Origin of the sequence: Paraliobacillus quinghaiensis (genome assembly GCF_003426025.1) — a bacterium.
GTDB lineage: Bacteria > Bacillota > Bacilli > Bacillales > Amphibacillaceae > Paraliobacillus_A > Paraliobacillus_A quinghaiensis.
Genome location: NZ_QJSH01000010.1, coordinates 1 through 57,671, shown reverse-complemented (window position 1 = coordinate 57,671; position 57,671 = coordinate 1). Strand labels below are relative to the sequence as shown.

The window sequence follows — 57,671 nt, the reverse complement described above, 5'->3', positions numbered from 1 at the left end:
ATAATCGCCGTACTTTATCTTATGATAATTCCCTGATTCTCCTACTCGCTCATATTCCTGACTTTTGACTAACTCACCTACTCGCTTATATGGATTAGATCGTATATCATATACTGTTGCCTCCTCCACTGTCACCTGAAAATAGTTAGAATACTCCTCACTCATATTTGTAGCATATGCACTATATTCTTTTGTTTCAGCTTCACCTGCATCAAATTTGTATTCAAGTTCGTCAATATTACCACCTTGTTCAATATCATTAGCATAGGATATACTTAGGAACGAAAAAAATGAACATAAAACACCTAAAGTAATTAAGATTTTGCGGAGTTGTTTTTTCAAAATGGCTTATCCTTTCATCACAATATGTTAAACTCAAAGTCTGCTATTCTCTATATACAAGTTAATAAACATAGTAAAATTAGTTATTTTGTGAATTCCAACTAACTATATTACATTTTAGGGGATAGCTTTTTTATTTTATGAACAGCTTTTTGAAAAGTTGAGTTATATTTACTATTTTTTTGTTTTTTTATATTGACATCAGAAATATAAACTTTTGATTTATTTCCCCAACTCCATTCCTCACAATCCTGAATTGCTATTACTTTCAACTCTAATGTAGCATTATTACTATTCGCTACAAAATTAAAGGAAAGTTCATTATCATCGCCTTTAATTGCAATGTCTTCCTTATAGACCTTCTTGTTATTTATAAATATTTCATAACGAATCCTACCTTTATTTTTCGGTCTTTCATAAGGAGCATTCAAGGTAGTTGATATTTGATAATATTCGAGCTTTTTAACAGGAATTTCAAATATAACACTAGAATAATCGCCTTTTTTGGGGGTTTTATTTGGTAAACGAATTCCCAATAGCCTGTGTTTATCCCTCACCTTTACAGGTAAGAGTACATTTTCCAACATACTGGAATTAGTTTGAACTTTTGCGTCACTTAGGTTTACACATGAAATATCATCATTTTTTTCTTTAACTATCATTGTTTCACGTCTATATTTTTTTTGTTCCTTTTTTATTTCAGCAATTTCTTTTCGTAACCGAATGGTTTCTTTTTTATATTTTAGACTCTCTCTCTTATAGTTCTTTAATTCTTGCGTTAATTCATTTGACTTCTTTTCCCTAAGTGAATAGCTTCGTGGATAACTTTTATAAATAGATCTATCACGCTTTAAACCTTTTTGAATTAGTTCATAAACAAATTCAAAACTCTCATTTGCTTTGCTAGAGTTCTTATTTACATTATTAAGAATCATATTCTTAACCTCTACATAATGTTCCTCTAGATAGAGCACTTTGCTTACAGCTTCGGAAATATTAAAGTCTAGGTTAAGTAGAAAGTTAACCATTCCTATAGTGTCAAAATGGCCTTTTACTTTGTCATCATAATTAAAACCAATTGTTGGAACACCATGAAGGTTTTGTAAAATCGATCCATGCAAACGCATGTTAATACCTAAATCAACCGCACTGATTATACTTAGAAACTCATCATAATTTCCTGTCATCTCATAAAAATACGCATTTTCTTTATACTTCATTAGATTATAGACTTCTAAATGAATGTTATTATCATTAGATCTGCCTATAGCGAATTGGAAAGGAATAAATAAAATAGTTGCATTTGTAGTAATTATCAATTCGTCTAAATATTTAGCTATATTTTCGGTAAAGTTCGCAGGATTACTTTTCCACTCTCTAAGTGACACCGAAATAATCAAATCACTATCACTGATATTCATATTTTGCTTGAAATACTTTTTTGCTAGTTCCCAGTTAGGACGTGGCAGTGTTAAAGTGGGGTCTGCAGTTTGAATTACTTCTTTATTCATACCATCAATTGATTCCAAAAGTTGTTTTGAATGACTATCTCTAACTGTTATTATATCTATTTGTTCTGTCATAAAACGAACAAACTTCCTAGCTTCAGGATTCTCTAGCGGGCCTACTCCTAAAGCAAAATACATTACTGGGACATTGTGAATATTCGCTATTGTTGGAATAATCCCCATACCAGTTAAGCCATGTGAATAACTATCAAAGTAATCCGCTATTCCTGCGGAGTTATTGAAAGTGTAGTCATTTAATAGGCCGCCACCACCATAAATAACCAAATCGGCATCCTTAATATATTTCTCCATTTCATATGCATTAGTACGTGGTAGGCTATAAAACCCCTGTAACAAGGTAATATTCTCTCGACTAAAACCAGCAACCATGATCATTGCTTCAGGATATTTTGCTATTATCTTGTTATAAATAGCTTCCAGTATTAAATCATCACCAACATTTTTCGCACCATAATACCCTTGAACAATAATCTTAACAGATTCACTAGTTAAAGGTTCTAAATTAATTCCATTATACCTTTCTAAAGGTAATAGTTGCTTTAATTCTCTGAGGTCAGTTCTAACTTTTGAAAATAACTGTTCCCAACGAGCTTCCCATAAATGTTCTTTTACTAAACGATCAAAAGCGCGCCTCCTAATAAGTTCAGCTTCTTCAGGATGATCAAGGTAATATTTAATTTTCTCCTTTAGATCTTTTACGTCTTTATATCCAATAATCTCTTTATCATATTCAAAGAAATGCTCCATTTCTTTGAAGTACTCTGTACAAATAATCCCACCATTTGCAATTGATTCAAAGACTCCTACTTTAACGTTTGTAAAGCCCGCACGTGTTCCTGGAAAATTCACATGGAAATTTCCTGCTCTTGCTGCAGAAAAGAAATCTTCACCTCCAACAGAAAAGGAACCTGGAATATCCCAACCCGTACCATATACTTTAACATTAAAATCGTGATTTAATTCTGACATAAACTCATTGCGATCTGGCCTATTTGCTGCATTCCCAATACAGATGACATCTGCATTCCAGTCACGTCTTTCCATTGCATCTGCTTCTACAAAGCTTCTATCTATAGCGAACGGAAAATGGAAAGTGTTATCTATCCCTAGAGTTTTGTACATATCAATGGCCTCATGTGCATTTGTTACATGATAATCAAACCTATGAACAAATTTTTGGGTCCCTTCAAATACATCAGGGTCGGATAAAGTGATTCCTATTAATATAAATCCATTTGCTTTTAGCCATTTAGTATCTGCCTCAGAAAATGTATATCCTCCAGCATTACAAATAATTATCTGTGGCTTAAACCTAGATAAGATAGGTTTTAAGTGACCCAATTTAATTTCTATTGGACCATGCCCACCCACCAAATTTTGTGGGTTATGCACAACTTTTTTAAACTCTTTAGTGTTAAGGTTAAAAACAACGTGCCCTAAATTCTCCAGTGCTTGCCGCATTCTATTTACAATATCTGTTTCACCAAATACGGCTCTTCCGATATAAAGTATTCTATAGCGTTCTTTGGCGACCATCTGTTTATTTCTTAATTCACTTCGCTGCTCCACTACTGAAGTCATCATATTTTTATCTTCAGTTTTCAAATCAAGTACAGTCATTAATATCCCCCTGGTGTTTTAAGTATTTATAAATGAACTATTCGGTTGAAACACCCAATTTTATAGTAGTATTAAAAATTATCTATTAATCACAAAAAATTATATCATAATAAAAAAACTGCGTCACTAGACTGATAGCTTGTTAACAATTACCGAGACAAAGTTTCCAATAACAGGAAGTATCAATTAACCCACCAACTAATTCATTGTACAACCCTATTTACATCCAGAAAAAGCACCCTCTAACCTAAAATTGGAGGGTGCCTTTTTATCTTATACTAAAATTTATACAACTGTTTCCACTAAAGCTATTTTACTATTTTAATAAAGTCTGCTATCCATGCAGAACCGTTCTCATAATTGATTTCATACCAATTATAACCATCTTTTTCCACAGTTATAAATTGATTCTCCTCATCTAACTTAGCAGATACAAGTTCTCCTGCAGGTAAACTGCTGATTTTCTCACCGCTTGGACCAGTACGTACATTTAAATTCTGGTCATCTGTATTAACTTCTAAGAGATTCAAAATTTCCAAATAAGCAGTATTTTGATTCCCTTTTGAAATCCAACCTACATTAGTATCTACTTTCACTTTTAACCAACCATTTTCCTCTCCTATAACCTCAAACAAGATGTCGGGTTTAAGAACAGATATACTATCGTATGAAGTTGATGGCCCTTCTCTAAAGTTTAGATCAACTAATGTTTGTCCTATCGTTTTTAAAGGATATTCTACAAAAGCACTTGTATTTTCAGGCGATGTTTCACCTGAGCTAAACTTAGTTTTTCCAGGTTGATTTAGAAATTTAGGAACATTAAACTCTAGTATCTTATTATCCAAAAGATCATAGATATCCTTAATTCTAGGAGTCTGTAATACTGCCCATGCAATGTGAGTAGCATATTGTGGATACCCTGGATTTTCTGGGTTCCATTTCATTTTATATAAGGTATCTTGTCCTCTTTTTATATATGAGTAAATACTCTGAGCACCACCGATTATTGAATCTGCTGGTGTAAACCACCCTTGGTCAAATGCATACTTTGCACCACATTCAACTGGACATGAATCATTAGCACCATAACCATACATATTATAAGTAGTTTGTGCAGTTTCTTTTGTTCGGGCTATTTCACCATCTGAGTTTCTAGTTATCTTACCATTTTCATCAACAGGAATACCACTTGCTAAAGTGGATTTACCGTTTCCTGTTTCATGTAATGCGTGAGCTAATAAGTACGCTTCATTTATATTAAACTTTTTCCCAGCTTCTATAAACGCTTGGGCTTGGCCCTTAAGATTGCCCTTATTATAAAGAATTTTATCATTTACTTCCTGGACATTTAACCCAACTGGTTTAGATAATGTTAGGAACTGATAATACCCTGTTGTACCTTTATCAAAGTTAGAAGGATTTGCATAGTATTCTACTTCTTTTCGCGTAGCATCTATTTTACCATTTCCATCAGCCTTAGCTCTACCAGGTACCATTTGCGCATCTATCATTTGAACAAATGAATAATCATAGTTTGCTATATTTATAATCTCTGCAGTAGCATAAGACTTATAAATAAAACCAACTCTACCTCCAATATTTATCCACCAAAAATTTTTTTGTTCTCTTACCACATTATATGTGGAATCCTTTGATAATACGCTTATTGGAATGTAACTGCCAGATGAATTATCAAACAGTGTTGCATCCTGGATAATTTTTACCTTCGTAACCGTGCTTGAGTTTAAAGCTGTATTTTTAATTAAATTGCCGTCAGATGGTTCAGTAGCACTTTTTATTACATAACCCAATTTTTCTCCAAAATCTATTAAGTGCCAATCTTCTTCCCCACCTAGTCTTCTAAACTCCTGACCTTTTGACAAGTCCCCAACCTTAACAAGGCCACTACTTGTTTTATGATATACATCAGTTTTATTATCAGTCACCTTAAAATATTGATCTGATTCTAAGAATTGCTCAACTGCGGCTTTTTTTGGTACAAACCCTAGTCTTCCAGATACATTTATCCCCCACCAATTCGATTGGCTAATTACTATTGGATATTCTAAACCTTTTTTAGCTTGTCCAAATGAAGTATAACCATTTTTCGTGTCTAGAACTTCTGTATCTTCGGAAAATACTAGCTTTCTACCATTGTATTGAGGTGATGTAATTAGGTTTTTAATAGATTGAGAAGATGCAGGTTCAGTGTTTCTCTTTTTTACATAACCAAGTTCATCACCAAATTCTATTAAATGCCAATTAGTTCTGTCTGCTGCTCTTTGATAGACTTGACCAACTTTTAGACTACCAACTTTCTCAAATCCATTAGCAGTGTTGTGATACACATCATTTTCCCCAGTTACTTTAAAATAATTATCAGAAGGTGCAAATTCAGGAATTGCTGATGACTTCGGGATAAACCCTAACCGACCAGATACGTTAATCCCCCACCAATTTAATTGATTTATTACAACAGGATAGCTCATTCCCTTTTTTAGATTGCCAAATTCAGTATAATTAGATTTGGAATCAAGAACTACTGCATCTTTCAATATTTTAATTTGTAATTTAGTTGTTTGACCACCAATATTATTATTAATAGTATCTCCAGTGCTAGGTATAGTAACACTTTTCTTTACGAAGCCAATTTTGTTACCGAAGTTTATTAAATGCCAATTAGTCTGGCTACCTATTCTTTCATAGACTTGATTATTAGTTAATTCACCAACTTCAGTAAAACCTGATTGAGAATTATAATATACTTTAACATCATCTTGTACGACTTTAAAATAATCATTAAACCCGTCAGCTGCTTCAACTTCATTTTGATAAGTAAAACCAAATAACGAGAAAAAAAACAATAATAATAAAACACGATATACAACTCTAAAAGATAACCTTATTATTGAAACACACATCCTCTCATTAATAATTTAATAGATTCTTACTAATGTAAGTATCTATTAATGTAAAAACCACTATTATCTTATCACAATTTAGCTTATTATGTAAGGTACTATTATGATCACAAAGCATCAATTATTGCTTAGCAGTAACAATAATTTTATGTAATATAAGTAATTATTAGGGGATCTGACGTAATATATTCCAAATTAAGAAAAGCGTACTATTATCAACTTAAGATATAACTAAAAAGTACTACCTAAATAAAAAATACGCTCCATTGCAGCTGAGCTACTTTGGAGCGCAAGACACATATAACTTAGTTAATAACATTTTACACAAGCAAACATTACATTGCCAAAAAATGACCTTATAATTATTTAAAAGTCCTTCTCAAACCTTTTTTTGAATATTTGCTAGTTCTAGCAATGCTTACATTAGAGAATTCTGTTCTAGATACGCTTCCCCAACTCCAGCTTTCACATTTCTTTATAGCCTCTAATCTAAACTCTAACGTTACATCTTTACTTTTAGGTTTAATATTAAAACTTAGTAATTTTTCATTACCGTCTTTCGCAATATCTTCCTTATATCGTGTTTTACCTTCTAACCTAATCTCGTATTTTATTCTTCCTTTATTCTTTGGTTTATAATAAGGAGAATGTACACTCACATTAATTGTATACTCGGTACCAGGATTTAAAGAAAGATTAAGTTTTGCGGATGAATAGTCTCCTTTTTTGGGTGAGTCTAAATCAGATAATCTTATTGCAATTTTATCATCAGAAAGTTTAGAAACTATTTTATTCGTTAATTGGTCATCTTGACAATCAAACGTAGCTCTAGATAGGTTAACTTTATCTAGATCATACACATCCATCGACTTGATAGCGTTACCCAACACATTAATATCCGACTTTAAATTTTGATTTTCAAGTCTTAAGTTTGCAATCTCTGTAACCATGGCTTTAGCATTGATGTTCCTTAACGACTCTTCCCTTGGATAGTGTCTATAGATCTTCTTTTCCCTTTGTACTCCTTTCTTTAAAAGATCAATTGCATATTCATATGTTTTAGCTGATTTATACTTTTCTCTTAAGACATATTCTTTTATATTATTTACCATTTTGACTTTGTTTTCTTCCAAATCCATAAAGATATCAGAAGCATGTTTAACATTAAAATCAAGGTTAAGTAAATACTTTTCCATATTTAAATTTTGATAATGGGCAAGCACTTTATCATCATAGTTAAAACCTATAGAAGGTACTCCGAATAAATTTGCTAAAATGGAACCATGAAGTCTCATAGATATCACAACATCTGAGCTTTTAACAATACTTAGAAATTCTTGATAATCTCCTTCATGATGATAGGTAAAGGTACGGTCTTTGTTTTCCATTAATTCGCTAACTTTTTGATGGATTTTATTATCATCAGATTTCCCTTTACCAAACTGATATGGCAGGAACAGAATAGAATAGTCCCCATGCTGTATTATGAAGTCTAAATATTTAGCCATTTTCTCTTCAAAGTCACTAGGATTACTCTTCCAATCACGTAATGTTACAGCAATTACCTTCTCATTTGAAGCGATGTTGCGTTCATTAAAGTATTCTTGAGCAAGCTTATCACCTGGATCATCCAACATATATGTTGCATCTGAAGTTTGAATAACTTCCTTGTTTATACCTTCAATTGAGTCAAGTAAATCTTTTGAATATTGGTCTCTGACAGTAACTATACTCATTTGGTTCACCATAAATTTGGCAAACTGTCGAGCTTCTGGGTTAACAAGAGGTCCTATCCCTAGGGCAAAATACATACGTGGAATATCATAAATATTAGCCATCGTAGGTATAATCCCCATTCCTGTTATGCCATGGGTAAAACTATCAAAAAAGTCTGGTACTCCAGCTGCATTATTAAACGTATAATCATTTAATAAACCACCGCCACCATATATTAGCAAGTCTGCCTCTTTTATATATTTGTCCATTTTAAATACATCTGTTCTTGGTAAACTGTAAAAACCCTGATTCAAGGTTATAGAAGCACGATTGAACCCCGCCACCATAATCAGTGTATTAGGATGTTCTTTCTTTATATTCGTGCTTATAGCTTCTAAGATCAAGTCATCACCAGTATTTAAAGCTCCGTAATAACCTTGAATTATCACTTTAGCGGATTTTTCCTTCGTACCAATTAAATCCTTTATCTTTTCATACCTATGCGCTGGAAGCATTGTTTTTTCCTTATTAATATCAAGCTTTATCTTAGTAAGTAAATCTTCCCATCTCGTCTCCCACATATGTTTATTAACCAATTTATAAAAAGATTTTCTTCGTAGCATTTCTGCTTCTATAGGATTATTTATATAATAGTCTAATTTTGCTTTTAAATCCTCTGCATTTTTGTAGCCAATGACTTCAGTTTCATAATCAAAGAATAATTTCATTTCATCAAAGATCTCAGTACACAATATTCCACCATTAGCGATCGATTCAAAAACACCAATTTTCAAATTAGTGTACCCAGCTCTTGTACCTGGAAAGTTAATATGAAATTTTCCAGCCCTAGCTGCTGAATAAAAATCTTCACCACCCACTGGGAATGAATCCGGAATTTCCCATCCTGTTCCATAAACCTTTACATTAAAATGCTTTGCAAGATAATTCATTGTTTCATTTCTATCCGGACGGTTTGTTGCATTCCCAAGACAGATTACATCTGCTTTCCAATCATTTCTTTCAATCGCCTCAGCTTCTATAAAACTTCTGTCAATTGCAAAAGGAAAATGTATAGTATTATTAATACCTTCATTTTTATACATTTCTAATGCTTCTATTGCATTGGTGGCATGATAGTCAAATCTATGCGCAAAGTTTTTGGTACTTGGAAATACATCGGGGTCCGATAATGTAACTCCAACCAGAATATACCCTTGGTCCTTTAACCATTGACTATCTTCCTCTGAAAAAGTGTATCCTCCAGCATTACAAATAATAATTTGTGGTTCAAACTGCCTTAATACTGGTTTTAACAACTCAAGCTTTATTTCTACAGGGCCAAATCCTCCAGTATGTCTATCTGGGTTATATATAACTTCTCTAAAATCATCTGTATTAAAGTCAAAAACTGTATGCCCTAGATTTTCTAGCGCTTGTTTCATTCTACTTACGATATCTGTTTTACCAAACGCATATCTACCTATGTGTAGTATCCTAAAATACTCACTAGCTAATATTTGTTTTTCTCTTAATATCCTTCGCTGTTCTTCAACTGAGGGTAAACTATTCACATCTAAATTCATTTTATCAGCCTTCCTATTTTAAATAATGAATCCTTTAAAAGCACATTAAACAGTTCAAATAATATTATTTATTAATCACCTAAATTTAGTTACAAAGGATACGATGGTTTCATCTAAGTCACTAAGGGTACTATTTTCGTATATCTTGTAAATTTGATATAAAATTTCTTCCGCATCTTTACGATCATCATCTTTTACTAATTCAAGCTTTTTCAAATACCAATTTTTAAAATAATAATTAAACCTCAGAGCCATATATGCTTTTAACAAATTGTTCTTATTTAAAAAGTGGAATTTTTCCTTTTCTAATTCCTGATATTTCATAAACGTATTAATTGTAATATTATTTACTGATGAACCTTCCACACCGGCATAATACACATGAATATTTTCTTTTATTATAATAAAGGATTCTGTGTTCAATAGCACATCATAAAAGAAAAGGGTATCCTCACCAACAACTCCTACTAGCATAGTTATATTATTATTGATTAATAAACTCCTTCTAATCATCATAGCTTGGATACTCTGAGCTTTAAAGGACGTTTCTATAAGTAATTCATAACTATCACTATTTTGGAAGACAGTTCTCTGAGGAAATTTTTCTTTAATTGCCTGATAATAATCAACCACCTTTTCATTCTGATCAACTTTTATTATGTTTCCAATCACAACTTCAACATTATTGCTAACAGCCGATCTATAAAGTTTTGTATAGCCATCATTTATAGCTTCATTATCAGGATCTAAAAAGGTTATATACTCAGTACTTGCTAATAAAACACCTTTATTTCTAGGTCTGGAAGCACTCCCACTTCCCCCATCTTTATAAAAGTGCGCCTTTACATTAGAATATAGTCTCTCTAGTCTGTTTACAATTTTAGGGGTATAGTCATCTGTCGAACCGTCATCTACTATTATTATCTCCATCTTTTCGAACATTGACGACCTTCTAAGACTCATGAAACATTTATTGTAAAGGTGATCACCGTTGTTATAAGTTGGGATAATAACGGTGAATTTAGGTTCTTCTGATGTGATATAATTATGTTCTTTTGTTACATTAAGTTCAAGTGAATCAATACTATAATCCTTTTCAAAATCACGTAAAGATTTTAATTCTTGTATAGTATAATTATTAAAGTCTTTCGTACAATAGATGGTTTTTCTATAATCATCTATTTTATCAATGAAATCATTTTCTATTCCAGCTATTTTCTTATTGCCGTCATAATACGAATTTTTAGTAATGTAAGTAGAATCCGTATATTTGAATCCATTAATCATATCTTCTAAATAAAATTCTCCATACTCATAATTTTCAGCAAAAAATGTAAAGTAACTGTATTCATCGTATTGCTCTTTAAATTCTTTAACAGATACTAAATTCTTATTTAGATAAGTTTGTCGATCAAAATTCTTTTTTATATTATCTGTTAATACTTCATATATAACTGCAACTTTTTTGTTTAGCAAATTTGATGTTACATAACCAATACTAGAGAGTAATTTTGTTAAGCGATGAAATGTCGTATGAAGTCTTAATACCTTTCTAACACCGTACATTTGTTGCTGGTATAATTCTTTCTCGAAATAGTTATTCAGAATATATTTCACTTCATTACTATTAAATATCATAAAAACATTAGGGAACAGGTTATTTATTCCAAGGCTATAATTAGAAAGTATCAAATTACCCATGCTTTGAAGTTCATATACTCTACTCGCAAACATAGTGTTGCTGTCTTGGATAGAATTTAAATTAATTGAGAAAGTGAATAATTTAGTTAATAATTGTAATGTTTCATGATCAATCTCAGGTGAAACAAATTCTAGGTATTTTGTAGGAAAAAGAAAACTCTCTGATTCTCTATTGTAGTTACGATCAATTATTTTTAGTTCATTACCAGCGTTTATTACTCCATCAAAAATCCTAGTAGTATCTTTTTGTCTTTTGGGGTACTTTTTGTACCATGATCCAGCAAATATTACCTTTTCATCAATTTCTATTTTATGTAACCCTACTGGATTATTAAATACAGGATTGACACCGAATTCTAAAAGGTACACTTGATCAGTATTACAATCTTTCTTATAATGTGGAATCTTCTCAACTGCTGTTGTGAATATATAATCACAATTATTAGCAAACTCAATAAAAAACTCATAGTTAGTAGGATCTTCTTTGGAATAAAAAACTGTTTCTTTACCTTTAGATTTAAAATAGTTTATAATTTCAAACATTTCATCTCTAATTTTCTGATTTTTGGGATTACCTAAACCTTTCCACTCATTGTTTAGTCCCTTCCAAGCAGATGCTAATAAAAAAATGTCAACTTTCTCTTCAACCTCCTTATAATTCTGTGGGGTTACATAGTGAAAGTTGGCGGTACTTTCATAGGAATGATATAAGAATTCATCCATTACCATTCCTATATTCACATCTAGCTTCTCAAAATAGCTACTTCCATTACTCTTCGGTAAATTCTCGACAGTTTCTTTGATTCTATTTCCAAATTGTTCATCTGCTAACTCACTACGTATACCTTTATAAGTGTCTAAATTTAAATGCTCTGAGATTTCATATGATTCAATTTCAGACTTAGTTAACTCTACGGAAACACCCTCGGAGGTTTCTAGTTTCTCTAATTCAGAAGATATTAATTTCTCTAATTCACTAATTCGTTTTTGGGTAAACTCCAATCTACTGTATACATATTTGTGATCCATCCGCTTATTTCCATCCTTTTCGAATATCCCAGTACTTCACAGTAATTTTTCCTAATTTAGACTTTCTAATACTTTCATAACGAGAATTAACTGCATTATACTTTTTCGTTAAATTATTGTGCTCTTTTTTTAACTTATTATAAGCATTCAGCAATTCTCTTTCTTTACGATATTGATCATGCAACTCATTTTGCGCTTTCACTTTCTCAATTTTTTCATCTATATATTTTTTGTGTAATTTAGCTAATTCACTTTCACCTGACGCTGTTCCTTTATTATTTGTTTTGATTTTATCAACTAAGTTTCTTTCCTTCAGATAAAAAGCATCTTCTAGATCTCCTAATAATTCACCATCAATTTCCTTTATACTACTATCACCTTTTTTAAAAACTACTCCAATCCAACCGCCTAAATACTCAATATCTATAATGGGCAAATCTGCACGTTGCAACTTAAGCAGGTCATTAATATAGAACGTTCTTTTATGGTCAACAAAATCGTTTATCCCAAATGGCGTAGTAACAACAATTTTTCCTTTATCCTTTAATAGAGAATATGCTTTATGGAAGAAAGAATCAATATCAGCTATGTGCTCTAAGATTTCACCTAATATAATGGTGTCAAACTTGGTATCAAATTCACAATTAAAAAAATTGGCCTGTTTAAAGAGAACTCTGTCTTTGGTATCTAATTCTTCCAATTCTAAGTTCTCTAGTGCATCACAAATAGCTGAAGATGATAAATCAATTCCTATTACATTTTTCTTTTCTCTTCCTAAAATAATAGATGTAACTCCCTGAGAACAACCTACATCTAATACATAGTTACCTGTAACGTTAGTAAGCATCCAATTTATTCTTTTTCTAACTTTTTCACCAAATTCATAACCTCTTTTAAAATAATACGCATCATAAACATGATCTTTGATTTCTTCCATTAAAAATATCTCCTTTTTTTTAGTAGCCAATGATTACTAGAGCACTTAATACAAATAAAGGAATTAACACCAGAAGATTTATTAACTTCTCACCTACATTAGATTTCTTCTCATTATAATTTGTAAATTTTGATGCATCTAAATATTGTTTTTTAAAACTTTCATTCTTAAGTTTTGCTTTTTCTTTACTTGTTAAAGCCTTTATATCCTTAATATAATCATTATATTCTTTGACTACTTCATCTGCAGGACCAAATGCTTTCATTTGACCGTAATGCATCCAAACAATTCGATCACAAAATGCTTTCATTTGACTAGCTGAATGACTGACAAAAAATATAGTTTTATTCTTTTCTTTGAATTCATTAATTTTTTCCAAACACTTATTAGTGAATGTAGTGTCCCCAACTGATAATGCTTCATCAATTATTAAAATATCTGGGTCAGTATGAACAGAAATTGCAAAACCTAGTCTAGATCTCATACCACTTGAATAATTCTTCACAGGTTGTTCTATATACTCTCCAAGCTCAGCAAACTCTATTATATCCGGTTTAACCATCTCAATTTGTTTTGGGGATAAACCATGCATCATACATTTTAGTTTTACATTTTCTAAACCAGATAAATTATTATTTAAACCAACTGATATTGCAATTAATGACGGTGTACCATTTAATGTGATTTTACCTTTACTCGGCTGGATAACTTGTCCTAATAAGTTAGATAAAGTAGACTTTCCAGAACCATTAAGGCCTAGAATCCCAATTGTCTCACCTTCCATAGCTTTAAAAGAGATATCATTAATTGCTGCAAATAATTTCTCATTCTCATTATTACTTTTTTTTCTATTTAAGAAAAAATTCAATAATTTATGAGATTGTCTCGCTTGCGTAGTATATAATTTATAAACATTCTTAACTTCCACTTTATAATCCATAAAATCACCTTTCGACCTTCTTTATAGGTAGTCCATAAAATTCTCTCTGAAACGAACATGTAGTTTTGAACCAAAGTATAGGAGTATTAATGTAAACACCCAGAAATACAACATGTAAATTGGCTCTTCAAAAAACCATCCTTTTCCTAAAAAAGTATCTCGAATACCAGAAATCAGGTAGTAAACTGGATTTAATTTAAGAATATTTGTTAGTACTTCAGGTGCATTGCTTTTTTCTGGATCCCATAAAATCGGTGATAGATACAATAACATTCGCATAGTCGACGATAGAAACGTTTGATAATCTCTAACCAGAGTAGATATTGTTGAACTAAATAAAGAAAACGAGAAGATAAAAGCGATTATACATATAAAATAATATATAAGCTGTATCCATTGTAAAGTAACTGGTACACCGTTAATTATCAATAAGAACATTAATATCGTCATTAATATAATAAACTGAACACTATTACTAACTATCTTTATAGTAGGTAACAAACTTACAGGGAAATTCATTTTAGATACTAACGATACTTTCTGATGAATACTATTTGACCCTTGAATCATTGATGGACTAATGAAAAACCATGGTATCAGCCCCATGAGCAACCAAATAATATAAGGTACTCCTTCAATCGGACTACCTCCTCGAATTCCAATACCAAAAACTATCCAATAGATCATGATTTGAATAATTGGATTTAGAAACTGCCATAAAGTTCCTAAATAGTGATTTTGATAGTTCCCTTTAACTTCAAATCTAGACATACGGTATATTAAATTCCAATGTTTTACTTGCTCTGACAAAACTTCTATAACAGCCTTAAACATTATTTAGCTTCCTTTTTGTTTATTTTATTTAAATATACTTATATAAGTTTCCATAATTGATATAAGTGATTTCCTTATTTATCACTTTAACAATGTTTTTAGTATCAAGCACCAGTGGTGTATTCATTTTGTTATTATCAATGTCAAGTTCTTTAAATTCATCGTGATCAGACAAAATCAAAACAAGATCCGATTTACTTAGGGCTTTTTCAAAATCTTTTTCTACAAAATCTAATTTGACATGAGGGTCATAAGCAACAACTTCATAATGTATTTTTGATTTTAATTTTTTATAAATCTCCATTGCTGGACTTTCCCTTATATCATCAACATTGCCCTTGTAAGTTAAACCAAACACAGTGATTTTACTACCATTATTTTGTGCAAGTAGCTTCTCCGTAACTTCAACTACATACTCTGGCATTGCTGTATTAATCTCTCTAGATAAGCTAATCAGTTTTGCAGTTTCTGGTGCTTTTGAGATAATGAAGTATGGATCAACTGCTAAACAGTGTCCACCCACTCCAGGACCAGGTGTGTGCAAATTAACTCTTGGATGTTTATTGGCCATTTCAATAACTTCAAGTGCATTTATCCCTAATTCATTTGATACTTTAGCTAATTCATTTGCTAAAGCAATATTGACATCTCGGAATGTGTTTTCCATTAATTTAGACATTTCTGCTGTTCTTGCATTGGTTTTAATAATTTCACCTTGAACGAATGTTTGGTAGACTTCTACACCTTTTTCTGTACAAGCATCTGTAACACCGCCAACAATTCGGTTATTATAAATCAACTCATGCATAATTTGACCGGGCAATACACGTTCTGGACAATGTACTAAAAAGATATCTTCCCCAATAGTAAATCCTGCTTCTTTTAATATAGGTTTTACATTATCATCCATTGTTCTTGGTGCAATCGTTGATTCGACAATTACCGTATTTCCTTTTTCTAAATAAGGTATAATGTTATCAATGGCTTGGATCACATAAGTTAAGTCACATGATTTATTTTCATCGTCATTATTTGGAGTAGGAACAGCAACAATAAACGTATCTGCTTTTTCAGGTTTTAGTGAAGCTTTAAAGTTACCCTTTTTAATGATTTCTTCTAAGGCATCTTGTAAACCAGGCTCTTCTATATGAATTTGTCCATTATTTAAAGAATCAATAATACTCTGTTGTACATCAACACCAACAACTTCTACTCCATGTTTCGCAAACATTATTGAAGTTGGTAAACCTATATAACCTAACCCAATCGTACAAAGTTTCATTTTTATCCTCCTACACTACGTAATTTAATATTTATTATAAACTTCCAGTAAATGTTTTTGTTCATTTTCCCAATTATACTTCTTTCTAGCAGGAATACAATTTTGACTAAAAAGATCACGTTTTTCTGGATTATCCAACATATAATTAACACCTTTGGCAATTTCATCTGGATCATGCGGATCAATCGTAACACCAATTTGGTTCTCTTCTACTACACTTTTTATTTCTGGAAAATCACAGGCTACTACTGGAACTTCACTCATCATATATTCAAACAATTTATTTGAAGAGGCAGAATAATGATTAAAACAAACATTATTTAAGACTTGAAAACCTAAGTAAGCATTTCTTGTGTATTTTGGCAGATCATTTAATGGTACTTTAGGAATAAATCTAATCTTTTCTTCAAGATTTTTTTCCTTCACTTTCTTCACTAGCTTATCTTTAATCTTACCATCCCCAATAAAAACTAACGTTCCTTCTTTAAATTGTGGAAATGCTTCAACTAAATTTTCCAAGCCTCTACCTGTTTGCACTCCTCCTTGATATAATAAAATCTTTTCATCTTTTGGTAATGAGAGCATATCATGTAAATTAACTTTTTCTTTGTTTACACTGATTTCTTCAAAAGGATAGTTATGCAAAACATGCGGATAGAATCCGTAAAGATCTTCATTATATTTAGCTCTTGTATCATTCTCAACCATCATAGAATCCATTCGGTTGATAAAGAAAAGTTCAAACTTTTTATACCAAGGGTTCTCATAACCAGTACGACTCGTTTGGACTTCATGAGAATCATAGATAAGAGGTTTTTTTTTCCATCTCCATTTAGCACTAATATATCCTTGTGGCATTGTATTCAAATCATTCGAATGATAAATATCATAATTTCCTCTGTATCCTTTAATAATCATTCGTAAGATTAAAGCTGCTCTTATCCAAACAATTCTTGCCTTTGTCTTTAAAAGTAACCCTAATATAGCTGTTACTGGAATTACTACCCATGGAAGTAGATAGGTTAATAACAACCATAAAGGAACTAAAATAAGCAATGGCCACTTTTTACCGAATACATTACGATACACTTTTTGTAAGAAAAGTAATGTTGCAGGATACCTTCTCATTCGAAATACACGAAAATGTTCGTTATACTCTTCATATTGTTTTACATTAGGATCTTTTGGATCATCAATACATATTAATTCTACATCATAGCCATTCTCTGAAAGTGTTGTACATTCTCTTAATACTCTTGCATCATTAGTAAAGTGATTCCATACAAACATTCCTACACGCTTCATTTAACATACCCTCTTTTAATTCACTTAATAATATTAATAAGATTTTTTACATTTTCTTCCCAAAGAAAGTCTCGTTCAACAGTATTTGTACAATTATCCATAAGTTCTACTAACTGTTGTCGATTACCTTTTAACTCTACTACTTTATTGACCATTAACTGAACATCATCCGTTTCAAAAGCAAAACCTGTTTTACTCTCTTCAATTAACTTAGCTGCAGTCCCTTTGACCCCAGCTATAATTGGAGTTCTACATGTCATGTAATCTATAATTTTGCCAGGTAATACAGTAGAAAAAACTTCTTCGTCATTTAAAAACGCTACACTAATATCACTATCTGCAATTAACTTAAGACTGTCTTTCCTTGTGCTTGGTTTATGAATAGTTACATTATACAGTTCGTTTCTAGTTAAAAAATCAGTAAACTCTCCCACTTTCATTCCATACCCTATAATATTTAGCTTCACATTGTTATCATGTAATTTATGAGCAATCATCTTAAGTCGATCAATATCTTGGGCCAATCCCAAATTCCCTGCATACACAACCTTGAATGTATCATTTTCTTTCTTAGTATGAATAATCTCAGATTCTCTTGGACCATTTGGAAGATAAGTAAGAACTTTATTTTTATCCGTTAATTTATTCGTAATGTGGTCTCTAAAACCATCACTATTAATGACAATAACGTCGGCTTTATTATACATTTTCTTTTCTAGCCATCTAAATAACTTAATAATCCATTTATTATCAAACGTCCTTACGCCAATAAGACTATCCGGCCAGAGGTCTCTTACTTCAAGTATTAGCTTACATTTGAACAATTTAACACCAATAAAAGCGGACAACACAATGAATATGGGGGGAGTGGACACCAATATATAATCATAACCCTCTTTTCTTTGTTTAAATAAATGTATTATAAATCGATACATTATCTCAATATAAAAAAAGAGTCTACTTAAAACTTTATTCGAGAACTTTTTGTTTTTTATTGGGACTCTTTTAATTTTTCTTTTTTCTATATTTAATTCAGGTTCATCCCAAAACTTTTTATCCTCATACATCTTTTGATTGGGGTAAGATGGATCTATTGTTAATACATGTGTATCTATTTCTGCTTTATTAAGTAATTGATATATATTTTTCATCCGATTACCCGCACTTCCAATCGCCGGATAAAAATTTTGCGTCAAAATAAGTATTTTTTTCTTCATCTTAATACCCCATAACAATTCTTGATTTATTCTATCACAATATTACATTTTACGGTATATCCAAAGAATTAGCAATTTAATTTTAACGGTGTTCTTAACATTATTATTAGTAAAAAACACAGTGTATCATTTAGATACACTGCGTCTTTGTTAAACCTCTTCTTCCTTCACAAACCTACGCTTAACCTTCTCCGACAACGTATCAAAGTACGTATACACAACTGGTATCAGAAGTAGGGTAAAGATACTTGATACGGTTAGTCCAAAGATAACGGTGATTGCCATTGGTTGTTGCATTTCGGCACCTTCACCTATTCCAAGGCCTAATGGAATCATCGCAAGGATCGTTGTTAAGGTTGTCATCAGAATTGGTCGCATTCTTGTGATTCCCGCTTCAATAATCGCTTCGTATCGTTCCATACCACGTGCTCTTAAAATGTTAATGTAATCCACGAGTACAATCGCATTGTTTACCACAATACCTGCCAACATAATCACCCCGATAAATGCGGTAATGCTAAGTGGTGTGCCTGTGACAAACAACCCACCAATTACACCAACAACAGTTGCTGGTAAAGAGAACATAATAACAAACGGGAATAGGAAGTTCTCAAATTGAACTGCCATTACAGCGTAAACTAGGAAAATTGATAACACGAGTGCTAAGCCAAGATCGGAGAATGCTTCCTGCATATCTTCTGCTTGCCCGCCAATGCTATATGTGTAATCCTCAGGCAAGTTCATCGCATCTAGTCTCGCGTCAATTGCTGCAGATACAGTCCCTAAGTCACTACCAACTACTCCAGTTGTCACATTTACTTGTTGTTGTTGATTCTGACGCGTTAATGTCGCTGGTGCTTGCACTTGTTCAAATGTTGCTACTGTTTCTAGTGGAATCATTGTTCCTTGTTGGTTTTGAATTAGTAATGTTTTCAGGTCACTAATGGATTCACGAGATTCTTCTGGATAAGTGAGTCGCACATTTATCTCATCACCATCTTCACGGTAGCGCATCACTGTTTGGCCAGTGAATTGCATTTGTACTTGGCTCATGATACTTTGTTCCGTTAATCCATATTTAGCAGCCACTTCTTTATCGACTTGGATGTTTAATTGTGGCTGTGTTTCTGAAACAGAAGATGTTGGATTATGCACACCTTCAATTGTTGCAATTTCTGTTACCACTTGACCAGCTAGTTCTTGTAATACTTCATGTTCTGGCCCATTCAATTGAATCTGAACCGGATCACCTGTACTGATCGCAGCACCCATTTCACTAACTGTGATCTCAGCTCCAACGATGCCTTCTAAGTCTTTTGCTATCGCTTGGGAGACTTCTTCTGTTGAACGATCTCTCTCACCTTGTGGGATAAGTTGGATCGTGTATGAAGCTTCATTTGAACTTCCACCACCCATCACCCTATTGCGGGCATCTCCACTACTTATTGTGACATAATTAACGTCTATGATATCTTCATATGCAGCTAACCTTTCATTCACTTCGGTTGCTACTGCTTCTGTTTTTTCTGCGTTTGTTCCGACTGGCGTTTCAACTGAAACAGTTATTTGTCCTTGATCCCCTTGTGGAATAAACTCTGTTCCAATGAATGGAATCAATGCCAAACTCGCTCCAATAACGACTAATGTTGTGAAAATTGTTGTTTTCTTATACTTCAATACTTTTCGAAGGATACCCTCATATCCTTTGTTAAATCGTTTTAAGAATTGGTCAAACCAATAACGTCGTCCATTATCCTCTGAAACTTTTGATAGTAATTTAGAGGAAAGCATCGGTATTAGTGTGATTGATACGATTAATGATGCAACAAGCGCAAATGCAATTGTTAGCGCAAGTGGTGTAAATAACTCTGAGGCAATTCCTTCTACGAATACAATTGGTAAAAATACGACCAATGTTGTCGTTGTCGAAGCAATAACTGCTGGCGCTAGTTCAGAGGCACCTTTTGTTGCCGCTTTTTTCATACTGTATCCTTTTTGCCTATAGGAAACAATATTCTCTAATATAACAATCGAGCTATCAACCATCATCCCAAGACCCAGTGCGAGTCCACCCATTGTTAGGATGTTTAATGTTTCACCTGTGAAATAAATTAAGGTAAAGGTTGCTACAATTGCAATTGGAATCGCAACCCCAACCACAAGTGTTGCTCTGAAACTTTTCAAGAACAGTAGTAGGATTAGTAAAGCGAATACGCCACCTAATACCATGTTCTGCACAACAGAAGCGATCGATTGTTTAATAAAACTAGATGTGTCAATTACGATGTCTAGTTCTACATCACTTGGAAGCACTTCTTCATTTAATTCATCGATACTTGCCAAAATATTATTCGACACGTCTACTGTATTACCGTCTGATTGTTTTGTGACAGATAAAACAACCGATTCTTTGCCATTTACTAATGTCGTGCTTGAATCAGCAAATGTGTCAATAACTGTTGCGACATCCTCTATGTGTACAGTTGCCCCTTGGGGTGTTTGTGAAATTGTTTCTCTTATATCATCGATTGAAGTGTATTCCCCTTCAATACGAACCTGCAAGTCCTGGTCCCCTTTTGCAACCGTACCTGCTGAGGCTGATCGATTTACTTGGCTTAAGGTTTGCATAATTTGTTGTGAACTTAAGCCATATTGTGCTAGTTTTGCGCGATCTAATTCAAGCTCAATGACACGTTCTTGACCACCTTCTAAAGATACAGAAGCAACGCCTGGTTGACGTTCAAATTCTGAAATAACTTGATCTTCAGCGATGGTTTGTAATCTTGCCAGGTTATCACCTGAAACACTTACTTGCATGATTGGCATTTGGTTTGGATTAAACCGTAATACATTCGGTTCACCAGCACTACTTGGGAGCATGCCCTTCACGCGATCGACACTCTCCCGAACTTCTAAGAGTGCATTGTCTAAATTCGTCCCTGTATTAAACATCATAATCACAAGTGATGAACCGGATTGTGATTGTGTTTGAATCGACTCGATACCCTCAATTGACGATAAAGATGCTTCTATTGGTTTGCTGACTTGTTTTTCTACTTCTTCTGGTGCAGCATCTGGATAGTTAACTGCTACAACTGCAATTGGCAGATCAATTTCTGGAAGTAAATCAATAGCTAGATTACGAACCGAAATGACCCCTAAAGCAATAATTGCAAGTACAATCATTACCACACCAACTGGTCGTTTGACTGATTGGTTTACTAACTTCACGATTCACTTCCCTCCTCATTTACACTTACCTTGCTGCCATCTGAGAGGGTTAATTGACCACTTGTTACCACGCGGTCTCCTTCTTCTAGTTCCGCTTCAATTGCTGTCACATCTGATTGTGTTTCAATTACGGTAACTGTTGTTTTGCTGACGGTATCGTTATCCTCTACAACATAGACAAATGATTCTTCTTCCTCTTCGATTAATGCTGTTGTAGGGATTACTAACGTATCTTCAATTGTTTTTTCGCTCAATGTAAGTACTGCAACCATACCAGCTTTCCACTGGTAATCTGGATTGTCTACTGTTAATTTAACTGGATATAAACCAGTGTTATTTGGTAATGAGGATACGTAATCAACGGTTGCTGTTGACGTTTTTTCATCACCTGAAAAATTTACGTCTACCTCTTGATCTTTTTCAAAAAGATTTAAATCATTTGCTGTTACATCGACTTGAAGGCTTAATTCATCTAATTTTGCAATAATTGCTACTGGATCAGAATTAGAAATCATGCCACCTTCTGATGCTTCCATATTTGTGACAATACCATCTGCCGGTGCTGTAATTTCGATTTCACGTCCTGTTTGTGCAGCAATAATAGTCAGAATCACGTCATCTTCTTCTACTTCATCACCATTTGCAACTTCAATCGTGTCTACTTCACCTGCCATAGGTGTCATAACAGGTGTTGTTTGTTTTGGCGTTGCTCTTCCATATAACCTTTTCTCGACTGAAACATCACCTTGAGTCACTTGACCTACTTCTACTGGCGTTACAATTTCTTCTTGCTCTCCAGTTTCTTCTGTATCATTCGTACATGCTGCTAAAAATAATAGTAGTGCTACTAACGGTATCCATATCTTTTTCATTTAATGATCCCCCTCATTTTCTTTTTCTATTATTGCCAATTCTACACCTAACAAATCAGCAATTTTTTTGCTTGTAGGCTGTAGCGACGGCATAGTTGCAACTTGCGTTAACATCCCTTGTAAAATCACGTGGTTCTTCTCTTCTTTAGCTAATTCGTTTGTTATCATGTTAATGGCTTCTTTTAACTGTTTTTTTTGATCTATCGATAGTTCTAAATCATCAATTTCTTCCAGTAGGTCAGCAACAAGTTTTTGGATTGTGTCTAGTGGCGCGTCTTCTGCAAAACCGTATGATAACTGATCTATTGTTAGTTGGGGTGTTGCATTTGAGCGCAACATTCCGTTAATTAAATCGTCTATCCGATCGACAACAAATGAAGCAAGTGAACCTGTGTCTATATGTAGGTCATGCATGACAATTGATTTAAAATAACCTTGTAATAGTCCATCAATTTGAACGGAGATGTCTACAATATAAGGGTCGGTTTTTTCGCCGTATATTTCATTAATACTTGTTTGCATCCAACGGAAACCTTGCTTATTGAGCTTAATCACTAATGCATCAATCTGGTTGCCCACTTGTAAGTTGTCGCGAAAATGCATCATCACATATTCTTTATGATTCGTGAGTAGATCAAAGAACATCTTAATTTGTTCAACCAGTTTTGTTTTTGGGTCTTTATCTTGTTGTATTTGAATTGCTTCTACTTTAGACATCACCATTGATGTGTAATATTCAAAGATTCCAACTGTTAATTCTTCTTTTGAGTTGAAATATAAATAAAATGCCCCTTTTGACACTTCACTCCTTTTTGCAATTTCTTGAATGGATGTGGCATGATAGCCTTTTTCCGCGAACAGTTTCATGCTTTCTTCAATTATTCGTTGCTTTTTTTCATTCACTTTACTCACCTAGTTCTATTTTGATTTACGTACAGGTTGCAAAAAAGTTTCATTTTTAAGAATGACCGGTCAGTCAATCAGGATTTTACTATATCATATTACTGTAATTTGATGCAATTTTTATGGTTTAACTTGCCCTTATTTATTTGATTTATTAACTGGGGGTGGTGCAGGGGCTTTTTGGTGGGTTTTATTGCTGTTTAATCGAATTGTCGGGATTTTTGATTGAATTATTGATTTTTTTAATCGAATTACTGAATTTTTTGATCGAATTATTGATTTTTTTGATCGAATCCGCCTCATAACAACTCTTAGATAACGACTTTGGACAAACAAAAAGAATCCTTCTTATAGAAAGTAGGATTCTCTTTGTTTATTACTATTCTTCTTCAGTGTCGTCTGCGCCATTTTCCATTGTGTCTTCGTTACCAGTGTCGTTATCAGGATCTGTATCTTGATTCATATCGCCTTCTTCATTTTCATTGGCATCCTGATTTTCTTGATTCTGGTCGTCTTCTAACATGTCGTCGCCCTCTTCACCAAGGTCATCTACTTGGTCTTCCATTACATCACCTGTGTCTTCCATTTCTTCTTCCATCTCATTACCAGCATCATCCATTTCTTCTTCCATTTCCTCTGCTGGTGCTTCGTTGTTTTCTTCAGGTGTGTCCTCGTCATCTTCTTGTGCACAACCAAATAGAAGTGTGAACGCGAACATTGGAAGTAACAATTTCATCAAGCTTTTTTTCACAGAAAATTCCTCCTTGCATCTATTCTTTGTTATGTTTTCAAATGTAGTTTTCCCAATTTTTCAGAAAAATGCTTACGAAGTGAAATTATTTTTAAAAATAGATACAAGTGCTGAAAAGGAGGTTATTTTACAGCGAACATAATTTCCGTTTCACATGCTAATTCACCATCAACTGTTGCTACTGCTTTCCCTTTACCAACTGGGCCTTTTAATCGTGTGATTTCTACTTCTAAGCGTAATTGGTCTCCAGGTGTTACTTGTCTTTTAAATCGGCATTTATCAATACCTGCGAAAAAAGCGATTTTCCCTTGATTCTCTTCTTTTTTCAGAATCGCAACCGCACCTGCTTGCGCTAATGCTTCAATAATTAATACACCTGGCATCACAGGGTAGTCTGGAAAGTGCCCTTGGAAAAATGGTTCATTTATGGATACATTTTTCTTAGCTACTACTCGCTTTCCTTCTTCCAATTCTGTTACCTCATCAATTAACAAAAACGGATAACGATGTGGAATAATTTCTTTAATCTGCTGAATATCTAACATGTCAATGCAACTCCTTTTATTATGTAATTAGTGTTTGTAAATATGTCGTATTTGATTAAAAATGCGTAATAATTAGTAACGTAAGTTACTACACCAAACCCTCTACGTCAGCAAAGGCTTTCCCTTTCCACGGGCACGGCCTTAGCTAACTTAGTAAAGCACAAGTCGCTTTACTAAGTGGATCTTCGGCTCGCGCTGTTCCCGTAGGAGTGTCAAGCCTTTGCTTCCTCCGCTGGATAGTACATCTATATTTTTATATTGATTGCAATGTTTACGGTTTTTAACTTTCGCATTTTAAGCTTTTCTTAATTAAAGATGCTAACTAGCGTATCAAATGAAATGGGCGAGACTCCTGTGGGAACAGCACAGGCTGAAGATCCACTCGGAAGCGTAATTTGCTTCCGAGTTAGCTGAAGCCGTGCCCACGGAAAGCGAGTCCATTTCATTTGAGAAGCGGGTCTTAAAATTCTTTTTTACAGCACAGTTTATTTAAACTACGTCACAAATTCCCAAGAAAATAGTCTGCATATAAGAAAAAGTTAACCGGTCTGGAGACTCGATCAACTTTCACCTATTACGATATTTATAATGTTCTTCCACGTTTGTATTTCTAATATCTCCAATGGGCTACCGTCTCCAAGGATACTATAACCAATCACCAATCCAACCATAAGCGCTAAAAACGATAGCAAAAAGACAACGACTATTCGTAGCCAGATAGGAAACATACGACGTATTGGTGTTTTTTGTGCTTTTTTCTCTTTACGTTGCTGCTTGCGTTGAGCTTTTCGTGTTTGTTTGTCTGCTTTTTCATTTTGCTGTTCTACTTGTTGGGATCTTCTTTGGCGCTGATTTTCTTCTGATTGTTTATTTTGCATCACTTGGTGACTCCTTCTATCTTATAACTTTAATCTATTTGTAGCTAATACCATTAACGTAATTGGTTAACCAATCCACTCATTTGATCACTCATTGAGATAGATCTTGAATTAAATTGATACGCACGTTGTGTTTGCATCATTTCTGTCATTTGTGTGGCTAAATCGACATTAGAATCTTCTAATGCACCAGTTTGAATCTGGACATCATTTAATGCAACACCTTGGATAATATCCTCAGCTATAAATGCCGCTTCAGTTATATCAGGTAACCTGAACTGATTAGCTCCAGCCGCTTCAAGCATCTGTGGACGAATAGCTTGTACAATTGCGAGGTTGCCTTCTGTTTCAGTTTGTCCATTACGTGTTACTTGAATCGCACCATTTTTAGTAATAGAAACATCATCAGCACCTTCTGCTAAAATAATCGGTCCATTCTCTCCTACAACTGGATGTCCATCAGAAGTGGTTAACCCTAATTGTCCATCTTCAATTGTGTTAAGATAAAGCGAACCATCACGTGTGTATCGTCGTTCTGTTACTCCGTTTTCTGTTACATCAACTTGTAAAAGGTGGTTGTCCTCAAGCAGAGTTACGTCAAGTCCGCGATCTGTTATTTTCGTTGCCCCGACTGACAAGTCAATAGCAGTGGAACCGAGCTTAGCACCTGAACCTAATCGAATTCCTGCTGGTGTTAAACGCCCTTCTACATTTTGTTCTTCTCCATTAAAATTATCAATTTGCTGAAATAATAACGATGAAAATTCTGCAGACCGATTTTTATACCCTGTTGTATCCACGTTAGCAAGATTGTGTCCGACAACATCTAATTTATTTTGTAATTGTCCCATTGTTACTGCTGCTTGTATCGCCATTCGATTCATACTCGGTCCCTCCTTTTACAGTTAGTGATTTAAATCTATTATGTTAAGCGTGCAATTTGATTGACTGCTTTGTCCATACTTTGATCGTATGCTTGGAGAACTTTTTGGTTCGTTTCAAACATACGATAAGCTCGCATCATATCAGTCATAGTTTGCACTGCATCTACGTTGGAGTTTTCCAAGTATTTCTGTTGTACGGTATAACTTAACCCTGCAGTTGCTCGGGCATCTTCCATTGCAGCCCCATCTTCTGACATAGCAAAGAGATTCTCATCATCTTTCACCATATCATTAGCATTTGGACTATAATTAATCGCTAAGGGAATTTCTTGTCCATCAACTTGAATTATCCCATTACTTGAAACAGAGAAGGTTTGTCCACCTGTTGCTATCGGGTTTCCATCATTATCTAACACATAATAACCTTGATTTGTCGTTAAGAAACCTGCACCATCAACAGTAAAGTTACCGTTTCTTGTATAGCGCTCTTCACCTGCAGCATTTTGCACGGTAAAAAAGATGCTTCCTGTTTCGTCAGGCAAAGTACCATTAATTAACGCCATATCCGTAGCAATTCCTGTATCTTTCAATCCACCTTGTGCATAATCTGGAATCGTTTCTTGTAGATAAACACCTGTGTTGATTGATCCAATTGTTTTATTTTTAGGCGCGCGAAATCCGTTTGCAGTTGATAACTCATTCGATTCCATGCGCTTTATTAATAACTCAGGAAATGCACGAATACTCGTTTGATCTTGTTTAAATCCAGGTGTTTGCGCATTGGCAATATTATTAGATAAGGACTCTTGTCTACGTTGTTGTGCCATCATGCCACTTGCTGCTGTATAGTACCCTCTTAACACGATGCGTTCCCCTTCCTGTCTTAAAGCAATAAACCTTTGTTATATTCCGATCATTTTCTAAAAAAGCTATACTTATTTTAGCATAAAAATAGTAGTTCGTCCGTAATTATAAGAAATGTTGCCTTACTAACAGGACAAAAGACATGCTTAATATGTATAAAATGTAAGGTTATTATAATTTCTGCACTAGTATTCTGCTAAAATATGTTAAACAACTTTACGTTTTTCAATTTTGTCAATATTCTCAAGCATTATTCCTGTTCCTTTTGCAACACAATTCATTGGCTCTTCCGCTAAAATAACTGGAACTTTTAATTCTTCAGCTAGGAGTTGATCAATACCATGTAATAATGCGCCACCGCCAGTTAGGATTACACCGCGGTCAATAATATCCGCAGACAATTCTGGTGGTGTTTGTTCTAGGACAGTTTTTGCAGCTTGTACAATTAATGCAACCGCTTCACGTAATGCTTCTTCAATCTCTCCAGAACGAATTTCGATCGTACGTGGCAAACCTGTTACCATATCACGTCCACGGATATCAATTGACTCGTCACGAGATCCTGGAAATACTGTTGCAACATTAATTTTGATATCTTCTGCTGTACGTTCACCAATTAATAATTTATATTTACGTTTTACATAATTTAAGATTTCAGCGTCAAATTTATCCCCAGCCATTTTAATTGACTGTGCTGTAACAATATCACCCATTGATAGAACAGCTACATCTGTTGTTCCACCACCAATATCCACTACCATGTTACCGCTAGGTTGGAAAATATCCATACCTGCACCAATGGCAGCTACTTTAGGTTCTTCTTCTAAGTATACGCGCTTACCGCCAGATTTTTCAGCAGCTTCTTTGATTGCTTTTTGCTCTACTTTTGTTATGTTTGTTGGGCAACAAATTAACATTCTTGGTTTTGAGAAAAAACCACGGACATTAATTTTGTTAATGAAATATTTTAACATCGCTTCTGTTACATCAAAATCAGCAATAACACCATCTTTTAATGGTCTGATTGCCTCAATATTTCCAGGAGTTCTGCCTACCATTCGACGTGCTTCATCACCGACTTCTAACACACGTCCAGTGGTGCGATCCATTGCTACAACAGATGGTTCATCTAGCACAATTCCCTTACCTTTTACATGTATTAATACATTTGCCGTTCCAAGGTCAATTCCAATATCCCTAGAAAACATTATTTAGATCCTCCCTACTAGTAACTTCACGTTTTTTTACCGTATGAAAATAAACTACTTCTAATTATATATAATAGCATACATATACTAGATTCGTTAAATAATTTTTAGAAGAAGTTGGATTTTCTGTGAATTTTATTTTAGTGAAATGGAACTTCCTTTTAGTTTGTACGATTAGAAGTTAATCATGCGCTCACTTGTTTCCGTGTGGGAGGATCATTCAATCAAGAAATCGTTTTCAATACAGGTGCTGATTCTTCTTTTGATAACTTGTATTTCATCTTTGTTGCTTCTCCACCGCGTAGATGTCTGATCGCTTTGTGATGATCTAGAATCAGTTTCACTTCGTTAGCTAATTCCGGATTAATCTCGGGTAGTCTTTCTGTTAAATCCTTATGCACGGTACTTTTCGAGACACCGAACTCTTTCGCAATTACTCGAACGGTTTTCCTTGTTTCAACAAGATGTTTACCAATCTGGATTGTTCTTTCTTTGATGTAATCATGCACATCACTAGCCTCCTCATGTTGTCTATCCAAGGTGTCAACGAGATAAGGGAATTAGATGATGTCATGTTTGCTGCTGTTTTGTATTTATGAATGCTTAAGTATTGGTAAATTGGACTGTTTTATGTTCGCTATAAATTCACCTTAGATTTTCTTGTTTGGTTTGTATCAGTTTATTAGCTAATCATTTTGAATATGATTAAAATTTCCTAATGGCAAAATGGACAAACTTATCAATGGCACAAAAAAAGCCCCAATTCATCAATTGGAACTTACGTTACATCTTCTGTATTGCTTGAAGTGGTAAACGAGCAAAGAAGTGATCGCTTCGCTTTTTGAAAAAATCATTGTAGGAGCTTACTAATTGTTTTCTATCTTGATAAGCAAGTCCGAGATAATACTTGGTAAAAGGTGTTAAGTTTGTAAAGCCTTGTAATAAGCTCTGTGCTTTTTCAAAATTACCTTTTGCTATTTCCAAATGGGCTTGCTCACTGACTATCGTTGTCGTCACGTTTTCCGGTTTGCCGAAATGTGCATAGACAAACGGGTAGTTTTGATTATCAATCATTTTCAATAACCGTTCTTCTTCATAATCTACAGCAATTTTTCTTGCTTGTTGCAAATGATAGATACTGGATTCATAATCATCAAAAATGTACGTTAAACTTAAATTGACATGTAAATGTGCTTTTTGTTTTTCGTTATACATTTGATTCAACAACCTGAATCCGTATTTTCTTGATAGAATAAGAGCATTTCGTTTCCAATAGTAGACACATAATAATAACTCGTAGCTTCGTGTGCACAAAGCTAAAGCCAATTGATTTTCAATACGAGACATGAAAGATTGTAATTCTTCTATTAATTCTCCAAATTCCTCGTATTGATATAAGTCAAAATGTATGTTGATTAAGGTAATATGAAGAATACACTTTAGCTCTATATCATCATCCGTATTTATTTTTTTTAATGTATCTAAAATTTGGTGATGTGGGATACTACGCTGGCGCCTTGCAACGATCAATTCAAAAGATTTTGCCCATTTATCGTTTAATTGATTACGTGTTTGTTTATTTCTTTCTATTAAAATAGCTACATCCTCGTAAAAACCATTTATATATAGAAAGAACATTCCAATCCGCAAATCGTGTTCATTGGTAGATACCAAACAAAAATCTCTTGCTAATGAAATAGCAGCCGCTTCTCCATATTGTTGACTTGCCCATAAGATATACTGTTCTAAATCCATATTTAATTTGTGATAATTCTTGCTGTTTACTATATGAAAAGGGTTTACTTTCTCCATTAGCTTTCCCCCCGATGCTAAACTCTCTATAGTATTTCTCGGAAAAATTGATTAATCTATGTTTTTCCTCTTTAACTTTCTGATTTTTGAGTAAATCAAACGTATATATATGTGTTTTATCTATTATTTTTTTAAATTATTTACTGCAAACCCATTCTACCTTATTGAAGATATTTAATCTAGTTGTGTATCTTTTCACATAATATTCAGTATAGTAGATAAAAAAAGCATGAAGGAACTTATCCTCCATGCTTTTCTTTTAACTTTTTATGCGTTTGTTGTAGCTCTTGATGATTCACGATTATCTGAGTCATTCTCATCTTCAGAATTGTCTTCATCTTCTTGCTCTTCGTCAGAAGTTATGGAAGAAGTATCTTCCGCTTCTTCACCATTATCGTCATCTTCCGTAGGAACTTCGATGTCAGATAACGGTTTGTTTAAAAACTGTTCTGGATCAACTGCTTCTCCATCTTTTCTTACTTCAAAGTGGACATGTGTGCCATTAGCTTGATTAAACACATTCTTACCAGCAGATGCAAGTGCTTCTCCTTGATCTACTTGTTCACCACTTGTAACAGTCACATCTTGTAAACTTGCATAATGTGTTGTAACACCATTGTCATGCTTCATTTCAATTACATAGCCTAATAGAGGATCTTGTTTTACCTCTATTACTTCGCCACTTAAAGCAGCCGTAACTGGAAATGTTTCATCTGTTGTTGACGCAATGTCTATACCTTTGCTTTGGTAATATTTATTGTCGTATAGAACGAGTGCTTGTTCTTGCTCTTCTGATGTTTTTTCGTAAGCATAAAATTTTGTTACGATTTCTGTTTGACTAGCTTCAAGAACTGGCATTTTGATGACTTCTGATTGGTTTACAACTGGACTTGAATCCTGTTCATAACCTAATGGGTAGCCATCGTTGTCTACTTCTGATTGCGGTGTATCTGTTGCTTCTGGAATTTGGTTATCTAAGTTTTGATACCAAAGTACTCCAGCTAATAATAGTGCAGCAACTGTTAGATATACAGCAGGGAAAAACCATTTCTTCTTAAATACACGCTTCCAATTGTTTTTTGAAACGCCTTTATTTTCCTCTTTCATTTCGCATCACCTCAGCAACCATTCTGATCAGAAAGAGGAAATTATATACATTAAACTCTATTTTTTTTATTAAATCTCTTAAAATAATGATATTATGCTAAAAATGGGGCATATAGGGGAGTTTAATAAGTATGATTTTAGTTCTTCTGATAGATAATGTGGCGATCCGGCGAAGCATTGAATTAAAGTTCAGCGAAGTGTGCATTTATTCGGCGACTTTGAGATTTATTCGGCGACTTCATAAATAATTCAGCGAATACTGAATTACTCCGGTATTCGCTGAACTTTTCAATAGATCAGATCAATTATCCATTTAATTTCGCGCTACTAGTGTTGGGGTGGTGTCTTGTATTGTATCTATTTCTACTCCTTGATAGTAATAGGTTACGATTTCTTGATAGTTTTTTCCTTCTTCGGCCATTCCGTTTGCTCCGTACTGGCTCATTCCTATTCCATGTCCATATCCTTTTGTTGTAAAGATGATATGGTCACTTTTTTGTTCGATTTCAAAGTCAGACGATCGCAGGTCTAATTTTTGGCGTACATCTCTTCCGGTAAAAGTTTTTCCTGCTATTTCTACAGTTTTAATCCGATTACTTTCTGTTTTAGTCACAGGAAATGTTGTGTTATCTGGGATTAATACACCTAACTTACTTTCAACTTCCTTGATAGGTATAATCTTTTGATCTAGAAACTTCGGTGAATCTTCATCCCATGGACTTGCAACACTAGTCAAATATGGCAAGGCATTTTGCCAATAGTCCTCAGAGTTCTCCGTGTAGCCATTACTTGTCGAGAAAAAGGCTGGTGTAATTGGTTGATCATTGTAGGTTAAAATTTGACCTACAGTAGCTGCTACTGCTTGCTGTATTTTTTTCATTTTCCAATTATAATCGCTTCCCCATACTTCACGTAATTCTTCATCATTCTTGTAAACCTGGTGTTGAACAGTATCTTTCACATGAAGTTCTTTACCATCTGATTGGGTTTGGGCCAAATAATTCACAATATAGGTACGAGCTGCAAGTGCCTGCGCTTTTAATGCTTCTTCTTCAAATTCCGCTGGCATCTCTGAAGCAACAACCCGTGTCACATAGTCTTCAAGAAGCACAGTCTCCGTTTGATCTGTTTTTGATCGAGTAACTTGAACAGAGAATGCTGAATCAGCTGCATTAAAACTAATTTCATCAATTTCTGATTGCTGCTCAACTAAGGAAGCAGTTTCATCACTATCAGTACCTGTTAACACGACGACTAAAGTGGGAATCACCAAAATAATAACGAGTAGTGTACTAACGGTTAAAAAGCTACCAGATTTCCAATTGACTTTTTTCTGTTTCATTTTTTTATAAGGATGCATGAATGTCCTCCCTTTGCAAAACAACATGTTAGTTATCTATTATCTACTCTATACAGAAAAGTAATCTAATAGAACGAAAAAATGTTATTTGACAAAGATAATCTAAGGGGGAATCTGAACTATTTTTGTCGGGGATTAGTAGGCCAGTGGCATAAGAAGTGAGATACAAAAAATAGGCATATCTCAATGCGAAAATTTCACCTGAGACATACCTATTTCCATTTAGTTATATTACAATGCGGAGATTTTTTGTGTTTCTGATTCAAAAGTGATTTCTTCATCACTATCATTGACACGTTCAATCACAGCTCCTAATTGAGCAAGCTTACCTGTGATATTTACATATCCACGATCTAAGTGTTTCAGTTCAGTCACGCGTGTATATCCATTTGCAGTTAATCCTGCTAAAATTAGAGCAGCACCTGCACGTAGATCAGTTGCAGCTACTTCTGCCCCTTCCAATGCAATTGGCCCTTCAACTATTACGTTTCGACCTTCAATTTTAATCATTGCATTCATACGACGAAACTCTTCAACATGCATAAAACGATTCTCAAACACAGTTTCTGTAATGACACTTGTGCCATTTGCATTTAACATTAATGCCATAATTTGCGACTGCATATCTGTAGGAAACCCAGGATGTGGCAAAGTCTTCAAATCAGTTGCCATTAATTTCTTAGGTCCAATAACACGAATGCCATCTTTTTCTTCTGTAATCCGAACGCCCATTTCTTGCATCTTAGATATTAGGGAACGTAGGTGTTCCGGTTCTGCTCCTTTTATAAGGACGTTTCCTTTAGTGATTGCTGCAGCAACCATAAAAGTACCTGCTTCAATTCGATCAGGTATAATGGTATGGTCTGCTCCGTGTAAGTTATCGACACCTTCTATTACGATTGTTTCAGTGCCTGCACCGACCACGTTTGCCCCCATTTTATTCAAGTAGTTAGCTAGATCCACAATTTCTGGCTCTTTTGCAGCATTTTCGATCGTTGTTTGACCTTCTGCTAAAGTTGCCGCCATCATAATGTTTTCTGTTGCACCTACACTTGGCACATCTAAATAGACTTTCGCACCCTGTAAGCGTCCTTCAGACTTCACTTCAACATATCCATTTCCAACATGAACATCTGCTCCCATAGCTTCAAAGCCTTTTAAATGCAAGTCAATCGGTCTTGAGCCGATAGCGCATCCACCAGGCATTGCTACTTTTGCGTGACCAAATCGTGCGATCATTGGCCCTATAACAAGTACTGATGCACGCATCTTTCTTACATACTCAAAAGGAGCTTCTGTAATCAAAGGTTTGACTGCATCAACAGTTACTGTATTATGGTGAAAATGAATATTTGCTTTCATATTACTCAGAACATCTTTCATCGTCACAACATCAGCTAATGCTGGTACGTTGTGAATTACACTTTTTCCCCTATTTGCCATTATACTTGCTGCGATGACAGGCAATACAGCATTTTTAGCACCTTCTATTTTTACGGTACCCTTTAATTGCCTACCACCCCGAACGATGATTTTCTCCAAGGTTCATTCTCCTCTAAAGTCCAATTTCTATATTATTAATATTCATTCGTTAGGATAGGTGTTCCTAATGTAAAGGTTGTTTTTCCATTTGCATCATTTCGGGCGGCTACTTGAACGTTCATTTGTTCGTCCCAAATCGGAATAGTAGCATCCCATTTTTCTGTATAACCAGATATGACAATAAAGTCTTTTTCATGTAATCTATTAAGCTCTTGAACGCGTAAATTTTCTTTTATTGTTTCAAAAAAATAATCACTTCTAATATTATCATCTGCCTCACTAATTACACAAGTTAATTTTGTCATATTTTCACTAAAAAGTTCTTCCATTACATTTCTAATGCGATTTTTTACGAATACTTCTTGAAAGGTACCATTTCCTGTCGATTCTATTGTATAGATAACCTCTGCGGTTTCATGTTGTTTAGCAACCACTATTATAAGTGATTCGGCAGTATGTTCGTTTTTAAGGGGGGGATAGATGTATTTTATCATTTGATCTGATTCTTCAATTGTGTAAGTCTTTGAAAATCCAGCTTGATTTATATTATGTATGATAGCTGATAATTCTTGTTTCTCAAATGTTTCTTTCAGTCTAACCTGCCAATTGGAAACTTGCATATCTTGTTCTTCAACAATTTCCATTAAATCTACTAACTCTAGAATACTAGATTTGTTCACTGCTGTTACTTGAATTTGTGCTGTCATTGTTATTAGTAGTACTAGCACCATAACTATACGCTTATTTTTATTCATAATTTACTCTCTCCCACTACTTTTTAATAACCAGTATGTACGTAGGGGCTGTTAATCATACTATAAGAGGTTCGTCAATTCATGACAAAAATAGCGAGCGCCGAGTGCGCTCGCTATAAGAGGGTGTTCTAAAAGAAATAAACCATTTGTTGTGACCATTCTAGGAAATCTAAGAAGAAATTGCTCACTGTAGATCCTAATGCAACTGCAACAAAAATAATCACGACTTTTGCTTCAAATGTACGCATTTTTTTAAATACGTGATCTAATCTAACTGCTTGTAGTACTTGCCATGTAATAATAATAAAGATGATGTGCGAAAACATACTTATTAGCGCTTGTCTTCCGAGTTCTTGCATCATACTTATCTTATCCTTTCTTTTTATAACTGTTTCCAGTACTTATATTACCACAAAGTGCAAATCCACTCAGCATATACTTAATTTCCCGTTATTGTGCTATGTATCGCGAATTATTTTACTATTTCCCGGGAAATTGCGACAATATTAGTTAACTGAATACAGTTGAAGGAAATAAATGGATACCATTAAAAGAACAGCGCAAACCGAAGATCCAATTTCAGAAGCGTTTTTCTTCTGAGAATTAGCTGAGGTTTTGCTTCAGGAACGCCTAGTGTATTTCCGTTGCCAAAGTTATGGATAAAATAATAGCTCCTACATTAGATGCAGGAGCTAATCTTAATTGTTATTCATTTTTTATTCAGTTGGTACTGCGATTTCTGAACCAATTATTAATAGATAAGGATCTACGTTTGGATTGGCTTCAAGTAAATCGTCCACAGTCACACCATCATAAACACTTGCAATTTCATAGAATGTGTTACCTGGCTGAACTGTGTGATAGACATAATCTTCACTTGTGTCATCTTCACTAGCATAGTCAACAACTACTAGCTCTGAGCCAATTGTTAGACTATAAGGGTCGACGTCCGGATTTAATCTTTCTAGATCATCTACAGTTACACCGTCATATACTGCAGCAATCTCCGCGAATGTGTTACCTGGTTGAACTGTGTGTGTTACCATATCTTGTCCTGCTTCTCCATTGCTTGTCTCATCAGTTGGAATAACAATTTCTGCTCCAACTGGGAGCATTTTAGGGTCGTAGTCATTTGCTTCTACTATTTCTTCAGTAGAAACATCATCATGATTCTGAGCTAGTCCCCAATACGTGTCACCAGGATCTACTGTTACTGATTCGGATGCTGAAACGCCGATTGCCCCAAAAATCAATCCACCTCCAACTACAGATGTTATCGTTTTTGTGACCTTCTTCATTTTCTAACTCCTCCTTTTTAGTAACGGTATATTAATCTGTTCCACGTGACAGCGTTTTTAAACATGGTTATATAAAAGAAATATTTTCACCTTTAAATATATATAACAGGTACCATGGTACGGAACAGCTCAATACGGTTTGACCTTTTAAATGTTCACTTAGAAATATATCCTCTAACTAGCGCAGGAAGCAAATGGATGACACTCCTGCGGGAACAGCACAAACCGAAGATCCACTTGGTGAAGGGGTTTTCTTTACCAAGTTAGCTGAGGTTGTGCCCGCGGAAAGGGAATCCATTTGGTGACGTAGCGAGTAAGTCTAAGACTTTAATACATAGTTTATCTAAATAGTCTCATAAGCAACAATCCATTAGAAAAAACCGATACAAAAAGACTTTAAAACCAATATGGTAATAAAGTCTTTTTCTTTGATTCTATATGTGCTTATCGTTCGTCTATTATGTCCAGACGGTTTATGGCACGTCTTAGTGCATATTCTGCCCTTCTGAAATCAATATCATCTTTTTTAGTTTTCAGGCGTCTTTCTGCACGCTCTTTTGCTTTACGAGCTCGCTGAACATCTATGTTACCAGGTGTTTCAGCAGATTGTGCAAGAATGGTTACTTTATTATCGTTCACTTCAACAAAACCACCATTAATCGCAATCTTTACTGTTTTACCATCTCGTTTTAAGCGTGCAGCGCTAATTACGAGTGGTGCAATAATTGGCGTGTGATTTGGAAGAATACCTAGTTCTCCATTCTCGGCCTTACAAACAACCATTTCAAATGTATCTTCCAGAATAGGGCCATCAGGAGTGACAACACTCACCGTTAATGTTTTCAATGAAACCCCTCCTCGGGCTGGAAAAGCTATTCTCTTTCGTTTATCAATCTGGCATGAAATTGATAGGACTTAACCAATCAATTACATTTAAGCCATTTGTTTTGCTTTTTCAACAACTTCTTCGATTGTTCCAACTAAACGGAAAGCATCCTCTGGAAGATCATCATACTTACCTTCTAAAATTTCTCTGAATCCACGTACTGCTTCTTTTACTGGTACATAAGAACCTTCTTGACCAGTAAATTGCTCCGCAACGTGGAAGTTTTGTGATAAGAAGAATTGAATGCGACGTGCGCGTGAAACGGTCAATTTATCCTCATCTGATAATTCATCCATACCTAAGATTGCAATAATATCTTGTAACTCTTTATATTTTTGCAATGTTTGTTGTACTTGTCGAGCTACGTTGTAGTGCTCTTCTCCAACAACTTCAGGGTCTAATGCACGTGAAGTAGATGCTAATGGATCCACCGCAGGGTAAATACCTTGCTCAGATAATTTACGATCTAAGTTAGTTGTAGCATCTAAGTGCGCAAATGTCGTTGCTGGCGCTGGGTCAGTGTAGTCATCGGCAGGAACATAAATAGCCTGGATCGATGTTACGGATCCTTTGTCAGTTGACGTGATACGCTCTTGTAATTGTCCCATTTCTGTTGCTAGTGTTGGTTGGTAACCAACGGCAGACGGCATACGACCTAATAGGGCAGATACCTCTGAACCAGCTTGTGTGAAACGGAAAATGTTATCAATAAACAATAGAACGTCTTGTCCTTGGTCATCACGGAAATATTCAGCCATTGTAAGACCTGTTAAAGCAACACGCATACGCGCTCCAGGTGGTTCATTCATTTGACCAAATACCATTGCTGTTTTTGTGATAACACCTGAGTCTTTCATTTCAAAGTAAAGGTCATTACCTTCACGTGTACGCTCACCAACACCGGCAAATACGGAAATACCACCGTGTTCTTGTGCGATGTTATTGATAAGCTCTTGGATTAGTACCGTTTTACCTACTCCGGCACCACCAAACAAACCGATTTTACCACCTTTAATATATGGTGCTAATAAATCAACTACTTTAATACCTGTTTCAAGAATTTCTGTTTCTGTTGCTAAGTGTTCAAAATTTGGTGATTGACGATGGATTGGATCGCGACGAACATCCTCTGGAAGTTTTTCATCCAAATCAATATTTTCGCCTAATACATTAAAAATACGACCTAATGTAACATCACCTACTGGAACTGAAATTGCTGAACCAGTGCTTACTACTTCTGCTCCTCTTTGGATACCTTCCGTTGATTCCATTGCAATTGTACGAACTGAGTCATCTCCCAAATGTAATGCAACTTCAAGTGTCAAAGATTTGCCGCCCTCTGTTTGAGGAGAAACTACTAATGCGTGATAGACTTCTGGGAGTTCTCCATTATCAAATTTTACATCAATAACTGGTCCCATGACTTGTGTTACGTGTCCTTTACTCATCGATTTACCTCCTAACTTACATTTCTTAGTTTATTCCTGAGCTGCTGCGCCACTAACAATTTCCGAGATCTCTTGTGTAATCGCCGCTTGACGTGCCCGGTTGTATTGCAGTGATAGATCATCAATTAATTCGTTTGCATTATCTGTTGCGCTACGCATCGCTGTCATACGTGCAGCGTGCTCACTTGCCTTACTATCTAATAGTGCACCGTAAATTAAACTTTCCGCATACTGTGGTAACAATGATTCTAAAATCTCAGCTTTGCTTGGCTCAAATTCATATTCACTGTTACTATTTACGTCCTCTTGCTCTTCTTCATCAAAGCCAGTTAGAGGTAGTACTTTTTTAGTTACTACTTCTTGTGATATGGCACTAATAAAATGATTATACACAATGTTCAGTTCATCAATTTCTTGATCAATATAAAGTTGAACTGATTCTTGCGTTAAATCTTGAATATCTGAGAATACGGGTTGATCTGATAAGCCAATAAACTCATTTGTAATCGGCATATTACGTTGCCTGAAAAAGTCTCTTCCCATTCTCCCTACAACAATAATGGTATACTCTTCTGGTGATTGATGCTTTTCATGAATCATTCGGTATACTTTACGTAATATCCCACTGTTAAATGGTCCTGCTAATCCACGATCAGATGTGATCACAAAATATGCTGTCTTTTTTACTTCTCTTGGTTTTAACATTGGATGTTCAAATGTTTCATTACTCAATGCAATATGCTTCACGATTTCTTGCATCTTTTCACTATAAGGAACAAAAGATGTTGCATTTTGTTCTGCTTTACTTAGTTTTGATGCAGACACCATGTGCATAGCATTCGTAATTTGTTTGGTTTTTTTAGTTGATCCTATTCGATTCTGAATATCCCTTAACGATGCCACTTACATTCAGCCCCCTTTCTTCAAAAGGTTTCTGGTACAAAAGAAGGACGCAAAATTAGATCAGAGATGATTTTTTTCGCGCCTTCCAGTTAAAATTAATGATCTGAAACGACAAATTGCTCTTTAAATGCTTCAACTGCTGCATTCATATCTGCAGTTTCTGGAAGATTACCTGTCTCACGAATTGATTTTAGAATATCTGCATGGTTTGTTTCCAAGTAAGCAAAGAATTCTGATTCAAAACGTGTAACATCATTTATTGAAATATCATCTAAATAACCGTGTGTTAACGCATAAATAATCATAACTTGTTTTTCAACTACAAGTGGTTTATGTAGGCCCTGTTTTAACACTTCAACCGTACGAGCACCACGATTCAATTTAGCTTGTGTTGCTTTGTCTAAGTCAGATCCAAATTGTGCGAAAGATTCTAATTCGCGATAAGATGCTAGGTCTAGACGTAATGTACCAGCAACTTTTTTCATTGCTTTGATTTGTGCAGATCCACCTACACGAGATACCGAAAGACCTGGATTAATCGCTGGTCGTACACCAGAGAAGAACAAATCAGACTGTAAGAATATCTGTCCATCTGTAATGGAAATAACGTTTGTTGGGATGTATGCAGAAATATCACCAGCTTGTGTTTCAACAAATGGTAATGCTGTTAATGACCCAGCACCCTTTGCATCACTTAGCTTTGCTGCACGTTCTAACAAACGTGAGTGTAAGTAGAATACGTCACCTGGGAATGCTTCACGTCCTGGTGGGCGTTTAAGTAGTAATGAAAGTTCACGATATGCGTTTGCTTGTTTTGATAGGTCATCATAAACTACAAGAACGTGTTTACCGTCATACATGAATTCCTCACCCATAGCCACACCAGCATATGGGGCTAGGTATTGAAGTGGTGCTGGTTCAGATGCACCGGCACTTACGACAATTGTATAATCTAATGCGCCATGTTTACGGAAAACTTCTGTTGTTGAACGTACAGTAGAGTCCTTTTGACCAATAGCAACATAAATACAAATCATGTTTTGATCTTTTTGATTTAAAATTGTATCAACTGCGACCGTAGTTTTACCTGTTTGACGGTCTCCGATAATTAATTCACGCTGTCCACGACCAATTGGCACAAGTGCGTCAATCGCCTTAATACCTGTTTGTAGTGGTTCATGTACTGATTTACGATCCATAACACCTGGTGCTGGAGCTTCAATTGGGCGTGTTTTCCCTGTTTCAATTGGTCCATTACCATCAATTGGCTGACCAAGCGGGTTTACAACGCGTCCTAATAGTTCTTCTCCAACTGGCACTTCCATGATACGACCGGTACGACGTACTTCGTCACCTTCACGAATCTCCGTGTATGGTCCTAGGATAACAATACCTACGTTACTTTCTTCTAAGTTCTGGGCTAATCCCATTACTCCATTTGAGAATTCAACAAGCTCACCTGACATGACGTTATCAAGTCCATGCACACGTGCAATACCGTCCCCGATTTCAATAACCGTTCCGACGTCACTGACTTCAATATCTGCTTGATAATTCTCAATTTGCTGTTTAATCAGCGCACTGATTTCTTCAGCTTTAATGCTCATGCCAATTCACCCCTATCATCATTAGTTTACCGAAACTATATTTCGTTCAATTCGTTCTAATTTACCTTTTACTGATCCATCATAGACCGTATTACCAACTTTAAGTTTAATGCCACCTATAACAGAAGGGTCGACAACATTATCAATTTTCAATGAATTAAGCGATAGTTTTTTTGCAAAAACAGTTGCTAATTGTTGTTTTTCATCTTCAGAAAGTTTACGAACTGAATAAACTGTTGCCACACCAATTCCTTTTAATTCATTTGCAAGCGCAACGAACCCGTCAACAATAGCTGGAACGACTTCTTCATTATGACGATCAATTAAAAGCTTCAACGTATTGTGAACCTCTTGTGAAAAATCTTTAAAGGCTTGATCAATCAACTGTTTCTTTTTCAATCCATCCAAGCTAGGATTTTCCAAGAAAGTATTAAAATCTGGATTTTGTTGAAAAACTTCTTTGACAATTAAAAGTTCAGATTCAATTGAATCAACGATTTCTTTTTTTTGTGCTAGTTGAAAAAGAGCTTCTGCATAGCGTTTGGCAATCAATGCTTTACTCATTACTCTTCTCCTATCTCTTTCATGTAATCAGAAATTAATTTCTCTTGATCTTGTGCATTTATTTCTTTTTCAATTACTTTAGTTGCAATTTGTACGGACAGTGAGGCAACCTGTTCTTGCAGTGCTTGGATTGCATTTTCTTTTTCTTGCTTGATTTCTTCTTGTGCTGATTGTTTAATTCGTTCTGCTGCACTTTCAGCAGCTTTAATAATGGACTGTTCTTGTTCAGCTCCCGCCTTTTTAGCATCTTCAATAATTCCTTGTGCTTCTTGACGAGTTTGTTTTAATCGGTCATTTGCTTCTTGTGATGCTTTTTCAGCTGCGACACGGTTTTTTTCAGCAACATCTAATTCATTTGCAATATAATTTTCTCGTTCTTCCATTTTACTAAGTAATGGAGCCCAAGCAAATCTCTTTAACAAATAAAGTAACACTGCAAAACTGAGTAGTGAAAAAATAATATCTCCAATATGCAAGCCACCAGCTGCTGCTCCAAGAATAAGATTTCCCGTTAAATCTTGCACTGTGTTCACTCCTTCCAACTACATCATATAAACCATCTTTGTATATCTTAATCAACTAGCGATCTTTTCCGTTGATCATCAATTACTTCTTTACAATAGAAAAACTTGACTTATCGCCAAGTTTTTTGGTGAAAGCCTTAATATTACAATAGGTTCATCCTATTATTTGAGACTTAAAGGAAAAGGCGAAAAATCCCCCGAAAGACAAATTCCGCCATTCTCATTAATGATTATTGTATTATTACAGAATCATAAAGGCTACAACGACAGCTAAGATTGGAACCGCCTCTACCAACGGAATCCCGATTAACATAACTGTTTGTAGTGGACCACGTAATTCTGGTTGACGTGCAATCCCCTCTACTGTTGTTTTTACAATTAAACTACTACCATAACTTGCTCCTAAAGCTGCGAAACTTACCGCTATTGCTGCTGCTAATGCTGACATGTAAAATTCCTCCTTTTAAAATATGTAAAACTTTTTTTGTTTTAACATTATACTTAATGGTCATCTGCCACTTTATGAGACATATAAACCATTGTTAACATAGTAAAAATAAATGCTTGGATTGCTCCAACAAATAAACTAAAACCTTGCCAGATCATCATCGGAAACATTGCTCCGATAAATGTGATCGGTAGTGCAATAAATGCCATTTTAGCAATGAGAGCTAAAAGAATCTCACCTGCAAAAATGTTACCAAACAAACGAAAACCAAGTGTCATCGTGTTGGTGAACTCCTCCATTAACTTAAAAGGTAAGATAAATGCAACTGGGCTTGTCAAGTCTTTGTAATACCCTTTTATCCCTTTAAGTTTGATACCGTAGAAGTTAGATAGAACAATAACAAAACCTGCTAATGACAATGTGATACCAATATCCGATGTTGGTGATTTCCACCATAAATCGTGTCCATACACTCCCATCGTGATAACACCTAAAATATTAGCAATAAAGATGTACAAAATTAATGTGAGCCCTAAAGGTAAAAACATTTTCCCTGTTCGCCAATCCATCGCATCTCCAATAATACCTTTTACGAAGTCAACTAGTGCCTCCATCACATTCTGAAAACCTTTTGGCTTAGTTTGCAAATTACGACTTCCAATTACACCAATGATAAACACAATTAACGATGCGACAAACGTCATCAACACAGTTGATGCATTAAAGTCAAACCCGGGAATTCCGAGAAAGTCATGCACAATTGGTGATTCGTGATCCACTTGTTTCACCTCTTTTCTCAAATGTTAATCTTTTAATTGAAATAATAAAGCATCTATCATAATAACAACATACATTGTCATTATTCCAGCTATTACAGCAAAAAAATGAAAGTACTGGGCAAATGTTTCGGCAATAAAGAGCGTCAAAACAATCAAAGTGAATCGCACAATAGTACCGATTCCCATTGTTTTTTTCCCTTTCACTACTGCTTCGCCTAGCTTTTGGACTCTGCATTGTAGTAACCACAAATTAAAAGAACTTACCACACTACCCAAGAGTAATCCATTAAAAATGCTATGAAACGATGTTGCAACTGTTCCTACTACCACAATAATTAGGTAATAAAACAGCCATCTCTTCTGACGAGTTATCATTTGTTGATATTCCTGCATGACTATTCGTCCCCCATAATCTTGAACTAGACGCAATCTTTTATACATTCACAACTAATCCAAGAGAAAAAACAATACAATATGTGTTTATGTACTTTAGTACACCAGACCAATTTTTGACGTATTTTTATATCACAGCACCAAAGTGATTGCAGTGATAAAAATCACACGAAAACCTTTACATTGATTAAAAAACAATCTAATCACGGGGGCGGATCTTCTCATTCATTTTAACGAATAACTAAACCCATCATGCGAAACACCTTATAATTCCAATAAAAATCGGGCTGACTTTTTATATTATAAGGTCTTTTTGATAAAACGTCTATTTTTTATTATAATTCATTTCCTTTTACAATGATAGCAACAATTTTGTGAAATTCAAATTGATTTTATTATCATTTTTAAAGAAAACAGGCTCTTCTCTATCTTACCAATTTTATATCCATTACTCAATTAATATACTTGCTTGTTGATGAAAGGTGTTACCATTTGTTGCAACAACTATGATATTAGCTATATACTGACCTTGATTTGGCAAGTTTTTAACTGGTAAGTCTCCTTCTACCACACCTACAGAATGTTCTTCTAAGTTAAGAATGGTTTGAACAAATACCATTGTATCAGGGTCATATAGGTCAACTTTAATTTCTTTTGCTGGTTCTGTTACATATAAGCTATAGCGATAATTGTCTTTATTATACTGATCAAGTGCCAATTCAAATCCAGCCGCCTTTGGAAAATCTGCTGTTTGATTGACAAATAAGTAAGGTAGAGAAAATGTTTGATTTGACCCTTTTAAGAGCAACCATCCTTGGTGTAATCCTTCAGCTAGTTGCCTGCTTGTTACGCCTAAGCCAACTGATATAGCTTTAGTTTCGCCCGGTTTAACTGCGATTGTTCTTGGCGTGTACCAGCGAAGTCCTTTTGTTTGATCAGGTAAGTCTATTGAGAATGTTTGCTTTTTTTCAGAGACATTCTCTATCTCAAATTGCACCTTTTGTATTTCTTTATTGGTATCAATTTTTCCGAATGCGAGTAATGGATTTGTGATAATTGTGTCTGTGTTAATTGCTTTGTCTAATTGAACTCTACCCATTCCTTGATCAATCGGTTCGTAGCGTTTATCACCATGTTCTAGCGGTAAAGCTTGGGTTAACAGCGCTCCTTTTAATTGTTCAGGGCTCCAATCTGGATGTGCTTCTTTTAAAACAGCAAGTGCACCTGCAATATGCGGTGCTGCCATACTTGTCCCTTGAAGTGTTTGATAACCTCCTGGGATCGTACTTGTGATCCCGGCACCAGGGGCAACGATTTCAGGTTTAATATTCCAATTAGCTGTGACGGGGCCGCGCGAACTAAAATCAGCCATTAGATCTTGGCTGGTTACATACGTTGTTTCGAGCCAATACTTCTGTTTTTTTGTTTGATTGAACAGCCATTCACCATTTTCTTGTGAGATCGTTGCAGCCGGTATTGTTGTTGTAGCCTCTAATCCACCTTGAAAAGGTCCTTCCTCATTATTATAAATGAGTACTGCTCGAGCACCTTGCGCTTCAGCTTGTTGCACTTTTTCAGTAAAGGAAATTTTGCCTCGTTTCATTAAAACTATTTTTCCGCGTGCATTAGGAATTGGCTTATCGCCTATTCCGCCATCCACAAGTTGAAATTTTCTGTTTAGATCCCATTCATTTGTACCAATTAAAGGTGTTAACGCTATTTCTTTTTCTTCAAAATGATCGACAATGATTGGTGTCGTAATTATTGGGGTTGATGCGCCAACTCCAATTGCTTTTGTTGCAGTGGCTGGCGAACCTACTGTCCAATTAGCGGGACCGGAATTTCCATTTGCGATCACCATTGACACACCATGCTCAACTGCACGATTAACTGCCACACTTGTTGGCCAATCTGGTCCATTAATTGTATTTCCAAGCGACATATTAATGATGTCCATGCCATCTTTGACCGCACGTTCTAAGGCGGCCATTACTTGAACCGATGTCCCAGCTCCACCTGGTCCAAGTGCTCGATAAGCATATAAATCGGCATCAGGAGCAATTCCTTTCATCTTGCCATTTGCAGCAATAATTCCTGCAACGTGTGTGCCATGAATCGTTGGCGGACCTTGTTCGATAGTCGTTTCCATTGGGTCATCGTCATAGTCGACTAGATCAAATCCCCCTTGATAATTCTTTTCTAAATCTGGATGGGTATAATCGATCCCTGTATCAATAACACCAACTTTAACGCCTTTTCCTGTAAAAGATTGAGTATCCGTTTTACCACCATCCTTCAGCAAAAAAGGAACACTCTGATTAATCGGTGTTTCTTTATTTGTTTGATAGGTGTGAACTGGATACGTATTTTTTACAAAGTCAAATTCTCCAAGCCGCTTTAGTTGATGCTGCTTCCCACGAAGAGCTAGACCTTGGAACAGGGTATCAAACACTTCGAGAACTTCAATATTCGGTTGGTAGGTTTTGAGGTATTCTTTTTGTTGATGCGGGTCTCCATCCACTTCGATAATAATGGAATGATCGTCTAATCGATCCGCTGCATCAACTGGTATGAGTGGTAGTATAAGCATGATAGTGATGATTAATAGGAACGTTCGCATGCATGGATACTCTCCCTTATTTTTTTAAGTAGTATGTGAATAAAGGAGAATGGTTATACAGAGGATTTTAGTTAATTTGGTTGGATTTGGGTGTGTGATCTCAGGTTGCGTTTGAAGTTTTTTGTGGGATTCGTTCAATAATTTGCGTTATTCGATCAATTTTTTCGTTTATTCGATCAAAAAAAGTGATAATTCAATCAAAAATTACGTTTATTCGATCAAAAGGGTTCCACAACCTAATGTGGAACCCTCTTTCCTTGCTTATTTTGTTGTAAATGTAGATGGCTTTTCATTCGTATGCTTATAAAAGTACCGAATAGCATCAGCAATTCGTGCACTAGCTTGGCCATCACCATACGGATTGGACGCATGCGCCATTTCCTTGTGCTTCGCATCGTCTGAGAGCAGTTCATCTGCTAAATTGAAAATGTTCTCTTCATCTGTTCCTGCCAATTTTAATGTGCCCGCTTCAATGCCTTCTGGACGTTCTGTTGTATCGCGCAGCACTAACACCGGCACACCTAAAGATGGTGCTTCTTCCTGCACGCCACCAGAATCAGTTAAAATAAGATGGGCACGTGAAGCGAAGTTATGAAAATCAACAACGCCAAGTGGATCGATTAGATCAATTCGATCATCTTCACCTAAAATTTGATTTGCTGTTTCTTGAACAACAGGATTTAGATGGACAGGATACACAACATGTATATCGTCATGTTTTTCAACTAAACGCTTAATCGCTCGGAACATTTGTTGCATATTCTCGCCCAGGTTTTCACGTCGATGAGCTGTCATTAGTACAAGGCGCTTGTCACCTATTTTATCTAACACAGTACTTGCGTAACCTTCGTCTACTGTTGTTTTCAATGCATCTATCGCAGTGTTGCCTGTTACAAAAATATTTTCTTCTGTTTTATTTTCTTCTAATAGGTTTTGTTGCGCTTTGGTTGTAGGAGCAAAATGTAAATCAGCCATAACACCTGTCAATTGGCGATTCATTTCTTCCGGATATGGTGAATATTTATTCCAAGTGCGCAGTCCAGCCTCAACATGTCCTACCGCAATTTGATTATAGTAAGCAGCTAGTGATGCTGCAAATGTCGTTGTTGTATCTCCATGAACAAGGATGATATCTGGTTTTGTTTCTTTCATTACTTCATCTAATCCTTCTAGTGCGCGCGTGGTAATTTGCGCTAGAGTTTGGCGTGCTTTCATAATATTTAAATCATAGTCAGGTGTGATATCAAAAATCGTTAGGACTTGGTCGAGCATTTCACGGTGTTGCGCAGTAACCGTAACAATAGGCTCAAACTCATCAGATCGCTTTTTTAATTCTAATACAAGTGGTGCCATTTTAATCGCTTCTGGTCGTGTACCAAAAATCGTCATTACTTTTATCCGCTTTGTCATTTACTATTTCGCCCCTTCTTATGTATAGAGTATTGTGCGTTTCTCAATTAATTCGGTGTTTGCCGGATTATTGCTCGAGTTTGCTCAATTAATTCAGTTTCCGTCGAATAATTGCTGTTTTCGTCGAATAATAGCAGTTTTCGCCGAATTAATACTCCTTATCGCCGAATAATGCTCAAGTTCGCCGAATAACCAACGCAACTCACTATTGCGCTGTTAAAAAAGCGCCACATGAATGTAGCGCTTTTTATTAAACTTTATTTTGTACCATATAAACGGTCACCTGCGTCACCTAGTCCTGGGACGATATAACCTTTTTCATTTAATTTTTCGTCTAGTGCTGCAAGATAGATATCAACATCTGGATGATCTTTCTTGACCAATTCAACGCCTTCTGGTGCTGCAATTAAGCACATCAATTTAATATTGGTTGCACCGCGTTTTTTCAATGAAGCAATCGCATCACTGGCAGAGCCACCTGTTGCAAGCATTGGATCAATTACGATTAATTCACGTTCCTGAATATCAGAAGGTAATTTAATGTAATATTCCACTGGCTTCAATGTTTCTGGGTCACGATAAAGACCAACATGCCCAACTTTTGCAGTAGGGATTAGACGTAATACGCCATCAACCATACCCAATCCAGCACGAAGAATAGGTACTAAACCGATTTTTTTACCACTCAATGTTTTCGTAACTGCTGTTGTTACTGGTGTTTCAATTGTTTTTTCCTCTACAGGAAGGTCACGTGTAATTTCAAAAGCCATTAAGCCGGCAACTTCGTCAACTAACTCACGAAATTCTTTTGTTCCCGTTTCTTTACTTCGAATATACGTTAATTTGTGTTGAATTAATGGATGATCCAGTACAAATACATTTCCCACGATCGATCACTCCTTATCATTTTATGTATCTTTAAAAGTGTACTTAAAAATGCGTTCTGTTTCAACCTATGTTGTGCATTTATTGCATTTTTTTTGCTGAAATTGTCGATTTAAATAGATCCCTTGCCAATTAATGCACAAGAGATCTGTTTTGAAACAATTTAACGTTGATAGAGCGGGAATTTTTGCGTTAAGGAATTAACACGTGTTTTCGCTTCTACTAATTTAACTTCATCTTGATGATTCTTTAAAGTGTGCGCGATGATCGCTGCAACCTCATCCATTTCTTCTAATCCAAATCCACGTGATGTAACAGCTGCAGTACCAACACGGACACCACTTGTTACGAATGGACCTTCTGGATCAAATGGAATGGTATTCTTGTTCGTTGTAATACCGATGTCATCAAGTGCTTTTTCTGCATCTTTACCTGTTAGCCCTAAATCGCGGACATCTAATAGTAATAAATGATTATCCGTGCCACCTGAGACTAGACGAATGCCTTCTTTTTGTAAACTTTCACCAAATCGTTTTGCGTTGGCAATGATTTTTTCTCCATACGTTTTGAAATCAGCATCTAGAGCTTCTTTAAATGCAACAGCTTTTGCTGCGATAACGTGCATTAATGGTCCACCTTGAATGCCAGGGAAAACAGATTTATCGATTTGTTTAGCAAATTTCTCTTTACACAAAATCATTCCACCACGAGGGCCACGCAATGTTTTATGGGTTGTTGTTGTAACAAAATCAGCATGTGGAACAGGGTCAGGGTGCAAACCAACAGCAACTAATCCGGCAATATGGGCCATATCCACCATTAGATATGCACCAACCTCGTCAGCAATTGCACGGAATTTTTTAAAATCAATGGTACGAGAATAAGCACTTGCCCCAGCTACAATTAACTTAGGCTTTACTTCTTTTGCTTTAGCTAATACAACATCATAGTCTAGTTGTTCTGTTTCTTTGTCTACACCATAATCTTCAAAATTATATAATGTACCACTAAAGTTAACAGGACTACCATGTGTCAGATGCCCACCATGACTTAGGTTCATTCCGAGTACTGTATCACCTGGCTCAAGTATTGTGAAATAAACAGCCATATTTGCTTGTGCACCTGAATGCGGTTGGACGTTCACGTGTTCTGCCCCGAATAATTGCTTGGCGCGATCACGTGCTAGGTTTTCAGCTACATCGACATATTCACAGCCACCATAATACCGTTTACCTGGATAACCTTCCGCATATTTATTCGTAAGCACTGATCCTTGTGCTTCCATTACCGCTTCAGAAACAAAATTTTCTGATGCAATCAATTCGATTTTATCATTTTGACGACCTCGTTCTTGCTCCATTGCTTGAAAAAGTTCCAAATCCCCTTGTTTAAGATGCTCCATCTACGTATTTCCCCCTTAGTTTTGTGATTATCTATTGTTTGCAATACACGGCACGTTGCCCACCAATTAATTTCGGTCTAGAAAAAGCTGCATTAACTCGCGCACTTCCTAGTTGACGTTGTTTTAATCGTAGTGGTACTGCAACATGCCTTACATGCATTCCAATCATCGTTTCCCCAATATCGATTCCTGCATCTGCTTTAATATGCTCCACTACAACAGGATCTTCCATGTGTTTAAACGCATGTGCAGCCATGGAACCACCAGCTGTTGGGACTGGCACTGCGGTTACTTCATCATAATTAAAAGTATCCTTTGTTGATCGCTCGATCACTAGTGCGCGATTTAAATGCTCACAGCATTGGAATGCTAACAAAATACCTGTTTGGTCCTGCAACTTTTTGAATGCTTGGTAAATTTGTTCGGCTACTTGTTCACTGCCTGATGTGCCAATTTTTTCACCAATAACTTCACTCGTCGAACAGCCTACTACAAATAATTTACCAGCTTGTAAATAGCCGCTATCTTTCCATTCTGTGGTAATAGCGTGCAATTGTTGTTCAAGTTGTTCCATTTTCTCGCATCCTTTACTTACTTGGATTCGTAATCACTAAGTTTTCCAATACGTCTTGCGTGACGTCCACCTTCAAATTCAGCACCGATCCAAGTTTTCGCAATTTCTTTTGCTAAATCAACACCAATTACGCGGGCGCCCATTGCTAATACGTTTGAATCATTGTGTTCTCTCGTAACGCGTGCAGTGTAAACATCATGAACTAGTGCACAGCGAATACCTTCTACTTTATTTGCTGCAATCGACATCCCAATACCTGTGCCGCAAATTAAAATTCCACGGTCAAACTCACCATTTGCTACTCGTTCAGCAGCTGGTATACCGTAATCAGGGTAATCAACTGAATCTTCGCAGTCACAACCTATATTTTCAAATTCAATACCTGATTCTTCTAATAACTTTCCAACTTCTCTTGCTAATTCATATCCACCGTGATCTGATGCTAATACTACTTTCATTCTGATGCACTCCTTTTCTTTGCTGATATATTTTCTTCTACTTATTATTTTACTTGTTTTATTGTGTCATTAAAACGTCTTTTTAAAAGAAATATGCAATTTTCTGTTATTTTTCATTATTTTCAAACTTTTCAATCAATATATCAATATATTTTTCTATTTCTGCTAAAGTATCTTGATATATTTGCTGGCCACCACCAAAAGGATCCGATATATCATAATTCGGCAGTTCCGCTTCTAATCGGTCTATTTCATCTTGCGTTTCACGTAAAAAGGCACGCAACTGTTGTTCTGTTTGATTTTGGTCTACTTCAGTTACGACAGTCAGTCGCTTTTCTTCAAGTTGTGCATATGCCTGTTTTAACTGCTCCCAGGTAGACTGTCCATCTAGCAACGTATATTCCTTTAATGTGTAGACTTTTTCAACAACTTCTGGATACTGTGCTGTGAGTGCGTGTTTGTGTTGCATTGTCATTGTTAAAATGATATCTGCCCAATCCAATAATTCTTTCGTAACGGGTTGTGACTGATGATTTAATGTAATATCATTCGATTTAAGGGCATATTCGGTACCTGGTGAAGCTGGTGATCCTGGTGTTGCAAATAAACCGGCTGACTGCACATGTACAGCTGCTTTTTTTTGTAATAATGCTTGAGCCATTGGGCTACGACATGTATTTCCAGTACAGATAAATAAGACATTCATCTTTTATAAATTCCTCCTCAACGTTCATGTTTCTTCTAATTAAACTATATCATATCTGTTAGGCCATAACCAAAATGAAAGGGCTACGTGTTTTCCACGCAGCCCTTTTTGATAAATATTTTTATTAACAGGTCTTTTTAGCCAAAAATAATGCGGAGGCCGAATGCGCATAGGATAATTCCACCACACATTTCGCTGTATACGCCTAGTAAACCTCGTGCTCTTTTACCTAATAGTAAGCCGGCCCATGTCAGTGCCATGCTGAAACCACCAAATAATAAAAGTGCAATAAATGTTTTTACTCCTGACATCCCTAAACTTAAGCCAACTGAAAAGCTGTCTAAACTAACGCTGATCGCAAATAAAAATAGTCCAATGCCAATTGGTTTCATGGGACTTTTTCGTTCTGCTTGAAATGTCTGTAACACCATATGTATCCCTAATGTAAACAAAAGCAGACCACCTGCGAGTACAGCTATATCTTCTAATTTTGTCGAGATAAAATTACCAAGTACTATTCCGATAAACGGCATAATTATATGGAATAACCCAACTGTTATACCGATAAAGAAAATTCGCTTTAACCGAAGTAACTGTAAACCCATTCCTAACCCTACAGAAAAAGCGTCCATCCCTAGTGCGATTGCCATGATTATTAGTGGTACAAGTTGACCTAGATACATTACAGACATTTTTTCACCCTCCACTGTTCGGACATGCTATTGTACTTTATGCGCACGTGTGTGAGGTTATGATTTATGTTAGAAAAGTATTTTATTGTTTTTACACTTTTGAGAAATGGACTGGTTTTGTCGCTTGGAAAATTAAACATGATCTTCGGGTAGTTGATTTTTGCTACTTTTTTAGAGGGATGTTTTTTTGAAATAGGAATTTTACTTTAAATTATTTTTGGATTATTCTGTTAGCAAACAGACGCGTAGAAGGAGAATACTATGATCGGAAAACCGTTAACTGTTTCTAGTCGACTTAATGCATATGAAGCACTACTCAGGCGTCTTCCTAGTCATCACCCCACATACACAACGATTGAAAAAGCTTACACACTGCCACTAGCTGGATATCGGGGTGAAAAAGAGGTCTATTATCGCCTGAAGAACTTGAGTGATAACTTTATTATTTTTCATGACCTCCGTCTTCCCCACCAAGATAGTTTCTTTCAAATTGATTTTCTAGTTTTAAGCAAAAGCTGTATTTTTGTTATTGAAGTTAAAAATATGAGAGGTACACTTTTTTTCGATACTCATTTCAAGCAATTAATCCGAACCGTTGAAGAAAAAGAAGAAGGATTTCGAAATCCGCTTGCACAGGTTCAGGAACATAAGTGGAAATTGAGTGAATGGTTTAGCAAGGTCTTAAACATATCTTCTGTGCCAATTGAAAGTTTTGTTGCGATTGCCAACAGCTCGAGTGTCTTAAAAACAAATGCTGCTGATTTGGAGATTTACCAGAGGGTGGTGCATGCCGAATATTTAATTGATCATTTGAACGATTGGAACACTTACTATTTGGAGAAAAACTTTGGTTTTTTAGATGTTGATCAGATTACAAAGGAGCTACTGGATGCTGATACACCTTTTCAGCCTGATCTATTAAAACGATATGGCATTAAAGCCGGGGAATTGCGTAATGGTGTTGTTTGTCCGCACTGTAATGCAGCTTCAATGAAACGCACACACGGAAAGTGGCTATGTTGGCAATGCAATAAATATTCAAAAGGTGGTGCTGAGCAAGCAATTGGTGATTATTTGCAATTAATTGCCTCATCGATTAGCAATCAAGAATGCCGCTCCTATTTAGGGATAGAATCACCTCAATTAGCGAAAAGAATACTGCATTCAGCTGATGTTGTTGGGGATGGGGCGACGAAAAACAGGCGATATCGGGTGTTTGATCGAATAAATTGATTTTTTGATTGAATTATTGATTTTTTTGATCAAATAACCGGAAATTTTGATCGAATTATCGATTTTTTTGATCGAATCCGCTCCTCCCAGAGTCTGCGCAGCACTTTTTCACATCAAAAAAGGCTTCACCTCTTTACGGCGAAACCTTTTGGCTGGCAGCTTTTTCTAATCGATTCATAATTGCTTGGCCTAAGCCTTGTTTTATAAATGTTTCTGATAAAATAATGTCAACATCCGTTTTCTTAAATGCGCGCAATGTTTCGTATAAAGAATACGCAATTGTTTTCAGATCATCTTGTGAGCCAAGGATCTTCACATTCGATGCATCTAATTTCATTGCTAATTCTTGACTTACCATAATCCCTACTTTTTTTCCTTCTTTAGTCAGTGCATCGATTTGATTCTGAAAAAAGGTTTCATCTCCATCAATTAGCCATAGCGGAGCATCTGGCTCATAGTGGTTATACTTCATACCTGGTGCTTTCGGTTGATCGATTTGCTCAGAAATAGTTGTATCGACAGACATAATACCAGTTACTTGTTCAATTTGTTCTTGCGTTATGCCTCCCGGACGCAAAATGACAGGCAAATCACCTGTACAATCCACAACCGTAGATTCAACCCCAACACCAGTTGGACCGCCATCAACAATGCCTGCGATTTTACCATTCAAATCCTGATAGACATGGATCGCACTCGTTGGACTAGGCTTTCCTGATGTATTAGCACTTGGTGCAGCAACAGGTAAATCTAATTTTTCTAATAAAGTACGTGCAACAATGTGATCTGGAATTCGAACCCCTATAGTATCAAGGCCCGCGGTAACATTTTCTGCGATCTTTCCGTTGCTAGGTAAAATTACCGTAATTGGCCCAGGCATAAAGGCATTGATTAACTTTTCTGCTAGTGGTGTTATTTCGGTAACATATCTTTCAATTTGTTCTGGATGAGCAACATGGACAATTAACGGGTTATCCGACGGACGACCTTTTGCAGTAAAAATTCTCGCAACCGCCTCTTGATTGGTTGCATCTGCTCCAAGTCCGTAAACTGTTTCTGTTGGAAAAGCTACAACCTCGTGCTGTTTAAGCAATGTTGCCGCTTCTTCGATTGCTTGTTGATCGTTTTCATCCATATTTGCTACTACCCAATATTTTGTCTCTTTCTTCATGAGGAATCCCTTTCTACTATCAACAGTTTATCAACATGTTTAACACAAGTTATCCACAAACACTTAACTTGCCCACAAGTTGAAAATCTTTGATGTTACAATATATGCATCCATTTTATATAATCCTTATCTTCTTCACAAGTTTTTTCTATTATAAACAAGTTATCAACAGTATTTACGCACAGTTGTTAATAACTCAGTTATTTATCCACAGTTAATCCCCACCATTGTCCTTCAATAGTTTTATTATCCACTGGGACATCCACAACTTGAAATCCTAGCTGACTAACTAATTCATCTAATGTTTCTTGTTGACTATGAATATATAAGTACGTAGCAGGTTGTTCTCGTGCAGCTTGGATGCTCATTTCAATTATTGCAAGGACATGTAGGGCTGTAAGGTCTCCTTTGATGTATAAATTCTTTAATCGAACAGCATTTTGATTCATTGGCTCTAACATAAAAAAAGCACGAATTGATTCTGCTTCTTTTATAAAGTACCCATATTCTACTATTGTATTTTCCGTTGTGTCCTTTGGCCATTTCTCTTGAAAAAAATCTTTAACATTAGCTTGTTTGATTTGCTTCGTTTTTACACATTCCATCCCTATCATCTCCTCACATAAAATCTAGCTTTCTACTATTTTTATGAGAGAGTCAAAGTAATTATACCTATTTAACTAAACCATTTGAATAAAAAAAACTTTACTTCTACTTCTTTTTCTTCCTTTTCAACTTTCTCTACTAGCTCTACTTCTCTGGTTTCTACTTCTTCTTTCTCAACTTCTTCGTTTTCTGCAGGCTCAGCTACACTCGTACCATTTCCAAAATCAAGGAAGCATAACGGTGGAAATAAGACACACCACCAATTCGCTCCTTTTCCTTCACCTAAAGTAATTAGAATTGCTTCATATTGCCCTGCTGGATATATGTATGAGCCATATATTTTAGCGGGAAAATTAACATCTGAACCATATTCTACGCTGGAAGTCATGTCGATTCCTTCATCTGCTAAGGTGTCTTCTACTATTTGTTCGATATCTTTAAGACGCTCTTGAATGGTAGTTCGTGCGGTTTCGATGTCATCAATATCTTTTACCCATTTTGTGATCTCTTTATTGACTTGGTCGCGAATGGTTCGCTTAATGTTCTGATCCTCTTCTCGATCACTATTAGCAAGAATTCGCAGTCTTATTGCTTCATTTGGAATAACTTTATAAGCAGATTCAGCTTCTGCTTCAATTTCGTTCATAACCGTTTCTAATGGAAATAACAGTATATATAATAGCAAAAATAGAGTTGTCATAGATAATACTTTTTTCATTTTATTTGCCCCCTACTAACTTGATAGCACTAGTATGGGCACTTTTTTATTTCTTTAAACTATTAATCTCTTAAAATTTTATTTTTTTGAAAGATTAGTTAAAGTTTTATATAAAGACTATATAAATCGCACAATAATTTAGAGACATTAATTCTTTACCCGCTCCGGAAGTAAATTGATTCCCTTTCCGTGGGCTCAGTCTCAGCTAACTTGGTAAAGAAAACCGCTTCACCAAGTGGATCTTCGACTTGAAAAGGTAGGACCACAGGCTAAAACCGTCCTTGTCGGACAACGCCTGCATGACCCTTGTCGGGCCTCTGGAGTGTCATCCATTTGTCTCCTGCGCTAGTCAGTACATTTAAATATGATCTGAAATATTAACGCTCAATAAGCTTTCCCGCAACTAAGATAGGCTGTAATCATTATATTTTTAAACTATCTAGCGTATCAAATGAAATTGGTGACACTCCTCGGAAATATAGTTCAATTTCCTTCGTGCGATGTGAGTTCATAGAAGCATTCCTTGTCCTGCAGGAACAGCGCGAGTTGAAATCGAGTAGGAGGGGCTTCACAGCCCCGACCTCTCACACCACCGTACGTACGGATCCGTATACGGCGGTTCAACCTTTTGAGTATCTTATCTGGTAGAGGATGTTCATATCCTTAAGTCCCCATTTC

General features: G+C 35.5%; 49 protein-coding genes (1 of these 49 running past the window's edge). 1 reads left to right on the top strand and 48 read right to left on the bottom strand.

All coding sequences use genetic code 11. The annotated features are described in order from the left end of the window. The 45 genes from D2K40_RS08475 to D2K40_RS08255 all read right to left on the bottom strand — a co-directional run. On the bottom strand, positions 1 to 342 hold the start of the coding sequence (locus D2K40_RS08475) for a M14 family metallocarboxypeptidase (RefSeq protein WP_117154960.1). It extends 2,061 nt beyond the left edge of the window; only the first 342 of its 2,403 coding nucleotides appear in the window; it begins with the start codon at positions 340 to 342; the stop codon falls past the left edge of the window. Between the two features lie 110 nt (positions 343 to 452). Continuing rightward, positions 453 to 3,491, bottom strand: a complete 3,039-nt coding sequence (locus tag D2K40_RS08470) for a polysaccharide pyruvyl transferase family protein (RefSeq protein WP_117154958.1) — start codon at positions 3,489 to 3,491, stop codon at positions 453 to 455. Positions 3,492 to 3,799: 308 nt separating this feature from the next. Next, entirely contained in the window at positions 3,800 to 6,412 is a 2,613-nt protein-coding gene (locus tag D2K40_RS08465) for an SH3 domain-containing protein (RefSeq protein WP_117154956.1), read from the bottom strand. A gap of 362 nt (positions 6,413 to 6,774) precedes the next feature. Then, complete coding sequence (locus D2K40_RS08460; protein ID WP_117154954.1) at positions 6,775 to 9,711, bottom strand: polysaccharide pyruvyl transferase family protein; 2,937 nt, start codon at positions 9,709 to 9,711, stop codon at positions 6,775 to 6,777. Positions 9,712 to 9,786: 75 nt separating this feature from the next. Next, a complete protein-coding gene (locus D2K40_RS08455) occupies positions 9,787 to 12,441 on the bottom strand; it encodes a glycosyltransferase (protein WP_117154952.1) in 2,655 nt (884 codons plus the stop codon). A gap of 4 nt (positions 12,442 to 12,445) precedes the next feature. After that, positions 12,446 to 13,378, bottom strand: a complete 933-nt coding sequence (locus D2K40_RS08450) for a class I SAM-dependent methyltransferase (RefSeq protein WP_117154950.1) — start codon at positions 13,376 to 13,378, stop codon at positions 12,446 to 12,448. A 19-nt stretch (positions 13,379 to 13,397) separates the two neighbouring features. Beyond that, positions 13,398 to 14,318, bottom strand: a complete 921-nt coding sequence (locus tag D2K40_RS08445; RefSeq protein ID WP_117154948.1) for an ABC transporter ATP-binding protein — start codon at positions 14,316 to 14,318, stop codon at positions 13,398 to 13,400. 21 nt (positions 14,319 to 14,339) lie between these two features. Next, positions 14,340 to 15,152 carry an ABC transporter permease gene (locus D2K40_RS08440; RefSeq protein ID WP_117154946.1) on the bottom strand — a complete coding sequence of 271 codons (813 nt, stop codon included), beginning with the start codon at positions 15,150 to 15,152 and terminating at the stop codon, positions 14,340 to 14,342. A gap of 28 nt (positions 15,153 to 15,180) precedes the next feature. Then, on the bottom strand, positions 15,181 to 16,434 hold the full coding sequence (locus tag D2K40_RS08435; RefSeq protein WP_117154944.1) for a nucleotide sugar dehydrogenase: 1,254 nt from the start codon (positions 16,432 to 16,434) through the stop codon (positions 15,181 to 15,183). Positions 16,435 to 16,458: 24 nt separating this feature from the next. After that, entirely contained in the window at positions 16,459 to 17,739 is a 1,281-nt protein-coding gene (locus tag D2K40_RS08430) for a glycosyltransferase (protein ID WP_117154942.1), read from the bottom strand. 20 nt (positions 17,740 to 17,759) lie between these two features. Beyond that, positions 17,760 to 18,956: a glycosyltransferase family 4 protein gene (locus tag D2K40_RS08425; RefSeq protein ID WP_117154940.1), complete on the bottom strand. Its 1,197-nt coding sequence runs from the start codon at positions 18,954 to 18,956 to the stop codon at positions 17,760 to 17,762. A gap of 150 nt (positions 18,957 to 19,106) precedes the next feature. Beyond that, a complete protein-coding gene (locus tag D2K40_RS08420) occupies positions 19,107 to 22,187 on the bottom strand; it encodes an efflux RND transporter permease subunit (RefSeq protein ID WP_117154938.1) in 3,081 nt (1,026 codons plus the stop codon). After that, the gene (locus D2K40_RS08415; RefSeq protein ID WP_117154936.1) at positions 22,184 to 23,059 is read right to left on the bottom strand and encodes an efflux RND transporter periplasmic adaptor subunit; all 876 of its coding nucleotides are present in this window, start codon (positions 23,057 to 23,059) and stop codon (positions 22,184 to 22,186) included. Before D2K40_RS08415 ends, D2K40_RS08420 begins: the two co-directional genes overlap by 4 nt. After that, positions 23,060 to 23,962 carry a TetR/AcrR family transcriptional regulator gene (locus D2K40_RS08410; RefSeq protein WP_117154933.1) on the bottom strand — a complete coding sequence of 301 codons (903 nt, stop codon included), beginning with the start codon at positions 23,960 to 23,962 and terminating at the stop codon, positions 23,060 to 23,062. Between the two features lie 379 nt (positions 23,963 to 24,341). Beyond that, positions 24,342 to 24,713 (bottom strand): hypothetical protein, encoded by a 372-nt coding sequence (locus D2K40_RS08405; RefSeq protein ID WP_117154931.1) that lies wholly within the window; start codon positions 24,711 to 24,713, stop codon positions 24,342 to 24,344. 122 nt (positions 24,714 to 24,835) lie between these two features. Then, on the bottom strand, positions 24,836 to 25,258 hold the full coding sequence (gene fabZ, locus D2K40_RS08400; RefSeq protein WP_117154929.1) for a 3-hydroxyacyl-ACP dehydratase FabZ: 423 nt from the start codon (positions 25,256 to 25,258) through the stop codon (positions 24,836 to 24,838). Between the two features lie 560 nt (positions 25,259 to 25,818). Continuing rightward, complete coding sequence (locus D2K40_RS08395; RefSeq protein WP_117154927.1) at positions 25,819 to 26,136, bottom strand: DNA-directed RNA polymerase subunit beta; 318 nt, start codon at positions 26,134 to 26,136, stop codon at positions 25,819 to 25,821. A gap of 53 nt (positions 26,137 to 26,189) precedes the next feature. Then, positions 26,190 to 27,020, bottom strand: a complete 831-nt coding sequence (locus tag D2K40_RS08390) for a flagellar hook-basal body protein (protein WP_117154925.1) — start codon at positions 27,018 to 27,020, stop codon at positions 26,190 to 26,192. 38 nt (positions 27,021 to 27,058) lie between these two features. After that, positions 27,059 to 27,883: a flagellar hook-basal body protein gene (locus tag D2K40_RS08385; protein WP_117154923.1), complete on the bottom strand. Its 825-nt coding sequence runs from the start codon at positions 27,881 to 27,883 to the stop codon at positions 27,059 to 27,061. Positions 27,884 to 28,090: 207 nt separating this feature from the next. Then, complete coding sequence (gene mreB, locus D2K40_RS08380; RefSeq protein ID WP_117154921.1) at positions 28,091 to 29,092, bottom strand: rod shape-determining protein; 1,002 nt, start codon at positions 29,090 to 29,092, stop codon at positions 28,091 to 28,093. Positions 29,093 to 29,316: 224 nt separating this feature from the next. Continuing rightward, entirely contained in the window at positions 29,317 to 29,601 is a 285-nt protein-coding gene (gene spoIIID / locus D2K40_RS08375; protein WP_117154919.1) for a sporulation transcriptional regulator SpoIIID, read from the bottom strand. Between the two features lie 274 nt (positions 29,602 to 29,875). Then, positions 29,876 to 30,904, bottom strand: a complete 1,029-nt coding sequence (locus D2K40_RS08370) for an AimR family lysis-lysogeny pheromone receptor (RefSeq protein WP_117154917.1) — start codon at positions 30,902 to 30,904, stop codon at positions 29,876 to 29,878. A gap of 267 nt (positions 30,905 to 31,171) precedes the next feature. Continuing rightward, positions 31,172 to 32,011: a stage II sporulation protein SpoIIQ gene (locus tag D2K40_RS08365; protein WP_117154915.1), complete on the bottom strand. Its 840-nt coding sequence runs from the start codon at positions 32,009 to 32,011 to the stop codon at positions 31,172 to 31,174. Positions 32,012 to 32,324: 313 nt separating this feature from the next. Continuing rightward, on the bottom strand, positions 32,325 to 33,371 hold the full coding sequence (gene spoIID / locus D2K40_RS08360; RefSeq protein WP_117154913.1) for a stage II sporulation protein D: 1,047 nt from the start codon (positions 33,369 to 33,371) through the stop codon (positions 32,325 to 32,327). 231 nt (positions 33,372 to 33,602) lie between these two features. Continuing rightward, positions 33,603 to 34,913 carry a UDP-N-acetylglucosamine 1-carboxyvinyltransferase gene (murA, locus tag D2K40_RS08355; protein ID WP_117154911.1) on the bottom strand — a complete coding sequence of 437 codons (1,311 nt, stop codon included), beginning with the start codon at positions 34,911 to 34,913 and terminating at the stop codon, positions 33,603 to 33,605. A gap of 35 nt (positions 34,914 to 34,948) precedes the next feature. Continuing rightward, positions 34,949 to 35,668 (bottom strand): YwmB family TATA-box binding protein, encoded by a 720-nt coding sequence (locus D2K40_RS08350; protein WP_117154909.1) that lies wholly within the window; start codon positions 35,666 to 35,668, stop codon positions 34,949 to 34,951. A 128-nt stretch (positions 35,669 to 35,796) separates the two neighbouring features. After that, complete coding sequence (locus D2K40_RS08345; RefSeq protein WP_117154907.1) at positions 35,797 to 36,030, bottom strand: DUF1146 family protein; 234 nt, start codon at positions 36,028 to 36,030, stop codon at positions 35,797 to 35,799. Between the two features lie 354 nt (positions 36,031 to 36,384). Continuing rightward, positions 36,385 to 36,966 carry a LysM peptidoglycan-binding domain-containing protein gene (locus D2K40_RS08340; RefSeq protein ID WP_117154905.1) on the bottom strand — a complete coding sequence of 194 codons (582 nt, stop codon included), beginning with the start codon at positions 36,964 to 36,966 and terminating at the stop codon, positions 36,385 to 36,387. 444 nt (positions 36,967 to 37,410) lie between these two features. Continuing rightward, positions 37,411 to 37,812, bottom strand: a complete 402-nt coding sequence (locus D2K40_RS08335; RefSeq protein ID WP_117154903.1) for a F0F1 ATP synthase subunit epsilon — start codon at positions 37,810 to 37,812, stop codon at positions 37,411 to 37,413. Between the two features lie 87 nt (positions 37,813 to 37,899). After that, positions 37,900 to 39,300, bottom strand: coding sequence for a F0F1 ATP synthase subunit beta (gene atpD / locus D2K40_RS08330; protein WP_117154901.1), 1,401 nt, complete (start codon positions 39,298 to 39,300; stop codon positions 37,900 to 37,902). Positions 39,301 to 39,330: 30 nt separating this feature from the next. Continuing rightward, on the bottom strand, positions 39,331 to 40,203 hold the full coding sequence (gene atpG, locus D2K40_RS08325; protein ID WP_117154899.1) for an ATP synthase F1 subunit gamma: 873 nt from the start codon (positions 40,201 to 40,203) through the stop codon (positions 39,331 to 39,333). Positions 40,204 to 40,298: 95 nt separating this feature from the next. Continuing rightward, on the bottom strand, positions 40,299 to 41,810 hold the full coding sequence (gene atpA, locus D2K40_RS08320) for a F0F1 ATP synthase subunit alpha (RefSeq protein ID WP_117154897.1): 1,512 nt from the start codon (positions 41,808 to 41,810) through the stop codon (positions 40,299 to 40,301). A gap of 21 nt (positions 41,811 to 41,831) precedes the next feature. Next, the gene (locus D2K40_RS08315) at positions 41,832 to 42,374 is read right to left on the bottom strand and encodes a F0F1 ATP synthase subunit delta (protein WP_117154895.1); all 543 of its coding nucleotides are present in this window, start codon (positions 42,372 to 42,374) and stop codon (positions 41,832 to 41,834) included. Continuing rightward, the gene (atpF, locus tag D2K40_RS08310) at positions 42,374 to 42,898 is read right to left on the bottom strand and encodes a F0F1 ATP synthase subunit B (RefSeq protein WP_117154893.1); all 525 of its coding nucleotides are present in this window, start codon (positions 42,896 to 42,898) and stop codon (positions 42,374 to 42,376) included. The genes D2K40_RS08315 and atpF overlap by 1 nt, the downstream gene beginning before the upstream one ends. 241 nt (positions 42,899 to 43,139) lie before the next feature. Then, positions 43,140 to 43,346 carry a F0F1 ATP synthase subunit C gene (gene atpE, locus D2K40_RS08305; protein ID WP_117154891.1) on the bottom strand — a complete coding sequence of 69 codons (207 nt, stop codon included), beginning with the start codon at positions 43,344 to 43,346 and terminating at the stop codon, positions 43,140 to 43,142. Between the two features lie 53 nt (positions 43,347 to 43,399). Beyond that, positions 43,400 to 44,125 carry a F0F1 ATP synthase subunit A gene (gene atpB / locus D2K40_RS08300; RefSeq protein WP_117154889.1) on the bottom strand — a complete coding sequence of 242 codons (726 nt, stop codon included), beginning with the start codon at positions 44,123 to 44,125 and terminating at the stop codon, positions 43,400 to 43,402. Between the two features lie 24 nt (positions 44,126 to 44,149). Then, positions 44,150 to 44,566 carry an ATP synthase subunit I gene (locus D2K40_RS08295; RefSeq protein ID WP_117154887.1) on the bottom strand — a complete coding sequence of 139 codons (417 nt, stop codon included), beginning with the start codon at positions 44,564 to 44,566 and terminating at the stop codon, positions 44,150 to 44,152. A gap of 400 nt (positions 44,567 to 44,966) precedes the next feature. Then, the gene (locus D2K40_RS08290; protein ID WP_117154885.1) at positions 44,967 to 47,138 is read right to left on the bottom strand and encodes a S8 family serine peptidase; all 2,172 of its coding nucleotides are present in this window, start codon (positions 47,136 to 47,138) and stop codon (positions 44,967 to 44,969) included. Positions 47,139 to 47,399: 261 nt separating this feature from the next. Beyond that, the gene (gene wecB / locus D2K40_RS08285) at positions 47,400 to 48,548 is read right to left on the bottom strand and encodes a non-hydrolyzing UDP-N-acetylglucosamine 2-epimerase (RefSeq protein WP_117154883.1); all 1,149 of its coding nucleotides are present in this window, start codon (positions 48,546 to 48,548) and stop codon (positions 47,400 to 47,402) included. 257 nt (positions 48,549 to 48,805) lie between these two features. After that, positions 48,806 to 49,435: a uracil phosphoribosyltransferase gene (gene upp, locus D2K40_RS08280; RefSeq protein ID WP_117154881.1), complete on the bottom strand. Its 630-nt coding sequence runs from the start codon at positions 49,433 to 49,435 to the stop codon at positions 48,806 to 48,808. Between the two features lie 161 nt (positions 49,436 to 49,596). Continuing rightward, a complete protein-coding gene (locus D2K40_RS08275; protein ID WP_117154879.1) occupies positions 49,597 to 50,835 on the bottom strand; it encodes a serine hydroxymethyltransferase in 1,239 nt (412 codons plus the stop codon). 31 nt (positions 50,836 to 50,866) lie between these two features. After that, positions 50,867 to 51,409, bottom strand: coding sequence for a TIGR01440 family protein (locus D2K40_RS08270; RefSeq protein WP_117154877.1), 543 nt, complete (start codon positions 51,407 to 51,409; stop codon positions 50,867 to 50,869). 17 nt (positions 51,410 to 51,426) lie between these two features. After that, on the bottom strand, positions 51,427 to 51,867 hold the full coding sequence (gene rpiB / locus D2K40_RS08265) for a ribose 5-phosphate isomerase B (RefSeq protein WP_117154875.1): 441 nt from the start codon (positions 51,865 to 51,867) through the stop codon (positions 51,427 to 51,429). A gap of 106 nt (positions 51,868 to 51,973) precedes the next feature. After that, a complete protein-coding gene (locus D2K40_RS08260; protein ID WP_117154873.1) occupies positions 51,974 to 52,573 on the bottom strand; it encodes a low molecular weight protein arginine phosphatase in 600 nt (199 codons plus the stop codon). 137 nt (positions 52,574 to 52,710) lie between these two features. Next, the gene (locus D2K40_RS08255; protein WP_117155077.1) at positions 52,711 to 53,256 is read right to left on the bottom strand and encodes a manganese efflux pump MntP; all 546 of its coding nucleotides are present in this window, start codon (positions 53,254 to 53,256) and stop codon (positions 52,711 to 52,713) included. Positions 53,257 to 53,526: 270 nt separating this feature from the next. Between D2K40_RS08255 and D2K40_RS08250 the strand changes: the two genes are divergently transcribed. Continuing rightward, positions 53,527 to 54,498, top strand: a complete 972-nt coding sequence (locus tag D2K40_RS08250) for a nuclease-related domain-containing protein (RefSeq protein WP_117154871.1) — start codon at positions 53,527 to 53,529, stop codon at positions 54,496 to 54,498. A 133-nt stretch (positions 54,499 to 54,631) separates the two neighbouring features. Here D2K40_RS08250 and D2K40_RS08245 read toward each other — a convergent pair whose 3' ends face one another. The 3 genes from D2K40_RS08245 to spoIIR all read right to left on the bottom strand — a co-directional run bounded on the left by D2K40_RS08245 (position 54,632) and on the right by spoIIR (position 56,993). Beyond that, positions 54,632 to 55,669, bottom strand: a complete 1,038-nt coding sequence (locus tag D2K40_RS08245; protein WP_117154869.1) for an L-threonylcarbamoyladenylate synthase — start codon at positions 55,667 to 55,669, stop codon at positions 54,632 to 54,634. A gap of 200 nt (positions 55,670 to 55,869) precedes the next feature. After that, a complete protein-coding gene (locus tag D2K40_RS08240; RefSeq protein WP_117154867.1) occupies positions 55,870 to 56,274 on the bottom strand; it encodes a hypothetical protein in 405 nt (134 codons plus the stop codon). Between the two features lie 71 nt (positions 56,275 to 56,345). Continuing rightward, positions 56,346 to 56,993 carry a stage II sporulation protein R gene (gene spoIIR, locus D2K40_RS08235; RefSeq protein ID WP_117154857.1) on the bottom strand — a complete coding sequence of 216 codons (648 nt, stop codon included), beginning with the start codon at positions 56,991 to 56,993 and terminating at the stop codon, positions 56,346 to 56,348. Positions 56,994 to 57,671: the final 678 nt, after the last annotated feature.

Excerpts from the sequence above, each read along its gene's own strand:
- D2K40_RS08470 (WP_117154958.1), bottom strand. The coding sequence starts at position 3,491 with ATGACTGTACTTGATTTGAAAACTGAAGATAAAAATATGATGACTTCA.
- D2K40_RS08465 (WP_117154956.1), bottom strand. The coding sequence starts at position 6,412 with ATGTGTGTTTCAATAATAAGGTTATCTTTTAGAGTTGTATATCGTGTT.
- D2K40_RS08460 (WP_117154954.1), bottom strand. The coding sequence starts at position 9,711 with ATGAATTTAGATGTGAATAGTTTACCCTCAGTTGAAGAACAGCGAAGG.
- D2K40_RS08455 (WP_117154952.1), bottom strand. The coding sequence starts at position 12,441 with ATGGATCACAAATATGTATACAGTAGATTGGAGTTTACCCAAAAACGA.
- D2K40_RS08450 (WP_117154950.1), bottom strand. The coding sequence starts at position 13,378 with ATGGAAGAAATCAAAGATCATGTTTATGATGCGTATTATTTTAAAAGA.
- D2K40_RS08445 (WP_117154948.1), bottom strand. The coding sequence starts at position 14,318 with ATGGATTATAAAGTGGAAGTTAAGAATGTTTATAAATTATATACTACG.
- D2K40_RS08440 (WP_117154946.1), bottom strand. The coding sequence starts at position 15,152 with ATGTTTAAGGCTGTTATAGAAGTTTTGTCAGAGCAAGTAAAACATTGG.
- D2K40_RS08435 (WP_117154944.1), bottom strand. The coding sequence starts at position 16,434 with ATGAAACTTTGTACGATTGGGTTAGGTTATATAGGTTTACCAACTTCA.
- D2K40_RS08430 (WP_117154942.1), bottom strand. The coding sequence starts at position 17,739 with ATGAAGCGTGTAGGAATGTTTGTATGGAATCACTTTACTAATGATGCA.
- D2K40_RS08425 (WP_117154940.1), bottom strand. The coding sequence starts at position 18,956 with ATGAAGAAAAAAATACTTATTTTGACGCAAAATTTTTATCCGGCGATT.
- D2K40_RS08415 (WP_117154936.1), bottom strand. The coding sequence starts at position 23,059 with ATGAAAAAGATATGGATACCGTTAGTAGCACTACTATTATTTTTAGCA.
- fabZ (WP_117154929.1), bottom strand. The coding sequence starts at position 25,258 with ATGTTAGATATTCAGCAGATTAAAGAAATTATTCCACATCGTTATCCG.
- D2K40_RS08395 (WP_117154927.1), bottom strand. The coding sequence starts at position 26,136 with ATGCAAAATAAACAATCAGAAGAAAATCAGCGCCAAAGAAGATCCCAA.
- D2K40_RS08390 (WP_117154925.1), bottom strand. The coding sequence starts at position 27,020 with ATGAATCGAATGGCGATACAAGCAGCAGTAACAATGGGACAATTACAA.
- mreB (WP_117154921.1), bottom strand. The coding sequence starts at position 29,092 with ATGTTTTCTAGGGATATTGGAATTGACCTTGGAACGGCAAATGTATTA.
- D2K40_RS08370 (WP_117154917.1), bottom strand. The coding sequence starts at position 30,904 with ATGGAGAAAGTAAACCCTTTTCATATAGTAAACAGCAAGAATTATCAC.
- D2K40_RS08365 (WP_117154915.1), bottom strand. The coding sequence starts at position 32,011 with ATGAAAGAGGAAAATAAAGGCGTTTCAAAAAACAATTGGAAGCGTGTA.
- spoIID (WP_117154913.1), bottom strand. The coding sequence starts at position 33,371 with ATGCATCCTTATAAAAAAATGAAACAGAAAAAAGTCAATTGGAAATCT.
- D2K40_RS08350 (WP_117154909.1), bottom strand. The coding sequence starts at position 35,668 with ATGAATAAAAATAAGCGTATAGTTATGGTGCTAGTACTACTAATAACA.
- D2K40_RS08345 (WP_117154907.1), bottom strand. The coding sequence starts at position 36,030 with ATGATGCAAGAACTCGGAAGACAAGCGCTAATAAGTATGTTTTCGCAC.
- D2K40_RS08340 (WP_117154905.1), bottom strand. The coding sequence starts at position 36,966 with ATGAAGAAGGTCACAAAAACGATAACATCTGTAGTTGGAGGTGGATTG.
- atpD (WP_117154901.1), bottom strand. The coding sequence starts at position 39,300 with ATGAGTAAAGGACACGTAACACAAGTCATGGGACCAGTTATTGATGTA.
- atpA (WP_117154897.1), bottom strand. The coding sequence starts at position 41,810 with ATGAGCATTAAAGCTGAAGAAATCAGTGCGCTGATTAAACAGCAAATT.
- D2K40_RS08315 (WP_117154895.1), bottom strand. The coding sequence starts at position 42,374 with ATGAGTAAAGCATTGATTGCCAAACGCTATGCAGAAGCTCTTTTTCAA.
- atpE (WP_117154891.1), bottom strand. The coding sequence starts at position 43,346 with ATGTCAGCATTAGCAGCAGCAATAGCGGTAAGTTTCGCAGCTTTAGGA.
- D2K40_RS08295 (WP_117154887.1), bottom strand. The coding sequence starts at position 44,566 with ATGTATAAAAGATTGCGTCTAGTTCAAGATTATGGGGGACGAATAGTC.
- D2K40_RS08290 (WP_117154885.1), bottom strand. The coding sequence starts at position 47,138 with ATGCGAACGTTCCTATTAATCATCACTATCATGCTTATACTACCACTC.
- wecB (WP_117154883.1), bottom strand. The coding sequence starts at position 48,548 with ATGACAAAGCGGATAAAAGTAATGACGATTTTTGGTACACGACCAGAA.
- D2K40_RS08275 (WP_117154879.1), bottom strand. The coding sequence starts at position 50,835 with ATGGAGCATCTTAAACAAGGGGATTTGGAACTTTTTCAAGCAATGGAG.
- D2K40_RS08270 (WP_117154877.1), bottom strand. The coding sequence starts at position 51,409 with ATGGAACAACTTGAACAACAATTGCACGCTATTACCACAGAATGGAAA.
- rpiB (WP_117154875.1), bottom strand. The coding sequence starts at position 51,867 with ATGAAAGTAGTATTAGCATCAGATCACGGTGGATATGAATTAGCAAGA.
- D2K40_RS08260 (WP_117154873.1), bottom strand. The coding sequence starts at position 52,573 with ATGAATGTCTTATTTATCTGTACTGGAAATACATGTCGTAGCCCAATG.
- D2K40_RS08255 (WP_117155077.1), bottom strand. The coding sequence starts at position 53,256 with ATGTATCTAGGTCAACTTGTACCACTAATAATCATGGCAATCGCACTA.
- D2K40_RS08250 (WP_117154871.1), top strand. The coding sequence starts at position 53,527 with ATGATCGGAAAACCGTTAACTGTTTCTAGTCGACTTAATGCATATGAA.
- D2K40_RS08245 (WP_117154869.1), bottom strand. The coding sequence starts at position 55,669 with ATGAAGAAAGAGACAAAATATTGGGTAGTAGCAAATATGGATGAAAAC.
- D2K40_RS08240 (WP_117154867.1), bottom strand. The coding sequence starts at position 56,274 with ATGGAATGTGTAAAAACGAAGCAAATCAAACAAGCTAATGTTAAAGAT.
- spoIIR (WP_117154857.1), bottom strand. The coding sequence starts at position 56,993 with ATGAAAAAAGTATTATCTATGACAACTCTATTTTTGCTATTATATATA.